The organism is Pseudomonas sp. GNP014 (assembly GCF_054344005.1).
Genome location: NZ_JBTGUS010000001.1, coordinates 115344 through 170704, shown reverse-complemented (window position 1 = coordinate 170704; position 55361 = coordinate 115344). Strand labels below are relative to the sequence as shown.

Annotated in this window: 55 protein-coding genes, 2 tRNA genes and 1 pseudogene (1 of these 58 only partly in view); 23 read left to right on the top strand and 35 right to left on the bottom strand. The window is 60.3% G+C overall.

The genetic code is table 11. The features are described from left to right. A protein-coding gene (mksB, locus tag ACXX9E_RS00815; protein ID WP_185015768.1) for an Mks condensin complex protein MksB crosses the window boundary here: on the bottom strand, window positions 1–946 show its 5' portion. It extends 335 nt beyond the left edge of the window; only the first 946 of its 1281 coding nucleotides appear in the window; its start codon is at window positions 944–946; its stop codon lies beyond the left edge, outside the window. 232 nt (window positions 947–1178) lie between these two features. On the opposite strand from mksB, the gene ACXX9E_RS00810 reads away from it, so the two are divergent. Together ACXX9E_RS00810 and rimI are read left to right on the top strand one after the other, a co-directional pair. Further along, window positions 1179–1925, top strand: a complete 747-nt coding sequence (locus tag ACXX9E_RS00810) for an energy transducer TonB (RefSeq protein WP_222834454.1) — start codon at window positions 1179–1181, stop codon at window positions 1923–1925. Further along, window positions 1918–2370, top strand: coding sequence for a ribosomal protein S18-alanine N-acetyltransferase (gene rimI, locus ACXX9E_RS00805; protein ID WP_128614071.1), 453 nt, complete (start codon window positions 1918–1920; stop codon window positions 2368–2370). The genes ACXX9E_RS00810 and rimI overlap by 8 nt, the downstream gene beginning before the upstream one ends. Window positions 2371–2498: 128 nt before the next feature. On the opposite strand, the gene ACXX9E_RS00800 is transcribed toward rimI, so the two are convergent. Then, window positions 2499–2903, bottom strand: a complete 405-nt coding sequence (locus tag ACXX9E_RS00800; protein ID WP_458554926.1) for a serine kinase/phosphatase — start codon at window positions 2901–2903, stop codon at window positions 2499–2501. 140 nt (window positions 2904–3043) lie between these two features. On the opposite strand from ACXX9E_RS00800, the gene can reads away from it, so the two are divergent. Next, complete coding sequence (can, locus tag ACXX9E_RS00795; protein WP_123376595.1) at window positions 3044–3688, top strand: carbonate dehydratase; 645 nt, start codon at window positions 3044–3046, stop codon at window positions 3686–3688. A 7-nt stretch (window positions 3689–3695) separates the two neighbouring features. On the opposite strand, the gene ACXX9E_RS00790 is transcribed toward can, so the two are convergent. From ACXX9E_RS00790 to ACXX9E_RS00775, 4 genes are all read right to left on the bottom strand, one after another. Beyond that, a complete protein-coding gene (locus tag ACXX9E_RS00790; RefSeq protein WP_322375569.1) occupies window positions 3696–4220 on the bottom strand; it encodes an SET domain-containing protein-lysine N-methyltransferase in 525 nt (174 codons plus the stop codon). Between the two features lie 183 nt (window positions 4221–4403). Continuing rightward, window positions 4404–5591, bottom strand: a complete 1188-nt coding sequence (locus tag ACXX9E_RS00785) for a hypothetical protein (protein ID WP_123462998.1) — start codon at window positions 5589–5591, stop codon at window positions 4404–4406. Between the two features lie 120 nt (window positions 5592–5711). Beyond that, window positions 5712–7406: an acid phosphatase gene (locus tag ACXX9E_RS00780; protein ID WP_186748008.1), complete on the bottom strand. Its 1695-nt coding sequence runs from the start codon at window positions 7404–7406 to the stop codon at window positions 5712–5714. Window positions 7407–7555: 149 nt separating this feature from the next. Then, window positions 7556–8974, bottom strand: a complete 1419-nt coding sequence (locus tag ACXX9E_RS00775) for a short-chain fatty acid transporter (RefSeq protein ID WP_267805484.1) — start codon at window positions 8972–8974, stop codon at window positions 7556–7558. 259 nt (window positions 8975–9233) lie between these two features. Here ACXX9E_RS00775 and ACXX9E_RS00770 point away from each other — a divergent pair, with 259 nt between their 5' ends. The 5 genes and pseudogenes from ACXX9E_RS00770 (at window position 9234) to ACXX9E_RS00750 (ending at window position 13450) form a co-directional block, all read left to right on the top strand. Next, the gene (locus tag ACXX9E_RS00770) at window positions 9234–10547 is read left to right on the top strand and encodes an MFS transporter (protein ID WP_267805483.1); all 1314 of its coding nucleotides are present in this window, start codon (window positions 9234–9236) and stop codon (window positions 10545–10547) included. Window positions 10548–10662: 115 nt separating this feature from the next. After that, a pseudogene (locus tag ACXX9E_RS00765) lies at window positions 10663–11391 on the top strand (PAS domain-containing protein); the annotation flags it as partial. Next, window positions 11371–11979 carry a methyl-accepting chemotaxis protein gene (locus tag ACXX9E_RS00760; protein ID WP_371921212.1) on the top strand — a complete coding sequence of 203 codons (609 nt, stop codon included), beginning with the start codon at window positions 11371–11373 and terminating at the stop codon, window positions 11977–11979. The pseudogene ACXX9E_RS00765 and the gene ACXX9E_RS00760, both read left to right, overlap by 21 nt. Before the next feature lie 174 nt (window positions 11980–12153). Beyond that, entirely contained in the window at window positions 12154–12753 is a 600-nt protein-coding gene (locus ACXX9E_RS00755) for a flavin reductase family protein (RefSeq protein ID WP_458554925.1), read from the top strand. Window positions 12754–12817: 64 nt separating this feature from the next. Then, entirely contained in the window at window positions 12818–13450 is a 633-nt protein-coding gene (locus ACXX9E_RS00750; RefSeq protein ID WP_128613633.1) for a LysE family translocator, read from the top strand. Window positions 13451–13526: 76 nt separating this feature from the next. Here ACXX9E_RS00750 and ggt read toward each other — a convergent pair whose 3' ends face one another. Further along, complete coding sequence (ggt, locus tag ACXX9E_RS00745) at window positions 13527–15359, bottom strand: gamma-glutamyltransferase (RefSeq protein WP_458556567.1); 1833 nt, start codon at window positions 15357–15359, stop codon at window positions 13527–13529. 263 nt (window positions 15360–15622) lie between these two features. On the opposite strand from ggt, the gene ACXX9E_RS00740 reads away from it, so the two are divergent. Next, a complete protein-coding gene (locus ACXX9E_RS00740) occupies window positions 15623–16735 on the top strand; it encodes a DUF2817 domain-containing protein (protein WP_123463011.1) in 1113 nt (370 codons plus the stop codon). Window positions 16736–16813: 78 nt separating this feature from the next. On the opposite strand, the gene ACXX9E_RS00735 is transcribed toward ACXX9E_RS00740, so the two are convergent. Together ACXX9E_RS00735 and ACXX9E_RS00730 are read right to left on the bottom strand one after the other, a co-directional pair. Beyond that, window positions 16814–17065 (bottom strand): bacteriocin immunity protein, encoded by a 252-nt coding sequence (locus tag ACXX9E_RS00735; RefSeq protein ID WP_123463013.1) that lies wholly within the window; start codon window positions 17063–17065, stop codon window positions 16814–16816. A 6-nt stretch (window positions 17066–17071) separates the two neighbouring features. After that, window positions 17072–18322 carry an S-type pyocin domain-containing protein gene (locus ACXX9E_RS00730; RefSeq protein WP_458554924.1) on the bottom strand — a complete coding sequence of 417 codons (1251 nt, stop codon included), beginning with the start codon at window positions 18320–18322 and terminating at the stop codon, window positions 17072–17074. 235 nt (window positions 18323–18557) lie between these two features. On the opposite strand from ACXX9E_RS00730, the gene ACXX9E_RS00725 reads away from it, so the two are divergent. Further along, entirely contained in the window at window positions 18558–19094 is a 537-nt protein-coding gene (locus ACXX9E_RS00725; protein ID WP_458554923.1) for a helix-turn-helix domain-containing protein, read from the top strand. A 68-nt stretch (window positions 19095–19162) separates the two neighbouring features. On the opposite strand, the gene ACXX9E_RS00720 is transcribed toward ACXX9E_RS00725, so the two are convergent. After that, window positions 19163–19239: transfer RNA gene (locus ACXX9E_RS00720), tRNA-Met, on the bottom strand. A 115-nt stretch (window positions 19240–19354) separates the two neighbouring features. Further along, window positions 19355–21412, bottom strand: coding sequence for a methyl-accepting chemotaxis protein (locus tag ACXX9E_RS00715; protein WP_458554922.1), 2058 nt, complete (start codon window positions 21410–21412; stop codon window positions 19355–19357). A gap of 332 nt (window positions 21413–21744) precedes the next feature. Here ACXX9E_RS00715 and ACXX9E_RS00710 point away from each other — a divergent pair, with 332 nt between their 5' ends. After that, on the top strand, window positions 21745–22962 hold the full coding sequence (locus tag ACXX9E_RS00710) for an MFS transporter (protein WP_322375580.1): 1218 nt from the start codon (window positions 21745–21747) through the stop codon (window positions 22960–22962). A gap of 187 nt (window positions 22963–23149) precedes the next feature. Here ACXX9E_RS00710 and ychF read toward each other — a convergent pair whose 3' ends face one another. From ychF to ACXX9E_RS00670, 8 genes are all read right to left on the bottom strand, one after another. Continuing rightward, on the bottom strand, window positions 23150–24250 hold the full coding sequence (ychF, locus tag ACXX9E_RS00705) for a redox-regulated ATPase YchF (protein ID WP_103306068.1): 1101 nt from the start codon (window positions 24248–24250) through the stop codon (window positions 23150–23152). A 22-nt stretch (window positions 24251–24272) separates the two neighbouring features. Then, window positions 24273–24857 carry an aminoacyl-tRNA hydrolase gene (gene pth, locus ACXX9E_RS00700; protein ID WP_003228164.1) on the bottom strand — a complete coding sequence of 195 codons (585 nt, stop codon included), beginning with the start codon at window positions 24855–24857 and terminating at the stop codon, window positions 24273–24275. Window positions 24858–25028: 171 nt separating this feature from the next. Continuing rightward, window positions 25029–25631: a 50S ribosomal protein L25/general stress protein Ctc gene (locus ACXX9E_RS00695; protein ID WP_123463023.1), complete on the bottom strand. Its 603-nt coding sequence runs from the start codon at window positions 25629–25631 to the stop codon at window positions 25029–25031. 141 nt (window positions 25632–25772) lie between these two features. Then, window positions 25773–26714, bottom strand: coding sequence for a ribose-phosphate pyrophosphokinase (locus ACXX9E_RS00690; RefSeq protein WP_003171603.1), 942 nt, complete (start codon window positions 26712–26714; stop codon window positions 25773–25775). 45 nt (window positions 26715–26759) lie between these two features. After that, window positions 26760–26834 (bottom strand) — tRNA-Gln (locus tag ACXX9E_RS00685). A 36-nt stretch (window positions 26835–26870) separates the two neighbouring features. Beyond that, entirely contained in the window at window positions 26871–27722 is an 852-nt protein-coding gene (ispE, locus tag ACXX9E_RS00680; protein ID WP_123463025.1) for a 4-(cytidine 5'-diphospho)-2-C-methyl-D-erythritol kinase, read from the bottom strand. Between the two features lie 2 nt (window positions 27723–27724). Then, window positions 27725–28342, bottom strand: a complete 618-nt coding sequence (lolB, locus tag ACXX9E_RS00675; RefSeq protein ID WP_128614697.1) for a lipoprotein insertase outer membrane protein LolB — start codon at window positions 28340–28342, stop codon at window positions 27725–27727. Window positions 28343–28345: 3 nt separating this feature from the next. After that, window positions 28346–30070 carry a tetratricopeptide repeat protein gene (locus tag ACXX9E_RS00670; RefSeq protein WP_123463029.1) on the bottom strand — a complete coding sequence of 575 codons (1725 nt, stop codon included), beginning with the start codon at window positions 30068–30070 and terminating at the stop codon, window positions 28346–28348. A 261-nt stretch (window positions 30071–30331) separates the two neighbouring features. Between ACXX9E_RS00670 and hemA the strand changes: the two genes are divergently transcribed. From hemA to ACXX9E_RS00640, 6 genes are all read left to right on the top strand, one after another. After that, the gene (hemA, locus tag ACXX9E_RS00665; RefSeq protein ID WP_102356846.1) at window positions 30332–31618 is read left to right on the top strand and encodes a glutamyl-tRNA reductase; all 1287 of its coding nucleotides are present in this window, start codon (window positions 30332–30334) and stop codon (window positions 31616–31618) included. Next, window positions 31615–32697: a peptide chain release factor 1 gene (gene prfA, locus ACXX9E_RS00660; RefSeq protein WP_123463031.1), complete on the top strand. Its 1083-nt coding sequence runs from the start codon at window positions 31615–31617 to the stop codon at window positions 32695–32697. Before hemA ends, prfA begins: the two co-directional genes overlap by 4 nt. Then, window positions 32698–33528: a peptide chain release factor N(5)-glutamine methyltransferase gene (gene prmC, locus ACXX9E_RS00655; RefSeq protein ID WP_458554921.1), complete on the top strand. Its 831-nt coding sequence runs from the start codon at window positions 32698–32700 to the stop codon at window positions 33526–33528. After that, window positions 33522–34277: a molybdopterin-synthase adenylyltransferase MoeB gene (locus tag ACXX9E_RS00650; RefSeq protein ID WP_458554920.1), complete on the top strand. Its 756-nt coding sequence runs from the start codon at window positions 33522–33524 to the stop codon at window positions 34275–34277. Before prmC ends, ACXX9E_RS00650 begins: the two co-directional genes overlap by 7 nt. Then, window positions 34270–35061 (top strand): glutamate racemase, encoded by a 792-nt coding sequence (gene murI / locus ACXX9E_RS00645; protein WP_222834306.1) that lies wholly within the window; start codon window positions 34270–34272, stop codon window positions 35059–35061. Before ACXX9E_RS00650 ends, murI begins: the two co-directional genes overlap by 8 nt. 112 nt (window positions 35062–35173) lie before the next feature. Continuing rightward, entirely contained in the window at window positions 35174–35692 is a 519-nt protein-coding gene (locus ACXX9E_RS00640) for an acyloxyacyl hydrolase (protein ID WP_222834307.1), read from the top strand. A gap of 107 nt (window positions 35693–35799) precedes the next feature. Here ACXX9E_RS00640 and ACXX9E_RS00635 read toward each other — a convergent pair whose 3' ends face one another. The 12 genes from ACXX9E_RS00635 to ACXX9E_RS00580 form a co-directional block, all read right to left on the bottom strand. Continuing rightward, the gene (locus ACXX9E_RS00635) at window positions 35800–36105 is read right to left on the bottom strand and encodes a YkgJ family cysteine cluster protein (protein ID WP_123463041.1); all 306 of its coding nucleotides are present in this window, start codon (window positions 36103–36105) and stop codon (window positions 35800–35802) included. A gap of 52 nt (window positions 36106–36157) precedes the next feature. Next, window positions 36158–36649, bottom strand: coding sequence for a DUF2878 domain-containing protein (locus ACXX9E_RS00630; RefSeq protein ID WP_123463043.1), 492 nt, complete (start codon window positions 36647–36649; stop codon window positions 36158–36160). After that, entirely contained in the window at window positions 36642–37907 is a 1266-nt protein-coding gene (locus tag ACXX9E_RS00625; protein ID WP_123463045.1) for an SAM-dependent methyltransferase, read from the bottom strand. Before ACXX9E_RS00625 ends, ACXX9E_RS00630 begins: the two co-directional genes overlap by 8 nt. Beyond that, window positions 37894–38709 carry a DUF1365 domain-containing protein gene (locus ACXX9E_RS00620; protein WP_458554919.1) on the bottom strand — a complete coding sequence of 272 codons (816 nt, stop codon included), beginning with the start codon at window positions 38707–38709 and terminating at the stop codon, window positions 37894–37896. The genes ACXX9E_RS00625 and ACXX9E_RS00620 overlap by 14 nt, the downstream gene beginning before the upstream one ends. Then, a complete protein-coding gene (locus tag ACXX9E_RS00615; RefSeq protein ID WP_458554918.1) occupies window positions 38706–39953 on the bottom strand; it encodes an NAD(P)/FAD-dependent oxidoreductase in 1248 nt (415 codons plus the stop codon). The genes ACXX9E_RS00620 and ACXX9E_RS00615 overlap by 4 nt, the downstream gene beginning before the upstream one ends. Continuing rightward, window positions 39950–40732 (bottom strand): SDR family NAD(P)-dependent oxidoreductase, encoded by a 783-nt coding sequence (locus ACXX9E_RS00610; protein WP_123463051.1) that lies wholly within the window; start codon window positions 40730–40732, stop codon window positions 39950–39952. The genes ACXX9E_RS00615 and ACXX9E_RS00610 overlap by 4 nt, the downstream gene beginning before the upstream one ends. Further along, on the bottom strand, window positions 40729–41151 hold the full coding sequence (locus tag ACXX9E_RS00605; RefSeq protein WP_123463053.1) for a nuclear transport factor 2 family protein: 423 nt from the start codon (window positions 41149–41151) through the stop codon (window positions 40729–40731). The genes ACXX9E_RS00610 and ACXX9E_RS00605 overlap by 4 nt, the downstream gene beginning before the upstream one ends. Then, on the bottom strand, window positions 41144–42586 hold the full coding sequence (gene phrB / locus ACXX9E_RS00600; protein WP_458554917.1) for a deoxyribodipyrimidine photo-lyase: 1443 nt from the start codon (window positions 42584–42586) through the stop codon (window positions 41144–41146). Before phrB ends, ACXX9E_RS00605 begins: the two co-directional genes overlap by 8 nt. Before the next feature lie 19 nt (window positions 42587–42605). Then, a complete protein-coding gene (locus tag ACXX9E_RS00595) occupies window positions 42606–43547 on the bottom strand; it encodes a MerR family transcriptional regulator (RefSeq protein WP_458554916.1) in 942 nt (313 codons plus the stop codon). After that, complete coding sequence (locus ACXX9E_RS00590) at window positions 43547–44509, bottom strand: YbgA family protein (protein ID WP_458554915.1); 963 nt, start codon at window positions 44507–44509, stop codon at window positions 43547–43549. Before ACXX9E_RS00590 ends, ACXX9E_RS00595 begins: the two co-directional genes overlap by 1 nt. A 179-nt stretch (window positions 44510–44688) precedes the next feature. Continuing rightward, the gene (locus tag ACXX9E_RS00585) at window positions 44689–44907 is read right to left on the bottom strand and encodes a TIGR02450 family Trp-rich protein (protein WP_123463061.1); all 219 of its coding nucleotides are present in this window, start codon (window positions 44905–44907) and stop codon (window positions 44689–44691) included. Beyond that, a complete protein-coding gene (locus ACXX9E_RS00580) occupies window positions 44904–45890 on the bottom strand; it encodes an NAD(P)/FAD-dependent oxidoreductase (RefSeq protein WP_458554914.1) in 987 nt (328 codons plus the stop codon). The genes ACXX9E_RS00585 and ACXX9E_RS00580 overlap by 4 nt, the downstream gene beginning before the upstream one ends. A 197-nt stretch (window positions 45891–46087) precedes the next feature. Here ACXX9E_RS00580 and ACXX9E_RS00575 point away from each other — a divergent pair, with 197 nt between their 5' ends. Next, complete coding sequence (locus ACXX9E_RS00575) at window positions 46088–46990, top strand: TIGR01777 family oxidoreductase (protein WP_123463065.1); 903 nt, start codon at window positions 46088–46090, stop codon at window positions 46988–46990. A 13-nt stretch (window positions 46991–47003) separates the two neighbouring features. Beyond that, the gene (gene hemH, locus ACXX9E_RS00570) at window positions 47004–48029 is read left to right on the top strand and encodes a ferrochelatase (protein WP_123463067.1); all 1026 of its coding nucleotides are present in this window, start codon (window positions 47004–47006) and stop codon (window positions 48027–48029) included. Window positions 48030–48130: 101 nt separating this feature from the next. Here the strand turns inward: hemH and ACXX9E_RS00565 are convergent, their stop codons facing one another. Together ACXX9E_RS00565 and upp are read right to left on the bottom strand one after the other, a co-directional pair. Next, window positions 48131–49405 (bottom strand): uracil-xanthine permease family protein, encoded by a 1275-nt coding sequence (locus ACXX9E_RS00565; RefSeq protein WP_186747995.1) that lies wholly within the window; start codon window positions 49403–49405, stop codon window positions 48131–48133. Window positions 49406–49407: 2 nt separating this feature from the next. Then, a complete protein-coding gene (gene upp / locus ACXX9E_RS00560; RefSeq protein WP_123463070.1) occupies window positions 49408–50046 on the bottom strand; it encodes a uracil phosphoribosyltransferase in 639 nt (212 codons plus the stop codon). Between the two features lie 175 nt (window positions 50047–50221). Between upp and ACXX9E_RS00555 the strand changes: the two genes are divergently transcribed. The 3 genes from ACXX9E_RS00555 to ACXX9E_RS00545 all read left to right on the top strand — a co-directional run bounded on the left by ACXX9E_RS00555 (window position 50222) and on the right by ACXX9E_RS00545 (window position 51789). After that, a complete protein-coding gene (locus ACXX9E_RS00555) occupies window positions 50222–50779 on the top strand; it encodes a hypoxanthine-guanine phosphoribosyltransferase (protein ID WP_458554913.1) in 558 nt (185 codons plus the stop codon). Window positions 50780–50958: 179 nt separating this feature from the next. Next, entirely contained in the window at window positions 50959–51438 is a 480-nt protein-coding gene (locus tag ACXX9E_RS00550) for a hypothetical protein (protein WP_123463074.1), read from the top strand. Window positions 51439–51501: 63 nt separating this feature from the next. After that, complete coding sequence (locus tag ACXX9E_RS00545; RefSeq protein ID WP_123463076.1) at window positions 51502–51789, top strand: PA4642 family protein; 288 nt, start codon at window positions 51502–51504, stop codon at window positions 51787–51789. A 125-nt stretch (window positions 51790–51914) separates the two neighbouring features. Here ACXX9E_RS00545 and mqo read toward each other — a convergent pair whose 3' ends face one another. Both mqo and ACXX9E_RS00535 read right to left on the bottom strand, forming a co-directional pair. After that, window positions 51915–53423, bottom strand: a complete 1509-nt coding sequence (gene mqo, locus ACXX9E_RS00540; protein ID WP_123463077.1) for a malate dehydrogenase (quinone) — start codon at window positions 53421–53423, stop codon at window positions 51915–51917. Between the two features lie 706 nt (window positions 53424–54129). Then, window positions 54130–54363, bottom strand: a complete 234-nt coding sequence (locus tag ACXX9E_RS00535; RefSeq protein WP_123463079.1) for a hypothetical protein — start codon at window positions 54361–54363, stop codon at window positions 54130–54132. Window positions 54364–54568: 205 nt separating this feature from the next. Between ACXX9E_RS00535 and ACXX9E_RS00530 the strand changes: the two genes are divergently transcribed. Continuing rightward, complete coding sequence (locus ACXX9E_RS00530; protein ID WP_123463081.1) at window positions 54569–55153, top strand: YajG family lipoprotein; 585 nt, start codon at window positions 54569–54571, stop codon at window positions 55151–55153. The last annotated feature ends 208 nt before the right edge of the window (window positions 55154–55361 follow it).

Below are 55361 nucleotides of genomic sequence, written 5' to 3'. Positions count from 1 at the left end.
TCGGCTCGAAACGCGCCAGGGCGTAGACGTAGGCTTCGACCTGACTGGCACTGCCGAGGAAGGTGCTTTGCGGGCGGGTGAACAGCGGCATCGCCGCTTGCGGCACGGCGTCGATGCCTTTACGGCGGATCGCCGCCAGCGCCAGGGCCGCGCCACGGGTCACGGCGTTGTGCCGGCGCGCTTCTTCACGCAGCGGCAGCAGCAGTTCACGGGCGTGGCGCAGGGTCAGCTGGGCGCTGGTCTGCATTTCGAGGATGCGCGCGTGGGTGCGCAGCAGCATGTCGTCATCGACCAGATGGCCGAGGCGCTGCTGTTCGCTGAGCATCTTCAGCAGCACGGTTTCGACTTTGCGCACACCTTGCTCGAAAGCGCCGTCGGCGTTCACCAGATCAATCATCGGCTCGACGTATTCGTCCCAGGTCGCCAGGACTTCGGCGTAACGCTGACGCAGCGGGATCTGCCGGTCGCTGGTCTTGGCGCGTTCGGCCACGGCCACCAGCGCCTGCTCGTCGTTATCGAGCTTTTTCAGCACGTCACGCACGCGCATGTCGAGCAGGCGCAGCTGGCGGGCGAGGTCGTTGCCGTCGCGGACGTCGAACGCATCCTGAATGTAGCCGGCCAGACGTTCGAGGTGACGCAGGTAGGCTTCGATCTCCAGGCACAGGCCCAGCCGGTGTTCACGGCGCAGGTAGGCGAGGAAGTCGTGGATCTGCGCGTTGAGCTCGAAACGGTTCGGGCTTTTCGCCACGGGCACCAGAATGTCAAGGCGAATCCACACGTCGAGCAGGCTGGTGATGTCCTGCGGCGTGCTGTCCAGTTGTTGGGCGGCCAGTTGCGTGCGCAGTTCGTTGAGGCTCAGGGTGCCCTGGTCGAAGTGCTCGCACAGTGGCTCCAGAAGTGCCCAGTGTTCAGCGAGGGCGCGCAAGACGCGCTTGGGTTCGATCATCGGAATGGCCGGCTGGTTGGCGATTAAAAGCCGCGATTGTACTGCATCAGCGACGATGCGATTCACTCTCGGGACGGGCTGTCGAATTTTCAGGGTGGAGAGCTTTGCTCAAGGCTATCGATCAACAGCAAGCGATCTTGAGCGAAGGGCGGTAGAATCAGCGCACTTTCAGTTATCCACAAGTGGCCGACCTTTGCTTATCGAGTCCCGCCGCCGCGCCTATTTGAACGCCATGCAGGTGGTCAACTGGCTGCCGCGCACCGAATTGCCTTTCGCCGCCCCGTCGCGGCCCGAGCTGCTGGACATGCCCGAGCCTGAGCCGGAGGTCGTGGTGATGCCGGTTGTGCAGGCCGAAGCAGCGGTGCAACCGGCTGCCCGTCCGGTCGAACGGCCGAAAATCGAAGTGCCGCGCCCCTCGCTCGCCAGTACGCGCAATGGCGCCAAACCGGTGGAAGAGGTCGACGACACGCCGGTGGTCGCCAAACCGGCACCCGTGCCCCCACCGCGCTTCGCCCTGCAATTACTGCGCGCCGGGCGCTGCCTGCTGCTGGTGGAGTTACCCACAGGCGAAGCCTTCCAAAGCCGCGATCCGGCCTATCTGCTGCTTAAAGACATGCTGCGCGCCGCCGGTCTGCCGGACGCGCCGCAGATCGTTGGCGAGCCGGTGCGTTGGCCGTGGTTGAACCGGGGCACGCTGGATCAGGGCCCGGAAGCAGCGCGCGACTTCGTTCAAGGCTTTCTGTCGGTGCAAATGGAAGCGGCGCCGTGCGCCTGCCTGTGGCTGATCGGCTTGCCGGCGGTAAGGTTTGCCGGTGAAGCGGATGCTGAAGCGTTCAATCGTGAATTGCAGATCGAAGGCCTGGGCTCGGCCTGGGCGATTCCCGGTCTGGAATTGTTAATGGAAGAGCCACAGCGCAAGGCCGCTGTGTGGCAAGCGATGCGTCGGCTGATGGCGCGCTGGAAAGAATCGAATGAGTGACGCTGTAACGTTCCGCCCGATGACCGAAGCGGATCTGGACGCCGTACTGAAGATTGAGTTCGCTGCCTACAGCCACCCGTGGACGCGGGGGATTTTTCTCGACGGGCTGGGCAAGTACCAGATCTGGCTGATGTTCGAAGGCCAGCAGCAGGTCGGTCATGGTGTAGTGCAGATCATTCTGGATGAGGCGCATCTGCTTAACATCACGGTCAAACCGGAGAATCAGGGGCGTGGGCTGGGGCTGACGCTGCTCGAGCATCTGATGTCGCGGGCATATGCCGCAGAGGCACGCGAGTGCTTCCTGGAAGTGCGCGACAGCAACACCGCAGCTTTCAAACTGTATGAGCGGTATGGCTTCAACGAGATTGGCCGGCGGCGCGACTATTATCCGGCGGTGGGTGGGCGTGAAGACGCGGTGGTCATGGCCTGCACCCTGGTTGACTGATTCAGCTTAAAAGCATCACCAGCAGGCTGGCTCCCACACTGGAACGGGTTCGTGCACACACAGTGTGACCAACCCAAAAACCTGTGGGAACCGGCCTGCGGGCTTAGCGGTGTGACGGGCAAGCAAAATCAGCGATTGCCATCCAATGGATCGCGCCGCGCCAGTTCCGCCTCATCCAGCCCATTACCACCGCCGATGTCATCTTCATCGACCAGGCTCAAATCCCAATCCGCCGGGCTGCCGTCGCCAGCCTCTTCGGCATCTCGCGCGCCGTCTTCACGAATCAGCTTTTCCGGGCTCATATCATCGTCGGTTGGTTCATGGTCAGCGGTCGATGCGCCGGTGAGCCCGGCTTCACGCACCCGCTCGTCGGGCATCAGGTGCTCGCGTTCACGCTCAGGAATCTCGTCACCGATCTTCGCACTGGGTTCGTCCTCATCGAAATCCAGCTCGTGCACCGAGCCCATGCGGTCTTCGTTATCATCGATGGGCTCCGGTTGCACCGCATCGTAAGGGCGTCGTGAATCAGTCATGGCAAATCCTCATACTGTGGGCCTTACTAGGTGGACTCACCGCATCCACGAGAATTCCAACGAAAACACTTGCGATCTTCTCGTGACCCCGACGGGTGGGCGTCTGTCATACCTGCGCATCTTTCTTGAGGCCTTACAGCATGCACGACTTACAAGACCTGATTGATAACAACGAGCGTTGGGCTGACGCGATCACCAAGGAAGACCCGGATTTCTTCGCCAAGCTGGCGCGTCAGCAAACGCCGGAATACCTGTGGATCGGCTGTTCCGATGCGCGAGTGCCGGCCAACGAAATCGTCGGCATGCTGCCGGGCGATCTGTTCGTGCACCGTAACGTCGCCAACGTCGTGCTGCACACCGACCTCAACTGCCTGTCGGTGATCCAGTACGCGGTCGACGTACTTAAAGTCAAACACATCCTCGTCACCGGCCACTACGGTTGCGGCGGCGTGCGCGCCTCGATGCAGGACCGGCAGTTCGGCCTGATCGACGGCTGGCTGCGTTCGATCCGCGATCTGTACTACGAAAAACGCGAAGAGCTGGCCAAACTGCCGACCGAAGAAGAGCAGGTTGATCGCCTGTGCGAGCTTAACGTCATCCAGCAAGTCGCCAACGTTGCCCACACCAGCATCATCCAGAACGCCTGGCATCGCGGGCAAAGCCTGTCGATCCACGGTTGCATCTACGGCATCAAGGACGGTCGCTGGAAGAGCCTGAACACCACCATCAGCGGTTTCGAGCAATTGCCGCCGCAGTATCGCCTGCGTCCGGTCGGCGCGTTGTAAGCGCTGGTCAGCGCGAGCACTGGCGCCGCCAGCACTGCAAAAAGTGCTGGCCCTCCAGGCTCGGTGGCTCGTTGTGTCCGGTGATCCAGCCACGGCAACGTGGCGAACCGCAACCGCAGGCAAACTGGCGCAGCAGTTTGTCTTCGGTGGCGGCGTAGTCCATGGTCAGCCGCTCGCCGCTGTGGATATCTTTCAGCGCCCATAGCCATAACTCGCTCATGTCGAGAAACACGTTGGGATCGCAGGCGTGTTCGAGCAATCCGCAGAAGCGTGGATCGTAGAGGTGGATACCGTTCAGCAACTGTCGGGTCTGCCGGCAGCGATAGGGCAACAGCTGTCCCGAAACCCTACACATCCGCCGGGTGTGCAGAAATTCGCGGCGCACCGCCACCGCCAAGGGTGCGCCGTACTCGTCGTGAATGATTTCGAAGTCGGCGCGAGAGGGAAATCCGAGGCGCACGGGCAGGCCGGCAAACGGATAAATGCCTTCGGTATCGCGTGGCGCGATATGCGCCAGGGTGCGGGTGTTCATAACGATCCTTGTCGCAAGGTGCTTGCGACTTCCTTGGGTTGACGTCCTGTCAGTGCTGCAGCGTTTCAATTTGGATCCAATCTTCGCGTAACAGGTATAACCGGTCTACTGTCAGATCTGACAGGCGATATAGACGCTTTCCCGCGTCAGCCAAGGCTGACACGGGAATCAAGCCTCTACCGATTACAGGTGCGGTGCAGGTACCACGGCGTCGGGCAACGGCGCCTTCAGTTGCTGCAATTGAGCTTTGATTGGCGTGGAGGCGCACTTGGCGGCAGCGTCTTGCTGACTCAAGTTGCGAATCGAGGTGTAAAACAGTTCGCAGGTTTTGACTTTCTGCGTGACTTGCCAGGTTTGCGTGCAGCTGTTGAGCAGCGTCGAAGGATCCGTGCCCGGTTTGCTGCCCATGCCAGCCTGCCAGCAGGCCGCGCTCAAATCCTGGCCCATGACTTTCAGGCCTGCGGCGTCAGCCTTGGCTTGTGCATCGTCGCCGGTGTAGCTTTTCGGGTCGGCGGCGTACCAGATGTAACTCGGGTGGTTCGACCCCAGCACCGGGACTTTCACGCCAGCGCTCGGGCTGATGGTCGCCAGGCCCAGCACATTCACCGTCGGCCCATATTGCTGCTTGATCCAGTTACGCACCGGCGCGCCGAACGCGACCATCGGCAGCGTCGTGCCGTTGCCGGTCTGGCTGAACTGCTTGACCAGGGTGGTCTGGTAATCCTTGAAGTAGTCGTACACACCTTCCAGATCACTGCCCGCGTTCGATGGCGCGGCGATCGGGGCGATGTCGATGATGGTCTGATAGGCCGGCGTCTGCTCAGCCGGGATGCCGTTGACGGTCAGCAGCGTGGCCCAGCGATCGGTGGTGTTCGAGCGCAGATAATCCTGGGCCTGGGTCAGCGAGTAATCCGGCGGGAAGTGCAGCAGTTCGACGCTTTTGCGGTTTTCCAGGGCCATGCCCAGCGGCAGGAACAGATACCAGCTATACGCCCATTTGCCATCGGCATTGAGCTTGCTGGCGCCGGTATACGCCAGGTCGCCGGCATCGAGCAGCGCTGACAGCGGCTTGTCGTAGCCTTTGGGCACGCCACTGATCTCGGCGTAAATCTGCCCGTTATCGTTCTTCACCAGCACCTTGGCATTGGTGTAGCCATCGCGTTGCACGCTTTGGCTCAGGTAATGCGCGACGGTCTGTTCCAGCGTCCAGTTGCGGAAGCAGATCACGTTGCAGTTGTTGGGAAAGGCAAAGAGGCGGGTGACGCGTTCGGTGCTGCCCAGCTTCAGATCGACATCGGCGTGGGCGGCCGCGCTCAGTGTGAGCGCAGCCAGAGCCAGTGCGGCGGGGGTAAGTCCTGCGAGTTTGAACATGCTCAGATCCTTTTCAGCGTGGGTTCCCCCGCGAGTCGGGGGCGCTTCATATTGGATCAGCCGTGTTGCACAGAGAAGCCGTCATTCACGGATTTTTGCGTCAGCCCGCAGGACCGGGTTTCAGGCCGGAAAGTGCAGGGCGTTGGTCAAGTCGCCCATGGGTTGCTGGCCACGGGCGATCATTGCCTCGTCACGCTGCTTGAGACCGTCGAGGGTTTCGAGCTGGAACACCCGGGTAATCAGGCGCAGGATCGACGCCGTGTCGTAGACCGTATGATCCACCGTGCCCTTGCGGGCGAACGGCGACACCACCAGCGCCGGCACCCGCGACCCCGGCCCCCAACGATCGCCCTTGGGCGGCGCGACGTGATCCCACCAGCCGCCGTTTTCATCGACGGTGACGATCACCACCATGTTTTTCCACTGCGGGCTTTCGCGCAGCACCTTCAGGGCGCGGACGATGTGCCGATCCCCGGACGCCACGTCGGCGTAACCGGCGTGCATGTTCAGGTTGCCTTGAGGCTTATAGAACGTGACCGCCGGCAGCTTGCCGGCCTCGGCATCGGCGAAGAACTTGTTGGTACTCGACTCCTCCCCCAGACCGGCATCGCGCAGGCGCTTGTTGCGCTCCTGCGGGTTTTCCGGACCTTGTTGCTTGAAGTAGTTGAACGGCTGGTGGTGATACTGGAAGTTCGGGATTTTCGGAATGCCGCCGGAATCCTTGTACTGCTCCAGCGTCGCCTGCCAAGCCCCGGCATACCACGCCCAGTCGACGTTTTTCTTCGACAGCTTGTCGCCAATGTGCTCGTGGGTCTGTGGCACCAGCACGTTGGGCAGATCCGGTTTGGAATACGCCGGGCGCTCCGGGTCGCGAATCCACGTCGGCCAGTAGGGCGGAGCAAGGGTGTTGACGCCGAAGCCATCCGGGGTCAGCGCGCTCGGGCCGAATTGTGGCGGCCCGCTCATGGCGCTCGCCGGCGATTGCTCCAGCGGCTTGAGGCGCGGGTCGGCGGGATCGGCGCTTTGCAGCGTGGCAATCTGCGACTTGGCCACCGAATTGGCCGCGTCCGGATAGAACGGCGCGGTGGCGCTGATCAGGTACTGGTGATTGAGGAACGAGCCACCGAAGGCACCCTGGAAGAAGTTGTCGCACAGCACGAACTCCTGCGCGACATCCCACAAGCGCAGCGAGTAACGGCTCTGTGCATAGTGGCCCATGGTCAGGCCACCGGAATCGGCCCAGGCGACGAAACCGTCGTTCTTGCCACCGTTGATCTGCATCTGGTTCTGATAGAACACGTGCCACAGGTCGCGGGTGACCAGACCGAATGGCAGGTCTTCGCCATTCGGGCCTTTGAGGGCAAACGGGGCGTTGGGCAGGTTTTCCTGGAACTGGGTAGCGCTGGGGTAGGTCACGCCATCGAGGGTTTGCGGGCCGATCTGCAGCACGCCGCCCCAGACGGGCGGCAAGGTTTGCAGCAGCGAGCCATCGCGATCACGTTGTTGATAGTCGGCAGGTTTGAGCGCCGACAGCGGCTTTTCAACACCGGGGAAGTCGCCGAACAGGTTATTGAAGCTACGGTTCTCGGCGTAGATCACCACCACGGTTTTCACCTGGTCGCGCAGGGCCTTGTCCAGCTCGGCCGGGGTCAGCGGGTGCTCCGCCGGTTTGCCGGGCTGATCGCTGGCGTTGCCGCATCCGGCGAGCGTCGCGCCCACCCCGAGCACCGCGACCCCGCCGAGGAAGCGGCGGCGGCTGGTGTCGGAGGGTTGGTCGGATTCAGGTGCGTCAGTGGCGTCTGTTTCGTCTTTCATCTGTCAGCCCGTTTTTACTTAATTGTTTCAGTATGTTTCGGGCGGACGCTAACAATTGAATGTGACGGTTGGGTGACGACTTGATGCCGCCACGGAACAAATGTGGGAGCCAACTGCCTGGCTCCCATCGGGTATGTGTTGCTTCTGACTTACGGCATCACCGGCGGCGTATACGCCAATGTCGTTCCCAGCGCCCACAGCAACAGCAATACCAGCGGCGTGTGCACCAGCAATTGCACAAACGAGAAGCCGATCAGATCCCGGGCCTTCAGCCCGAGTACGCCCAGTAACGGCAGCATGTAGAAGGGGTTGATCAGGTTCGGCAGCGCTTCGGCAGCGTTGTAGATCTGCACCGCCCAGCCGAGGTGGTATTGCAGATCATTGGCGACCTGCATCACGTACGGCGCTTCGATGATCCATTTGCCGCCGCCGGACGGAATGAAGAACCCGAGAATCGCCGAGTACACCCCCATCAACAGCGCATAGGTGTCGTGGGAGGCGATGCTGACGAAGAATGTCGAAATGTGATGCGCCAGGGTTTGCGCGTCGGTGCCTTTGACCGTGGTCATCAATGCGGCAATCGAGCCGTACAGCGGGAACTGGATCAGCACGCCGGTGGTGGTCGGCACGGCGCGGGCCACGGCGTCGAGGAAACTGCGCGGACGCCAGTGCAGCAACGCACCGAGCATGATGAACAGGAAGTTGTAGGTGTTGAGGCCGGAAATTGCGGTAATCGCCGGTTTGGTCGAGAATTCGTGGAACAGCCACCCCGCCGCCAGCAGCACCAGCACGATGATCAGCAGCGGACTGTGCTCCAGCCATTCGCCAGGGCGCGTGCGCGGTTGCAGCGGTGGCAGGTTGAAGGCCGGGTCGATGCCGCAGGCCTTGGCGTCTCGTGCCGAATGGGGGCCGGGTGCGGTGGCGTAGGCGATGATGATCGAGACCACGATCAGGGCCAGCAGCATCACGCCGGACTGCCAGAGGAAAATGGTTTCGGTGAACGGGATTACCCCGGTGATCGACAGGATCGACGGCGGCAGGCTGGCCGGGTTGGCCTGTAACTGTGCGGCCGACGATGACAGACCCAAGGCCCACACTGCGCCAAGGCCCAGATAGGCAGCGGCGCCAGCGGCACGGTAATCCATTTTCAGATCGGTACGGCGGGCGAGGGCGCGTACCAGCAAGCCGCCGAACACCAGCGACAGACCCCAGTTGAGCAGGGACGCGACCATCGAGATCAACGCGACCCAGGCCACCGCGGAGCGCCCGTTTTTCGGGATCCGCGCCAGACGATCAATCAGTTTCACCGCGGGCGGGGAACTGGCGACCACATAGCCGCCGATCACCACGAAGGCCATTTGCATGGTGAACGGAATCAGGCTCCAGAACCCGTCACCGAACGCCATCGCGGCATCGGTGGGTTTGGCGCCCATGGCCAGGGTGGCGAGCGCAACGATGATCACCGCCAGTGCGGCGAATACCCAGGAGTCGGGAAACCAGCGTTCGGCAAAGCTTGAACAGCGCAAGGCAAAGCGCGCAGAGCGGCTATCTTCGATATCAACGGCCACAGGAAGTACCTCGGATTTTTATGGTTATTGTGGTCTTGCGGACGAAACACATATCCCCTGTAGGCGTGAGCCTGCAAGGATCTCGGCATGACTTGCCGATGGTGGTTCACCTGGCAGGACAGGCAGTAACAGTAATTCAACTGCCAAGGCTTTGTGAGCAGGTTTTGCAAAACCGGGACTATGGTCTAACGGGTTGTCCATCCGTGCTTTTGCGTAGACCATGAGCGCCTTGGTTTTTTGCCTGCCAGAGTGCTTTGCCATGACTGCCCAATCCACAGCCCGACCGGCACCGTTCAGCCGTTCCGACTACAAGACCCTCGGCCTTGCGGCCCTTGGCGGGGCGCTGGAGATCTACGATTTCATCATTTTCGTGTTCTTCGCCCTGACCCTCAGCCAGTTGTTCTTCCCGCCCGAAATGCCCGAGTGGCTGCGGTTGCTGCAAAGCTTCGGGATTTTCGTCACCGGTTATCTGGCGCGGCCGCTGGGCGGGATTCTGATGGCGCATTTCGCCGACAAACTCGGGCGCAAGAAAGTCTTCAGCCTGAGCATCCTGATGATGGCGCTGCCGTGTCTGCTGATTGGCATCATGCCGACCTATGCGCAGATCGGTTATTTCGCGCCGTTGCTGTTGCTGGCGCTGCGCATTCTGCAAGGCGCGGCGGTGGGCGGAGAGGTGCCGAGTGCCTGGGTGTTCGTCGCCGAACACGCGCCTGCCGGCCATCGCGGTTATGCCTTGGGCTTTTTGCAGGCCGGGCTGACGTTCGGTTACTTGATTGGCGCGTTGACCGCGACCTTCCTTGCCCAAGTGTTCACCCCGGCGGAAATCCTCGATTACGCCTGGCGTTATCCGTTCCTGCTCGGTGGCGTGTTCGGCGTGATTGGCGTGTACCTGCGCCGCTGGTTGAGCGAAACCCCGGTGTTCATGGCCATGGAAGCGCAGCGCGAAGCGCGGGTCGAACTGCCGTTGCGCACCGTGCTGCGCGAGCATCGTCTGGCGATGTTGCCGGCCATGTTGCTGACCTGCGTGTTGACCTCGGCAGTGGTGGTGTTCGTGGTCATTACGCCGACCATGATGCAGAAAACCTTCGGCATGACCGCCAGCCATACGTTTGCCCTCAGCGCGTTGGGCATCGTGTTCCTCAATATCGGCTGTGTAATCGCCGGGCTGCTGGTCGACCGTCTGGGCGCCTGGCGCACGGTGATGCTCTATAGCCTGCTGCTGCCGCTGGGCATTGGCGTGCTTTACGGCTGCCTGATCATGGGCGGCAATTGGGTCGGTCTGGCTTACGCCGTGGCCGGTCTTGCCTGCGGCGTAGTCGGTGCGGTGCCTTCGGTGATGGTGGGGCTGTTCCCGGCGCGTATTCGCGTGTCGGGCATTTCCTTCACCTACAACATTGCCTACGCCGCGTGGGCGAGCATCACCCCGCTATTGCTGATCGGGCTGATGCCGTGGAGTCCGTGGATCTGTGTGATGTTCTGTGCGGTGATGGGCGTGGTTGGCGTTGTCAGCGCGGCTTATTTCGGTTCGCGGATGCCGCGCACGGGCCCGTGTCAGGTGGCGGGAACTGCCTGACTGTAAACGCCATGACTTTTTTCGACTGACGGGTCGCAATCGCTCTTCAGAAAACTTTTCCAAGGCCGATGGTTAGGCTGCATCCCGCTTTCTACCCAGCCATCGGTACTTTCCCATGTTCAACAAACGCCTGAAGCAAGAGCTGGCCGCTCTTCGTGAAGAACTGTCCAGCCTCCTTCAAGTCAAGGACAGCCTGGAAAGCGAGATGCTGGTGCTGACTCTGGAGCCCGACGGACGCGTGCAGTCGGTCAACCAGAACTTCCTCAACGAGATGCTCTACAAAAGCCACGACCTGATTGGCCGTGCGATTGAGGACATTGTCCCGGCGCATGTGAAGGCCGATGAGTTCCATCATCGTTTCAAGGCTGCGCTGACCCGTGGTGAACATTTCGCCGGGGCCGTGCGCCTGATGCGCGGTAATGGCGAGGAGGCGTGGCTGCGTTCGATTGTGCAGCCGGTGCGTTCCTCGGACGGGCGGATCAGGCATTTCTCGATCTTCTCCAGCGACCTGACCCGCACCATCGAAGCTTCCCGCGAACATGAAAACCTGATCGGTGCGCTGGTGCGCTCCACGGCGGTGATCGAGTTCGACCTCAACGGCAACGTGCTCAACGCCAACGAACGCTTCCTCAGCGGCATGGGTTACAGCCTGGCGCAGATCAAGGGCAAGCATCACCGGATGTTCTGTCTGCCTGAGGAGTACAACAGCGCCGAGTACCAGAACTTCTGGCGTCGTCTGAACAACGGTGAGTTCGTCGCCGAGCGCTTCAAGCGGGTCGACAGCCATGGTCGTACGGTGTGGCTGGAGGCGTCCTACAACCCGGTGCTCGATGCCAACAACAAACTGTACAAAGTGGTGAAGTTCGCCACGGTGATCACCGATCAGGTCAATCGCGAACAAGCGGTTGCCGACGCGGCGAGCATTGCCTACAGCACCTCGCAGCAAACCGACAGCACCGCGCAACGTGGCACCACCGTGGTCACAGAAGCGGTGAACGTGATGCGTGATCTGTCGCGACACATGCAAGCTGCCGGTGAGGGCATCGAAGCGTTGAACGAGCAGTCGCAGGTGATCGGCACCATCGTCAAGACCATCAGCGGTATTGCCGAGCAAACCAACCTGCTGGCGCTCAACGCCGCCATCGAAGCGGCCCGCGCCGGTGAACAGGGTCGCGGCTTTGCGGTGGTGGCCGACGAAGTGCGGCAACTGGCGTCGCGCACCAGTCAGGCGACTGAAGAGATCGTCGGTGTGGTGCGGCAGAACCAGGAAATGGCGCGCAACGCCGTGGCCCTGATGACCGATGGCAAGCTGCAGGCCGAACAAGGCCTGGCGCTGGCGGCAGAGGCGGGGACGGTGATTGTCGAGATTCAGGACGGCGCGCAGAAAGTGGTGGATGCCGTCGGCCAGTTCGCCAATCAACTGACTCACTGACCTGCACTGATCCCTTGTGGGAGCGAGCTTGCTCGCGAAAGCGGTGTGTCATTCAACATTGATGTGACTGACCTTTCGCCTTCGCGAGCAAGCTCGCTCCCACAGGTTTTTCGCCCGCCTTCTTTCTGTGGTCTGGCGCTACAATCGGCTCCTTTTCCCCCGGAGCTGATCCCCATGAGCGATTCCCACCGCCGCCCGGTGCCCCTGAACAAAGCCTACCGTTTGCTCAACCACGGGCCGACCGTGCTGGTCAGCGCCGCCCATGATGGCAAGCGCAACATCATGGCCGCCGCCTGGGCGATGCCGCTGGATTTCGAACCGCCGAAAGTCGCGGTCGTTCTCGATAAGTCCACCTGGACCCGCCAGTTGCTCGAAGCGTCCGGCACCTTTGTGCTCAACGTCCCGTGCGCCAATCAGGCCGACATCGTGCAAACCGTCGGCAATACGTCGGGCCTGGAAATCAGCCAAGCCCAAGGGCAAGACAAGTTTCAGGCTTACGGCTTGCAGACCTTTGCCGGTGAACAAGTCGAAGCGCCGCTGCTTGAGGGCTGCGTCGCCTGGCTCGAATGCCGTTTGCTCCCGGAGCCGCGCAACCACGAGCAATACGACCTGTTCCTCGCCGAAGTCATCGCCGCCCACGCCGACGAGCGAGTGTTCAGTGAGGGGCGCTGGCATTTTGAAGGGCACGATGGTTTGCGCACCTTGCACCACGTGGCGGGCGGGCATTTCCTGAAGATTGGTGATGCGGTGGTGGGTAAGACGTTAGCGGGCTGATGGCAAAATATTGCCGGATGTTGCAAGGTGGAGGGCATCGTCAAGCCAATCAGGCGCATGCCCCATGGATCTTTCCCTTTCGAGTTATCTGGCGCCATTGCTGTCGTTGGCCCTGTTGTGGACGGTGGCCGTGGTCACGCCCGGCCCGAATTTCTTCAACATCGCACAACTGGCGGTCAGCCGTTCCCGCCGTCATGGCGTTGTCGCTGCGCTCGGCGTGGCCAGCGGAACCGTGTTGTGGGGGCTGGCGGGTGGCTTGGGCATTCAGTCGCTGTTCAGTGCCGCGCCGACGCTGTACCTGAGCTTCAAGATCGCCGGTGGCTGCTACCTGATCTACCTCGGGCTCAAGCAGTTCAAGCGCAAGGCGCCGATCGTCCCGGGCACGCTCGATGCCTCGGAGCAGACATTGCTTGGCGCGTACGGGCGGGGCTTTCTGGGCAACATGACCAATCCCAAGTCCGCACTGTTCGTCGCAACCATTTTCGCCACCGCCATGCCGGCTCACATCCCGCCACTGTTGCTGGCGCTGGCGGTGCTGACCATGGCGACGTTGTCGTTCAGCTGGTATTGCTGCGTGGCGCTGTTCTTCGCCAGCCGGCGGATTGCCGGTGTGTATGAACGTTCGCGGCAATGGCTGGATCGCTTGGCCGGTGGTTGTTATTTGCTGTTTGGGGCGCATCTGGTGGCTAATCGCTGAGCCGAGTGATCTCCCGAGTTAATCAGTTGCAAAAAAAGGCCTACCTCGCGGTAAGCCTTTTTTTTGCGTCCTAGCCTCAATCCCCTAGCGCTTCGCCTTCCCGCCGCGGATCCGCGCCACCTTCCAGCGACGCTTTCCCCTGCGCATCCTTGACCCGCACGATGGCCTGGGTGCCGCTGGTCATGTCGATTTCATTCACCGCATGCCCTTTGTCTTTCAGCGCCTGGATCAGTACCGGGCTGAACTGGCCTTGTTCCAGTTCGGTCGGGCCGTTGCGGCTGCCGAAGTTGGGCAGGCTGATGGCGCTTTGCGGGTCGAGGTTCCAGTCGAGCAGGCCGACGGTGGTTTTCGCCACGTATTCGATGATTTGCGAACCGCCCGGCGAGCCGACCGTGGCGACGAATTCACCGCTGTTGCGATCGAAGATCAGCGTTGGCGCCATCGACGAGCGCGGGCGTTTTAAGGGCTCGACGCGGTTGGCGACTTTCTGCCCGTTCTCTTCGGGGATGAACGAGAAGTCGGTCATCTGGTTGTTCAGCAGAAAACCCTGAACCATCAGGTGCGAGCCGAACGCGGCTTCGATGGTGGTGGTCATCGACACCGCGCCACCGAGGTCATCTACCGCGACGACTTGTGAGGTGGAGATGCGCAGCGGCGAGCGGTCCGGGGCGTAGGCCACTTGCACGCCCGGCGGGGTGCCCGGTTTGGCGCTGCCCATGCTGCGTTCACCGATCAGGCTGGCGCGGCTGGCGAGATAGCCCGGGTCGACCAGGCCTTTGACCGGCACCGGCACGAAGTCGGTATCGGCAACGTATTGCGCACGGTCGGCGTAGGCCAGACGCTCGGCTTCGGCGATCAGGTGCACGGCTTGCGGATCCGGTTCAATGCCGGCCGGTTTGTCGGTTTTCAGCGGTTTGAGCGGTGTCAGGGAAAGACGTGGATCGCGGGTTTCCAGCGCCTGCAACGTACCGAGAATCTGCGCCACCGCGATCCCGCCCGACGACGGTGGCGGCATGCCGCACACCTGCCAGCGTTTGTAGTCGGTGCACAGTGGTGCGCGCTCTTTGGCCTGGTAGCCTTGCAAATCATTCAGCGACAGGCTGCCGGGGTTGGCGTGGCCTTGCACCTTGGCGACGATCTCTTCGGCGATCGGGCCTTTATAGAGCGCGTCCGGGCCTTCGTTGGCGATGCGTTTGAGCACGGCGGCCAGCGCCGGGTTTTGCAGGCGCGTGCCGACGGCTTTGACGCTGCCGTCGCGGTTGAGGAAATACGCGGCCATGTCCGGCGAATGGCGGATCATCGGGTCGGACGCCAGCAGCGAATGCAGGCGCGGTGAAATCGCAAAACCTTGCTCGGCGAGTTTGATCGCCGGCTCGAACAGCGTGGCCCAAGGCAGGCGACCATGTTGTTTGTGCGCCAGTTGCAGCGCACGCAGCACACCCGGTGTCCCGACCGAGCGCCCGCCGATCTGCGCCTGCGGGAACGCCATCGGTTTGCCGTCGGCCTGCAGGAACAGCTTCTCGGTGGCGCCGGCCGGTGCGGTTTCGCGACCGTCGTAGGTGCGTACCTGCTTGCCGTCCCACAGCACGATCATCGCGCCGCCGCCGATCCCGGAAGACTGCGGTTCGACCAGCGTCAGCACCGCTTGCATGGCAATCGCCGCGTCGATGGCCGAACCGCCCTTGCGCAGTATCTCGCGCCCGGCCTCGGCGGCCAGCGGATTGGCGGCAGCGGCCATGTGTTTGCTGGCGTGACGGGTTTGCAGATCGGTGCGGTAACCGGAAGCGGCTTCCGGGGCCAGCGGCAGGGTCGAAGAGGGCGGGGCGTTGCACGCCGTGAGGGTCAGGGCGCTGACGAGCAGCGTCAGGGCCGGCAGGCGAAAGCGGCGCAGGGGCAGGGCTGGAAACACGTGGTGCTCTCCGTCCGTGGGGTGAAAGGTGTGACGGACTTTATCGACCGGTCGGTCGCGACGCAAACCGATGGGCATTTTTGTCTTTCTTTTCGGGGTGGATGTTCGCTAGGGTCAACCGCCAATCCGTTGAGCTGCACTGAGCACCTGTGGGAGCGAGCTTGCTCGCGAATGCGCAGTGTCAGTCGACAGAAATGTTGAATGTACAACCGCTTTCGCGAGCAAGCTCGCTCCCACAATTACAAGATCAACAAGAGACCGATATGCACAGCGAGTTCCCCTCCGAGTCCAGCTACCGCGATCAACGCGAGCAGTTCATCGCCGCCGCCAATGCCGCCGGCGCCACGCTCACTTCCTACGCACATCCACGTTGCGGGCCATTCGGCGAACCCCTGAGCACCGACGTCGCCGTGCTCGGCGATCCGCAGGCCAAACGTCGGCTGGTAGCGCTCAGCGGCACGCACGGGGTCGAGGGCTATTACGGCTCGGATTGTCAGATCGAATGGTTGAAGGCCTTCGTGTCGGGGTCGCTGCCCAAGGATGTCGCGGTGGTCATGGTGCACTTGATCAACCCGTGGGGCACCGCGTGGCTGCGGCGAGTCAACGAAGACAACATCGACCTCAACCGCAATCACCTGGATTTCACCGGGCCGTTGCCGGATAACCGCGCTTACGCCGCTCTGCATGAAATCTACGCCTGCACCGATTTGAATGGCCCCGAGCGCCAACGCGCCGATGCCATGCTCGATGCGCAGATCAAAGAACACGGCTGGCCAGCGGTGATGTCGATTGTCGAGGGCGGTCAGCACAGCCATCCCGATGGCCTGTTCTACGGCGGCCGCGCGCCGAGCTGGTCGAATCGCACGTTGCACCAAATCATCGAAACGCATCTGGCTGGCGCTGAAACCGTGATGTGTTTCGACCTGCACACCGGCGCCGGTGAGTACGGTCATCCGATGTTGCTGACCATCACCCAGGCGCCGTACCCGGCGCTGGCGCAAGCCCAGTCGATCTACGGTCCATGGCTTTACACCCTGCACACCGGCGCCGACACCTTGAGCGAAACCGGCGTCGCGGCGACCGCTACCGGCTACACCTCGCAGGCGTTGCTCAATGCGCTGCCGGGCGTGCAGTTGATGCCATTCGTGATCGAGTGCGGGACGTATCCGGGGCCGGATGTGCATCGGCATCTGCGCGATGACCATTGGCTGCATTTGCATGGTGATCCGCTGGATGCTGTAGGACGTGAAATCAAACTGAATCTGCTCGAGCAGTTCTATCCAGCTGATCCGGATTGGCGCGCAATGGTCGGTTTGCGCACGCGGCAGATCTGGGTGAAGGGTTTGGCAGCCCTATCGGCAGAGCGCCCTGACTAGGTTTGGCATCTCGCTGTGGTGAGGGGATAGATCTCCTCGCTACAAAGTCGGTAATCATCTTGACGTATAAAAAAGCACTTATTGCTTAAAACCAGGCAGTCCTTTAACGGCGCGCCATTCCTTAACCGCCTTCGTAATCCCCTCGGCGGAATTGTCTTCTCCTTGTTCGGGATAAAAAATCAGGTCGGTTCCATCCGGGTGGCCTGTGAGCAGCCTGAATTGTGCCAGCAGTTCACCAAGCTCCGAATCCGTTCCTCTTTTGTTTGTTGCCCGTATTTTTTCGATGAAGCGGATAAATTCGGTTTCAGTGTATTCAGATATTTTTTTCATGTGCGTTCACTGTCTTTTGTGTTGACTGATGTGATTCTTAGGTGTGTTGACTCGCAGGTTGTCTACGTCATAAACAGCGCCACCCTCTGCTATCCGCTCGACGTGATGTATCTCAAATACCCCGCGCGTGCCCACAGCCTCTCTATCTCGAACCGCGGGTGCGTTACCTGACATCAAACGATCCTGAGCATCTTGATTGAACTGGCTAAACAGTTCCGGATCATCACGAACCTCAGTCCAAAATGCTCTTCTGAAGGCATCGAAGCTTGAAAACTCCCGCCCCCTAAGCCTATCCGCAATCCGTGTCGGAATCGGCGCACCGATCCCCGTTCCGGCCCCAGCAAGCCATATCCCCGAAACATCCTCGCCAACCCCCGTCACTGTACCCGGCGTCAGTCTGGCCGGCCTCGAAAACACCACATACAGTGACTTCAAACCAGTGTCCGCCGGGAACACCAGAATACAATCCTCGGCAGTAATGTCCTCGCCGGGCAGGCCTTCTATCTGGGTATCAGTGTTCTCGGGAATCGGATGAACAAGGATCGTGTTCAGTTGCTCACTGTGTTCGGGATAGACCAGCGGCGGCATTGAACCGAGTGGCCCGCGTTGCGGCGTCCACAAAATCGTGATGCCGTTGAGCTTGGCCTCCATCGCAGTCTTGTCGCTGTTCCACTCGACTTTTACGGTACGCACCGAGTCATCGCCCGAAGCGCCGGAGTGGATGCCGTAAACCTGCATGACCCCTTCGGCATCACGCCGAAACTGGAAGCGCACACGAGTGGCGGCGCGGCTCATGCGGCGCAGTTGTTCATCGGTATGCAGCGTGCCGTCACCCATGCGGGTCGGCAGCATCCCGAGGACGAACACGCTGGCCGGCCCACCGGCGCCGCGAATTGCCCAGTTGAGGCGCTGTTGCAGAATCCCGCCGCCCGCCAAACGCCCCAAGGCCAGATCGGCGCCTATCGCTGTCGCGACAGCGGTGCTGGCAGAGGGCAAGAGCATGGCGCCGGCGACCATGACCTTGCCGAAGTTGCTGGCGGGTTCGGGTGCCGTACCGGCGTCCGTTCGGCACCAGTTATCCACAGTGCAGGACTTGGCGAATACCTGATCTTCGCGGGGCTTGGGCGTTGGCCATTCATCCTTTTCGACGTACACCGGCTCCGGAGGGGGAGGCGGATTCCAAGCGGCCCACGAGCCGTTCCATCTCGGACGTTCCCAAGGCCAATCTTCATCGAAGAGAGATTTGAATAGAGCCATGCCAACTCCCTGTATGGCTTTGAATCGAGCCAGGGAAGCTTGTCGGTCAATGGGGAATTCGGGCAAACCGATGGGGTAAGTTTCAGGCGCTTGGTTTTACGAAAAATCCAATTCGTACCTGAATCGGACCTGTTTCCTACAGCGCTCTCTCGGCTTGTTGATTGGTGATTGATTCAGATGAACCAGCGGTGTTTCGCGCTTGTAGTCTTTCGCTTTGGATGGAGGGCGCGTCTGAATGTGTCCTACAGATTTTTCAGGTCGACAACTTACGCGCCTTTACTTGAGGATATTTTCTGTTGTTTTTCCAGGATGGATTTCAGATGAAAAGGATGAGTCCGTTGCCAATCAACTCTATTTTCAGTTGGCCGTTGTCATGAGTATTTCCAATGAGGATCGCGATTTTCTGGTGGCGATGGGCAGTCGCATTGCTCACTTATGCACAGTGCACGAGATAACACAGACGCGGTTTGCAAGGGCTTTAGGTCTTTCCCGGCAAACCTTTCAGGGCTACGAGGAGGGCACGCGCAGCATGCCGGTCACGACACTGGTGAAGGTGGCGTTTGCGCTTCGCGTGCCTGTTGAAGACCTGCTCGGGGTTCCCTCGTACACGGAGACGCCCAGACGCAGCTTGACCTCGACGTGGTATCGACGGCTGCAGTCCATCAATGAGCTTTCGAAGGTCCAACAGAAGGTCATTGCGCAGATGCTCGACGCCTTGATCGCACAGGCAGCGACCAAAACGAGCAACGAACAGAAGGATATTTTGAAGTAACCGATTACCGAGACTTTTCTCGAGGCATAAAAAAACGGCCTACCTTTCGGTAAGCCGTTTTTAGTACTTGGTGGCTACACAGGGACTTGAACCCCGGACCCCAGCATTATGAATGCTATGCTCTAACCAACTGAGCTATGTAGCCAAGTGGCGCGCATTATTCCCCTGAAATGGAAAAGCGTCAAGCGTAAATTTAAAATATTTCTTCTTATTTTCAACCGCTTATCCTCCGGCCCGCGAAATCCGGGCCGGGCGGGGCATCAACGCAGCTGAAATCTTGCGGTATTCGCGCTCAAGGCATCGCTGCCCTGACTCAAGGTGTCTGCTGCCAGATTCACCGCCCGCGCACCTTCGAGCAATCGCACAGCGGCTTGATCGACCTGCTGGATATTGGCGCTGACCTCGTCGGCGGTGCTCGCCTGTTCCTCAACCGCCGTGGCGATCTGCGCCAGGGTATCGGTGACGCTCTGCACCGCGCTGGCAATTTCGCCCAAACGTTCACCCAGACCGGTGACCGACTCGGCATCGGTTTGCGCTTGCCCGCACGCGGCTTCCATCAGACTCACCGCTTCATTGACCGTGGCACGCAAGCTGTCAACGGTACCGGCGATCTGCGCGGTGGACGACTGCGTGCGTTGCGACAAACTGCGCACTTCGTCGGCGACCACGGCAAACCCGCGACCCTGTTCACCGGCACGCGCGGCTTCGATGGCGGCGTTGAGCGCGAGCAGATTGGTCTGTTCGGCAACACCGCGAATGGTGTCGACCACCAGTTGAATCTGCTGACCTTGCTCGCTAACCCGGCCCAGCGCTGCGGCAGTGTCGTTCAAGCGTTGATTGAGTTGCTGAATGCTTGCCGTGGTGCGCTGGCTGTCACGGCTGCTGTCGGTGGCAATGCGCCGGGTGTGCTGAGCGCTGCCGGAGGCCTGTTCGCAACTTTGCGCCACGCCTTGCGAGGTGGCGGCCAATTGCGTCGCAGCGGCGGCGATCTGGCTGATCTGCAATTGCTGCGCTTCGACTTCGCTGAGGGCGCCGCTGGAGTGTTCGTTGAGGCTGCGCACCGCGTTGCTCAGTTGCGAGGTCTCGTGATCGACACCGAGCATGCTGCTGCGCAACTGCACCACGGCCACGTTGAGCGCAGTGCTGATCGCCGCCAGCTCATCACGACCGACCACGGGCACTTGCAGGCTCAGGTTGCCGTCGCGCAGGGCTTCAGCGAGCAGGGTGATGCCGCTGGCGCTGCGGCGGATCGAGGCTTGCAGGCAGATAAACAGGTACAACGCTGCGAGCAGCAGGCAGCCAAAGATCACCGCGACCATGATGAATTGGCGAATCGCCGAGCTGTGGTAGGCGTCAAGCCGTTGATCCAGCGCCACCAGTGATTGCTGGCGCAGGGCGGCGAGGTCGCTCAGCAAGGCGTCGAGGCTGCGTTCGAAGTCGTCCGGCTTGAGGTTGATGCTGCCGCCGAACACGCCGTCATCAAGGACCTTCAAGCCGCTGTCGAGGTGTTTCAGGCTGTCGTGGTATTGGCTGGCCCAGCGTTGCTGATCTTTCGGCAGGCGCGCTTCGAGCAGCGTGGCGGTTTTGACCAGTTGCTCGCGGGCATCGCCGATACGGCTGCGCAAGTCGCGCAATTGCAAACGGCTTTGCAGGGTGAACTGGCCGGAGACTACCGAGGCCTGGCCGACCGCTGCCAGACGTCCGACGCGCTCGATCAGATCCGGCGCGTGCTGCGTGGAGATCTGCGTCAGCAGATAGGTTTCCAGCCACGGCGCGAGGGTCAGGCGGTTATCCATGACAATCTGTTCGCGTAATGCTTGCAGCGCGCTGAGGGCGTTGGTGAATCGGTCGTAGCCGTCCGGCCACCAACCGACACCGCTGAGGCTTTTCGAATCCAACCCGTTCAGTGCGGTTTGCAGCGCCTGATAGCGGGTGAGTGTTTCGCCCTCGGCACCTTCATTTTTCAGTGCAGTGCCCAAATCGGTGGTGGCTTGCAGGACGGCCGGTTGTACCGCATCGAACGAGCCCATGGCGGCGAGGGTGGCCGGCGTCGGTTGGCGATTGGTTTCCGTGGCGCGCCAGCGGGCGGCGCGGTCACGTTGGGCGGCGAGCAGGTTGTCCAGCGCATCGAGCGCGAGCAACTGGCGCACACCGGCGCGTTCGCCGGAAATCAGATTGAGCTTGTCGCGATAGTCCTGGCCGATCATCAACAGGCTGCCGGCCAACGGCAGAATGAACAGCAGAAACAACAACTGGAATTTACCTGCGAAGCCAAACCGCCCCAGCAATTTGATCCCCGGTGAAAGGAAAGCCTGCATGCCTCATGACTCCTCTGGACACCACGCACCATCGGCGTGCATCGCGGTCTTGCGACGTTGATGGGGTGCCCTGCTAAAAGGCCTCGAAAGTTCACTCTCGCCCGCTCTGTGGGCCGGCTCTGTAGCGAAACTTCCCATTGTCGGTGCCCTTTGTAAGGGCGCCGCGTTCAAGGGGAGAAGCAAGGCAAGATTCAGACCATGGCGTTGCGCTATCACCTTGCAGTCGACGATCAGTCAGTTAGTTAGCTGGCTAAGGGGATGGCGTTCACGCACCGAAAAATGGCACATTGACGCACTTGCCTGCGCGCACCCATCTGCTGTCCGGAATTCCCATGGCTATCAGCAACGTTCAGACCGCCGCTGCCTCAGCGTCCGCTCCTCCCCAAAGCAGCCCGTTAGTGATGCGCATCATCGGCGCGGTCGCGCTGGCGCATTTGATCAATGACCTGATTCAGTCGGTGTTGCCGTCGATCTATCCGATGCTCAAGGCCAATTACGGTTTGAGCTTCACTCAGGTCGGCCTGATTACCTTGACCTTTCAACTGACCGCGTCGCTGTTGCAGCCGTGGGTCGGTTATCACACCGATCGGCATCCCAAGCCGTGGCTGTTGCCGGCAGGTTCGATCTGCACGCTGATCGGCATCGTGATGATGTCGGTGGTCGGCAGTTTCCCGTTGATTCTGCTGGCGGCGGCGCTGATCGGAATCGGTTCCTCGACGTTCCACCCCGAGGCCTCGCGGATTGCGCGACTGGCTTCGGGTGGGCGCTTTGGTCTGGCGCAATCGACTTTCCAGGTGGGCGGTAATGCCGGTTCCGCTTTCGGCCCGTTGCTGGCGGCGGCGATCATCATTCCGTTCGGTCAGGGCAACGTCGCGTGGTTCGGTCTGTTCGCGGTATTTGCGCTGTTCGTGCTGTACCGCATCAGTCGCTGGTATGCCCATCACCTGAACCTGTTCAAACTCAAGGCCGGCCAGGCGGCGACTCATGGGCTGTCGAAGGGCAGGGTGACCAGTGCGTTGGTAGTGCTGGGGCTGTTGGTGTTCTCCAAGTATTTCTACATGGCCAGCCTGACCAGTTACTTCACGTTTTACCTGATCGAAAAGTTCGACCTGTCGGTGGCCAGTTCGCAGTTGCACCTGTTCCTGTTTCTTGGTGCGGTGGCGGCGGGTACGTTCTTCGGCGGGCCGATCGGCGACAGGATCGGGCGGAAGGCGGTGATCTGGTTCTCGATCCTCGGTGTGGCACCGTTCACGCTGCTCATGCCCCACGTCGATCTGTTCTGGACCACCATTCTCAGCGTGATCATCGGCTTCATCCTCGCCTCGGCGTTCTCGGCGATCGTTGTGTACGCGCAGGAACTGGTGCCGGGCAATGTCGGGATGATCGCCGGGATCTTTTTTGGTTTGATGTTCGGGTTTGGCGGGATTGGTGCGGCGTTGCTGGGGCACCTGGCGGATGTGCACGGGATTGAGTACGTGTATTTCCTGTGTTCGTTCCTGCCACTATTTGGCGTACTGGCGATTTTCCTGCCACGCACCAAAAAGGCCTGATCCCACAAACATCCCCTGTGGGAGCGAGCTTGCTCGCGAAGGCGTCGTGTCAGTCGACGAATGCTTTGCTGACACTCCGCTTTCGCGAGCAAGCTCGCTCCCACAAATTGTCAGGTGGTGTGGCGGAGATTATTTCAGGCACAAAAAAGCCGCGTATCAAACGCGGCTTTTTCTTGAACGGTGTTGCTTAGACGTTGAAGCGGAAGTGCATCACGTCGCCGTCTTTAACGATGTAATCCTTGCCTTCCAGACGCCATTTACCGGCTTCCTTGGTACCGGCTTCGCCCTTGTACTGGATGAAGTCGTTGTAGGCGATCACTTCGGCGCGGATGAAGCCTTTCTCGAAGTCGGTGTGGATCACGCCAGCAGCCTGAGGTGCGGTGGCACCGACTTTGACGGTCCAGGCGCGGACTTCTTCGACACCGGCGGTGAAGTAGGTCTGCAGGTGCAGCATTTCGTAGCCGGCGCGGATCACGCGGTTCAGGCCAGGCTCTTCCAGGCCCAGGGCCTCGAGGAACATGTCCTTCTCTTCGCCGTCATCGAGCTCGGCGATTTCCGCTTCGATCTTGTTGCAGACCGGAACCACCATCGCGCCTTCTTCCTCGGCAATGGCCTTGACCACGTCCAGGTGCGGGTTGTTCTCGAAACCGTCTTCAGCGACGTTGGCGATGTACATGACCGGCTTGGTGGTCAGCAGGTGGAAGCCTTTGATCACGGCCTTTTCGTCAGCGCTCATGTTCTTCATCAGGCTGCGCGCCGGCTTGGCTTCGGTGAAGTGTGCGATCAGTTGCTCCAGCAGAGCCTTCTGAACCACGGCGTCCTTGTCACCGCCCTTGGCGTTGCGCGCGACTTTCTGCAGTTGCTTCTCGCAGCTGTCGAGGTCGGCGAAGATCAGTTCCAGGTCGATGATTTCGATGTCGCGCTTCGGGTCGACGCTGTTCGACACGTGGATCACGTTGTCATCTTCGAAGCAGCGCACCACGTGAGCGATGGCGTCGGTTTCGCGGATGTTGGCCAGGAACTTGTTGCCCAGGCCTTCACCTTTCGACGCGCCGGCCACCAGGCCTGCGATGTCGACGAATTCCATGGTGGTCGGCAGGATGCGCTTCGGATTGACGATGGCCGCCAGGGCTTCCAGACGAGGATCGGGCATCGGCACGATGCCGCTGTTCGGCTCGATGGTGCAGAAGGGGAAGTTCTCGGCCGCGATACCGGATTTGGTCAGGGCGTTGAACAGGGTGGACTTGCCGACGTTAGGCAGGCCGACGATGCCGCAATTGAATCCCATGGTGTTTCCCCTCGGATTAGAGTCAGGCCTTCTGGCTGTGCAGGTTTTTCATCGCGCGGTTCCATTCCCCGGCGAGGATATCCGGCAGCACGCCGAGGGCAAAGTCGATGCTGGCATCGAGTTTTTCCTGTTCGGCGCGTGGCGCACGACCCAGGACGAAATTTGAAACCATACTGGCAACGCCCGGGTGGCCAATGCCAAGCCGCAGGCGGTAGAACGTATTCTGATTACCCAGTTGCGCGATGATGTCGCGCAACCCGTTGTGACCGCCATGGCCGCCGCCCTGTTTGAGCTTGGCGACGCCCGGAGGCAAGTCGAGTTCGTCATGCGCCACCAAGATTTCTTCAGGCTTGATGCGGAAGAAACCGGCGAGTGCCGCCACGGCCTGGCCGCTGCGGTTCATGTAGGTGGTGGGAATCAGCAGACGAACATCCTGACCCTGATGCGAATAGCGCCCGGTCAGGCCGAAATACTTGCGATCGGCCACAAGGTTCACACCTTGCGCGGCAGCGATGCGCTCAACAAAAAGGGCCCCTGCGTTATGCCGGGTCTGTTCGTATTCGGCGCCTGGATTTCCCAGGCCAACGATCAGTTTGATGGCAGTCACGATAGGGGCCCTTCCTAGGAGTGGTGGATAACATCGCCGCAATCGGAGGCTGCGGCGAAAGTGGACGAAAATTGCTCATTTACCATGAATGTAAACTCCGCGTTCTCGCCCGCTTTCTCGCTACGTTCCAGTCCGCGATGTTACTTGCTCACTCCGGCGTAACAGAGTGAATTACTCTGCTGCGCCTTCTTCGGTAGCTTCTGGAGCAACACGTGGAGCGTGGACGTTGGCAACAGCCTTGTCATCGCCGTGTGCCAGAGCAACGAACTCAACGCCTTTAGGAGCTTTGAGGTCCGACAGGTGAATGATCGAACCGATTTCAGCGTCAGCCAGGTCGACTTCGATGAACTCAGGCAGATCTTTCGGCAGGCAGGTCACTTCGATTTCAGCAACAACGTGCGAAATCTCGCCGCCTTTCTTCACTGGAGCAGCTTCGTTGATGAAGTGCACAGGAACGATAGCGGTCAGTTTCTGGCCAGCGACAACGCGTACGAAGTCAGCGTGCATCACGTGGCCTTTGGCCGGGTGACGCTGCAGAGCTTTGATGATTACGTTTTGCTTGGTGCCACCAACGTTCAGCTCGATGATGTGGCTGTAAGCCGCTTCGTTTTCGAGCAGTTTGGCAACTTCTTTGGCCAGCATGCTGATGGATTCAGGGGCTTTTTCGCCACCGTAAACAACAGCTGGAACCAGAGCGGCGAGACGACGCAGGCGGCGGCTCGCACCTTTCCCCAGGTCGGAACGCACTTCAGCATTCAGAGTAAATTCGTTCATTTTGTATCTCCAAAATAGCCATGACCGAGTGGCGTTTGCGACCAGCGCCAAACACGGTATGGGCAAAAAAGCCCCGCCCCGGCAGGAATGCCGGGGCGGGGCGCTTTTCGTCAACGAGACATTTCGAGAAGGGCAGGGCCCTTAACGGAACATCGCGCTGATCGATTCTTCATTGCTGATGCGGCGAACCGCTTCGGCAACAACCGGTGCGATATCCAGTTGACGGATACGTGCACAGGCTTGTGCTGCAGCGGACAGCGGGATGGTGTTAGTCACCACCAGCTCGTCCAGCACGGAATTTTCGATATTCTCGATGGCCCGACCCGACAGCACAGGGTGTGTGCAGTAGGCAAAGACCTTGGCTGCGCCATGCTCTTTCAGGGCCTTGGCCGCGTGGCACAGGGTGCCGGCGGTATCGACCATGTCATCGACCAGAATGCAGGTACGCCCTTCGACATCACCGATGATATGCATCACTTCAGAGTGATTGGCTTTCTCACGGCGTTTGTCGATGATCCCGAGATCCACGCCCAAGGATTTGGCAACGGCACGTGCACGCACGACGCCACCAATATCCGGGGACACGATCATCAGGTTTTCGAAGCGCTGATCTTCAATGTCATCCACCAGAACCGGGGAGCCGTAGATGTTATCTACCGGAATATCGAAGAAGCCCTGAATCTGGTCAGCATGCAGATCAACCGTGAGAACACGGTCGATGCCGACTACGGTAAGCATGTCAGCGACGACTTTCGCGCTGATAGCCACACGTGCGGAACGCGGACGGCGATCCTGACGGGCATAACCAAAATAAGGAATAACAGCAGTGATACGAGTAGCTGAGGAGCGGCGGAAGGCATCAGCCATCACTACCAGTTCCATCAGGTTATCGTTGGTCGGGGCGCAAGTCGGCTGAATAATGAAAACGTCTTTACCGCGAACGTTTTCATTGATCTCGGCAGTAATTTCGCCGTCGGAAAACTTACCGACAGAGATGTCACCGAGAGGGATATGCAGCTGACGTACAACACGCCGAGCCAGATCGGGGTTAGCATTCCCCGTAAAGACCATCATCTTGGACACGCGCAGTACCTAGAGGCTGAGGGTAACCTGGATGAGTATAGAAAATGGCAGGGGCGGCTGGATTCGAACCAACGCATGGCAGGATCAAAACCTGCTGCCTTACCGCTTGGCGACGCCCCTGTATCTGTTGCATCAAGTGCCGAGCACTTGGTTCCTTTAGAGCAGACTTTGCAGCTTGCGGTGCAACATTGAAATGTTGCTGCCTTTTGCTACAAACCCTGTAAGGGTCTCTGTCAGAAGGGCCGAGACTTTATCAGCTTCAGCTTTGCTTGGGAAGCCCCCAAACACACAACTTCCAGTTCCGGTGAGCTTTGCTTCGGTAAATTTACCTAACAAATCCAACGCGTTACGCACTTCTGGATAACGCCTTGCAACCACCGGCAAGCAGTCATTTCGACTGTTTCCCTCGGGAACGGGGCGCACTTTAATGGGCGGCGTGTTACGTGTCAACAAAGGATCGGAAAAAATTTCTGCCGTACTTACAGAGACTTGCGGCACGAGCACCAGATACCACGGTTCTTCGGGATCGACCGCGGTCAGTTTCTCGCCCACACCTTCGGCAAACGCTGCATGGCCACGGACGAAAACCGGCACGTCGGCACCCAGCGACAGGCCCAGTGCGGCCAGGCGATCTTCATCCCAGCCCAACTGCCAGAGATGGTTGAGCCCCAGCAGAGTGGTCGCCGCATTTGAACTGCCGCCACCAATGCCGCCGCCCATAGGCAGAACCTTGTCGATCCAGATATCAATGCCCAGCGTGCAACCGGATTGCTGCTGCAACATTTTGGCCGCGCGCACGATCAGGTTGCTGTCGTGGGGCACGCCGGCGAATTCGGTGTGCAGCTGAATTACACCGTCATCGCGCACGGCGAAGGTGATTTCATCGCCGTAATCGACAAATTGAAACAGCGTCTGCAATTCGTGGTAGCCATCTGCGCGACGACCAAGAATGTGCAGCATCAGATTGAGCTTGGCCGGCGACGGCAGGGTCAGGCGTGCTGCGGTCATGCTTATTGCCCCAGCTTGCGTGGCTGCCAGGTCTTGATCACCAGCGTCACGTCCAGGTCGGTGCCGTGCAGTTTAATGCGCTCGGGCAACCAGTAACCGTTTTGTTCGGTGTAGGCGGTGTATTCGACTGTCCAGCCATCCTGTTCAAGATTGGCCAGGCGGCTGTTAGCGTCCAGATTGAGACGGCTTTTGCTGTTGGGCGCCGGCAGGCCGCGCACCCACCAGGCCAGATTCGAGACCGGCAGTTTCCAGCCCAGCTGTTCTTCGAGCAGCGCGTCCGGCGACTCGGAGTCATAACGACCCTGATTGGCGACTTCCAGCGACACCTTGCCCGGACGCCCGGTCAGGCGGGCCGCGCCACGACCCAGCGGGCCGGACAGGCGAATGTCGTAGTAGTCCTGACGTTGCAGCCAGAACAGCGTGCCGCTGCCCGAGTCTTTCGGGGCGCGAATGCCGATCTTGCCGTCGATCTGCCAGCCGTCGAGGCCAGCCAACTGTTGTTTGTTTGCGGCCCATTGAGCCGGGCTGCCGTGGCCCTCGACCGATTCGCGAGCACCGAAACCCGCGCAACCGGCGAGCAGGGCGATGAAGCTGAAAACAATAACGTGGCGCAAAAACATGAGTTAGAGAGTCTCGGATCCGGTCAGGCGCTTGATGGTACTGCGCAGAATGGTGCTGTCGGGCTGGTCCTTGAGGAACTTGCCCCAGATCTGTTTGGCTTCCCGTTGGTTGCCCTTGATCCACAGCACTTCGCCCAGGTGAGCGGCCACTTCGTGATCAGGGAAGCGCTCCAGCGCCTGACGCAGATATTTCTCGGCGTCGTCCAGGTTGCCCAGGCGGAAATTCACCCAGCCGAGGCTGTCGAGTACCGCCGGATCTTCCGGGTTGATCTGGTGCGCCTGCTCGATCAGCGCCTTGGCTTCGGCGTAGCGGGTCGTACGGTCAGACAAGGTGTAGCCCAAAGCGTTCAGCGCCATGGCGTTGTCCGGATCGCGCTTGATGATCAGGCGCAGGTCCTTTTCCATCTGTGCCAGGTCGTTGCGTTTTTCCGCGAGCATCGCCCGGGTGTACAGCAGATTCAGATCGTCCGGGTACTGCTGCAGGGCTTGCTGCAAGACTTTCCAGGCCTTGTCGTCCTGTTTGTTGGCCGACAGGGTTTCCGATTCGATCAGGTACAACTGAATCGCATAGTCAGGCTGGGCATCGCGTTCGGCGGCCAGTTTGCTCTGGGCTTCAGCGGTCTTGCCGTTGTTCATCAGGATGTCGGCCTGACGCAACTGCGCTGGCAGGTAATCGTTGCCCGGGCCGACCTGGGCGTACTCGATGAGCGCGCCTTGCGGGTCGTTGCGTTCTTCGGCGATGCGGCCGAGGTTCAGGTGCGCCGAATCGACGTGGCTCTCACGGGCGATCAGGTCTTCCAGATAACCCTTGGCTTCTTCCCAGGCCTTGGCTTCCAGGCAGACCAGTGCCAGCGAATAGCGCAGTTCGTCGTCTTCCGGGTATTGCTGAACCAGGCTGGAGAACTCGGCCTTGGCGTCGTCCATTCGATCCTGTTCGACCAGCATGCGCGCGTAAGTCAGGCGCAGGCGCTTGTCGTCCGGGTATTTCTTGATGCTTTTTTGCAGCAGCGGCAGGGCTTCGTCGCCACGGCTCAACAGCTGAAGCAGGCGCGCGCGCAGCAGAATCGGCGCGATTTCGCCGTCTTCCGGCGGGTGGTCTTCGAGCAGGGCCAGCGCCGCTTTGTTGTCGCCGTCCTGCTGCAGGAGCAGGGCCTTGCCGAAAATCAGCTGACTGTTGTTCGGGTGACGCTGCAACAAACGGTCGAAACTTTTCATCAGACCGTTGCGGGTTTCCTGATCGGTGTCGGCGGCCGACAGTGCGAGGAAGTCGAAATGGGTGTCGCCCTTGCCCTGCAGGACTTTCTCCATATAGACCATGGAGTCGTCATATCGCCCGGCGCGTGCCAGTTGCACGGCCGCGGCGCGTTGCGCTTCGAGGTCTTCCGGGGCGTTTTTTGCCCAGATCAGTGCGGTGTCCAGCGCCGGTTGATCCGCGCCGAGGTATTCGGCAATGCGGAAAGCGCGCTCGGAAACGCCCGGATCCTGGGTATTGATCGCCTGGGTCACGTAGTTGTCCAGGGCAATGTCGAAACGATTGCGCTGGCCGGCGAGTTCGGCGCTCAACAGGCTGAAAACGGTTTCCTCGCTGAACGAGCTGTAAACCTTGGGCTTTTCAGGCGCGGGCGTGGTGCCTTCGACCGGCGGCGTGCCGTCCGGCGAAACGGGGGCCAAGGCCTGGCAGCCGCTGAGGAAGACAAAAGCGAGGAGCAACGCGGAAGATCTATTCATATAGGAAGAGGACGACTAACCTGCGGTCGGATCATCATGACACAAGCTTTCGGCCAAACATAACCGCTGAGGCAATTAAGACATCTGCGCATCTCTGTGTAAGTGCAGCCTTCGGCAGCGCTCGCCAGGGCGGTGTGTACATAAACGAGAATGGATCGCAGCAAGCGGTGGATACAATAAGGGTGATAGATATCCAATAGTTGTTCTGAATCTGACGAAGTAGGACAATTGCCGGCTTCACGTCACCATCAGCGACCTTGAATGGCCTTCCTTGCACTCGGTATTAACCACAAGACTGCGTCCGTAGACGTCCGCGAGCGCGTGGCCTTTACGCCTGAGCAGCTGGTTGAGGCCTTGCAGCAGCTCTGCCGACTCACCGACAGCCGCGAAGCTGCGATCCTCTCCACCTGCAATCGCAGTGAGCTTTATATAGAACAGGATCAGCTGTCGGCTGACATCGTGCTGCGCTGGCTGGCCGATTATCACCATTTGAGCCTCGACGAGCTGCGCGCGAGTGCTTATGTGCACGAAGATGATGCGGCAGTTCGTCACATGATGCGCGTCGCCTCCGGGCTCGATTCGCTGGTGTTGGGCGAACCGCAGATTCTCGGTCAGATGAAGTCGGCCTACGCCGTGGCCCGAGAGGCCGGCACCATCGGGCCGTTGCTCGGGCGCCTGTTTCAGGCGACGTTCAACGCCGCCAAGCAAGTGCGTACCGATACGGCGATCGGCGAGAACCCGGTGTCCGTGGCGTTTGCGGCGGTCAGCCTGGCCAAACAGATTTTCAGCGACTTGCAACGCAGCCAGGCGCTGCTGATCGGCGCCGGCGAGACCATCACCCTGGTCGCCCGCCACTTGCATGAGCTGGGGGTCAAGCGCATCGTCGTCGCCAACCGTACGCTGGAGCGTGCGAGCCTGCTGGCCGAGCAGTTCGGCGCGCATGCGGTGTTGCTCTCGGACATCCCGGCGGAACTGGTGCGCAGTGACATCGTCATCAGTTCGACCGCCAGTCAGTTGCCGATCCTCGGCAAGGGCGCCGTCGAAAGCGCGCTGAAGCAGCGCAAGCACAAGCCGATCTTCATGGTCGACATTGCCGTGCCTCGGGATATCGAACCGGAAGTCGGCGAGCTCGACGACGTTTACCTCTATAGCGTCGACGATCTTCACGAAGTCGTCGCCGAAAACCTCAAGAGTCGCCAGGGCGCAGCGCAAGCGGCCGAAGAAATGGTCTCGGTCGGCGCCGACGACTTCATGGTGCGCCTGCGCGAATTGGCGGCGGTCGACGTGCTCAAGGCCTATCGTCAACAGAGCGAACGCCTGCGCGACGAGGAGCTGCAAAAAGCCCTGCGTCTGTTGGCCAACGGCGGTAACGCTGAAGACGTGCTGGGGCAACTGGCCCGTGGCCTGACCAATAAATTGTTGCACGCGCCCAGCGTGCAACTGAAAAAGCTTTCTGCCGAAGGCCGCCTCGATGCGCTGGCCATGGCCCAGGAACTCTTTGCCCTCGAGGGCTCACCGGATAGCTTTTCGGATAAAAAACCGCAATGAAAGCGTCACTGCTCAATAAGCTGGACATCCTCCAGGACCGTTTCGAGGAACTGACCGCACTGCTCGGCGACGGCGAGGTCATTGCCGATCAGGCCAGGTTTCGCGCCTACTCCAAGGAATACGCCGAACTCGAACCGGTCGTACACGCCTATAAAAAGCTGCTCAGCGTGCAGGGCGATCTTGAAGGCGCGCAGGCGCTGCTCAAGGATAGCGACCCGGACATGCGTGAAATGGCCGTGGAAGAAGTCCGCGAAGCCAAAGAGTTGCTGATCACTCTGGAATCCGATCTGCAGCGAATGTTGCTGCCCAAGGATCCCAACGACGGTCGCAACGTCTTCCTCGAAATTCGCGCCGGCACCGGTGGCGACGAGGCGGCGATTTTCTCCGGCGACCTGTTCCGCATGTACTCGCGTTACGCCGAACGTCGTGGCTGGCGGGTGGAGATCCTTTCGGAAAACGAAGGCGAACACGGTGGCTATAAAGAAGTCATCGCCCGCATTGAAGGCGACAACGTTTACGGCAAGCTGAAATTCGAATCCGGCGCGCACCGCGTACAGCGTGTGCCGGCCACCGAATCCCAGGGCCGTATCCACACCTCGGCCTGCACCGTGGCGGTGTTGCCCGAGCCGGACGAGCGCGAAGCCATCGAGATCAACCCGGCGGACTTGCGCGTCGACACTTACCGTTCTTCCGGGGCTGGTGGGCAGCACGTCAACACGACCGATTCGGCGATCCGCATCACGCACATACCGACCGGCACCGTCGTTGAGTGTCAGGAAGAACGTTCCCAGCACAAGAACCGTGCCCGCGCCATGGCGTGGCTGTCGGCCAAGCTCAACGATCAACAAACCGCTGCGGCGGCCAATGCGATCGCCAGCGAGCGTAAATTGCTGGTGGGCTCGGGCGACCGTTCGGAGCGCATCCGCACCTACAACTTTGCCCAAGGCCGGGTCACCGACCATCGCGTCAACCTGACCCTGTATTCCCTGGATGAAATTCTCGCCGGTGGCGTGGAAGCGGTGATCGAGCCTTTGCTGGCCGAATACCAGGCTGACCAACTCGCAGCGATAGGTGAATAAATGACCATCATTGCCAGCCTGTTGCGCGCCGCCGAATTGCCGGACTCGCCCACCGCGCGTCTGGACGCCGAATTGCTCCTCGCTGCTGCGCTGGGCAAGTCGCGCAGCTTTCTGCACACCTGGCCCGAGCGCATCGTGCCGACAGAGGCCGCGCTGACGTTCGCCGAATACCTGCAACGGCGTCGTGGTGGCGAGCCGGTGGCCTATATTCTGGGGCAGCAAGGTTTCTGGAAACTCGATCTCGAAGTGGCGCCGCACACGCTGATCCCGCGTCCGGACACTGAGTTGCTGGTGGAAGCCGCGCTGCAATTGCTCCCCGCGACCCCGGCCAAAGTCCTCGACCTTGGCACTGGCAGCGGCGCGATTGCTTTGGCGCTGGCCAGTGAGCGTCCGGCGTGGCGTGTCACGGCGGTCGATCGGGTGCTGGAAGCCGTCGCCCTGGCCGAGCGCAATCGCCAGCGTCTGCACCTGGACAACGCCACGGTGTTGAGCAGTCACTGGTTCAGCGCACTGGCAGGCCAGCGGTTTCAATTGATCATCAGCAACCCGCCCTATATTGCGGCGGCAGACCCGCACCTGGTCGAGGGCGATGTACGCTTCGAGCCGGCCAGCGCTCTGGTTGCCGGCGTGGACGGGCTCGACGATCTGCGCCTGATCGTCGCCCAGGCGCCGGAGCATCTGGAGGCGGGTGGCTGGCTGATGCTCGAGCACGGCTATGATCAAGCCGAAGCCGTGCGCGATTTGCTGCAGACCCGCGGTTTCGAAGAAGTCCACAGCCGCACCGATCTGGGCGGCCATCAACGGATCAGCCTGGGGCGCCTGCCGTGCTGAATGATCAGGAATTGCTGCGTTACAGTCGGCAGATTCTCCTGCAACACATCGACATCGACGGCCAACTGAAGCTCAAAGACAGCCGCGTGTTGATCGTCGGCCTCGGCGGGCTCGGTGCACCGGTTGCGTTGTATCTGGCGGCGGCGGGGGTCGGTGAGTTGTATCTCGCGGACTTCGACACGGTCGACTTGACCAACCTGCAGCGCCAGATCATCCATGACACCGACAGCGTCGGCATGAGCAAGGTCGACTCGGCGCTCAAGCGACTGGGCGCGATCAACCCCGAGATTCGGCTGATCGCCCATCGTCAGGCGCTGGGCGAGGACTCCCTCGCCGCGGCAGTGGCGGCGGTGGATCTGGTGCTCGATTGTTCCGATAATTTTTCGACGCGCGAGGCGGTCAACGCTGCGTGTGTGGCTGCGGGCAAACCGCTGGTCAGCGGCGCGGCGATTCGTCTTGAGGGGCAGTTGTCGGTGTTCGACCCGCGACGTCCCGAGAGCCCTTGCTACCACTGTTTATACGGGCACGGCAGCGAAGCCGAACTGACCTGCAGCGAAGCCGGCGTGGTCGGGCCGCTCGTGGGACTGGTCGGCAGCCTGCAAGCGCTGGAAGCCTTGAAGGTACTGGTCGGTTTCGGTGAGCCGCTGGTGGGCAGGCTGTTGTTGATCGATGCGTTGGGTTCGCGTTTCCGTGAACTGCGGGTCAAGCGCGATCCGGGATGCAGTGTCTGTGGATCGGCTCATGCGTGACGCACCGATCGCGGTGTTCGACTCCGGTGTCGGCGGCCTGTCGGTGCTGGCGGAAATCCAGCACTTGCTGCCCAATGAATCGCTGTTGTACTTCGCCGATTGCGGACACATCCCCTACGGCGAGAAAACCCCGGAGTTCATTCGCCAGCGTTGCAGCGTGATGGCCGGGTTTTTCCGTGAGCAGGGCGCCAAGGCGCTGGTGATCGCCTGCAACACCGCCACGGTGGCGGCGGTTGCCGAATTGCGCCGCGACTTCCCCGACTGGCCGATGGTCGGCATGGAGCCTGCGGTCAAGCCGGCAGCGGCGGCCACCCGCAGCGGCGTGGTCGGCGTACTCGCCACCACCGGCACCTTGCAGAGCGCAAAATTCGCCGCTTTGCTTGATCGTTTCGCCACGGATGTGCGCGTCATTACCCAGCCATGCCCCGGTCTGGTCGAGCTGATCGAAAGCGGCGACCTGCACAGCGCCGAGTTGCGGCAGATGTTGCAAGGCTACGTCGAACCGCTGCTGGCCAATGGTTGTGACACGATCATTCTCGGCTGCACCCACTATCCTTTTCTCAAGCCGATGCTCAAGTCGATGATTCCGGCGGACATCAGCCTGATCGACACCGGCGCGGCAGTGGCGCGACAACTTCGGCGGTTATTGGCCGAGCGCGATCTGCTTGCCGAGGGCCCGAACCGGGCGGTCAGATTTTGGACCAGTGCCGATCCGCAGTACTTCAAAAGTATTTTGCCGTTGTTGGGGCAAACAGCCGGCGATGTGCAAAACTTCAGCTTGTAAAAATAGTGTGAAATAACTAAAAAAACAGCTGAACTTCTGCGTAGGCCCTGGCTTCTATAGCGGTGATGCAACTAGAAAACCAAACGATCGTTCCGGAAAAGGAAGTTTCAAAGTGAAGCGACTATTCTGCTTGGCCGCGATTGCGGCCGCACTGATGGGGCAAAGCATTACCGCACAGGCTGCTGGCGTCGAGTTCGCCGTCGGTGCAACAAGCGATTCGACCATGACTTATCGCCTGGGGATGAATTTCGACTGGGACAAGAGCTGGCTGCAGAGCGACGTCGGTCGCCTGACCGGTTACTGGAGCGGCGCCTACACCTACTGGGAAGGTGACAAGACCTCCAGCAACAACAGCCTGTCGTTCTCGCCGGTGTTCGTTTACGAGTTTGCCGGCCAGTCGGTCAAACCGTATGTCGAGGCGGGTATTGGCGTGGCGGCGTTTTCCAACACTAAATACGAATCCAACAATATCGGCGGCTCTTTCCAGTTCGAAGACCGTTTCGGTTTTGGTCTGCGTTTCAATGGCGGGCATGAAGTCGGGATTCGTGCAACGCACTATTCCAACGCCGGCCTCTCCAGCGACAACGATGGGGTAGAAAGTTACTCGCTGCATTACACGATGCCGCTGTAACGGCTACATCTAATCCCTGTAGGAGTGAGTAGCGCAGTGTCAGTCAGACCAATGTTGACTGACACTGCGCTACTCACTCCTACATTTGTTTTGGGATGGTTTCGACGTTAGCGATACACCGTGGCAATACCTTTGCGCTCTTCGATGCATTCAGGCGCGCCCATTTCGAACTCGCGACAGATCAGCGGGCGCTTCTCGTAGATCGTGCACATCATGGTGTTGCGATCCAGCGCTGCACACCAGCCGTCGTCCAGACGCAGCATCACTTCACCGCCCCAGTCATCGGTATCAATAAAGCGCTCGGGCACGCCGGTGTCAGTGATCAGCATCACTTCCAGCTGACAGCAGCAGGCCGCGCAGGTCGAGCACGTGACCGCAGGTTCGACGATTTGCCGGTGGGGAATGGTTTTCATGGCGGCAGTGTAAGGCAGTGACCGATGCGTGTGTGAACGCTCTGACAGACGCTCAGTGGCTCAACCGTCGGGCCATCGCATGCAGCAGCGGAAACAGCAGCGCCCAGAGCAGGCCGATGCCGATCAGGGTCGGTATCTCGCCATAGGGGAATTGCACGCCGGCCAGCCTTCCGCCGGCGTAATACGACAAGCCGCCGCCGACGGCGCCGAGCATGCTCGCCAGCCACCAGGGCCGTGCGCTCCATGCAAGGCAATGGCGCAGGGTGGTGGCCAGCAGGGCCCAGAGCAGCATCAGCCACAGTGGAATCAGCGGTGAAAGATCCTGAAACTCGAATACGTTCAAACCGCGCAACACGCTGTCCACCGCCGTGCCGACAATCACCACGCTCAGAATCAGCCGGCCTTCCTCCACCCAACTGCTGATCCAGCGCAGATGAATCACCAGCACGGCCAGCGCCAGCAGCAACCACAAACTGTTGCCGCCGAGCACGCAGGCCAGCCAGCCGATCTGGAACAGCAGCGCATTAGCCAGCCGCTCAAGCATCGAAGCGACCGAGCAGTGGCATCGGCATCGCCGCCGGTTTGGCCAGCAACAATTGCGCGGTGCCGATGGTGCGCTCGAGGAAGCCGCCCTCGCAGTAACACAGGTAGAACTCCCACAACCGCAGGAAGTAATCGTCGTAGCCCAACTCACTCAGGCGCCCGTGGGCGTGGCGAAAGTTTTCGTGCCACATACGCAGGGTGCGCGCGTAGTGCAGGCCGAAATCTTCCATGTGCAGCAGGTTCATGTCGGTGTCGCGGCTGACCACTTCGAGCATTTTCTGCACACAGGGCAGGGCGCCGCCCGGGAAGATGTAACGCTGGATGAAATCGACTCCGCGTTTGGCCTGTTCATAGCGCTGATCGCGGATGGTGATCGCCTGCAACAGCATCAGGCCGTTGCTTTTAAGCAGTTGTGCGCACTGCTTGAAGTAGGTCGGCAGAAAGCGATGGCCGACGGCTTCGATCATCTCGATCGACACCAGTTTGTCGTACTCGCCGGTGAGGTCGCGATAGTCCTTGAGCAACAGGGTGACGCGTTCCTGCAAGCCGAGCTGTTCGATGCGTCGTGCGGTAAACGCGTACTGCTCTTTGGACAGCGTGGTGGTGGTTACGCGGCAGCCATAATGCTGCGCCGCGTAGAGCGCCATGCTGCCCCAGCCGGTGCCGATCTCCAGCAGATGGTCAGTGGGTTTGAGCGCGAGTTTCTGGCAGATCCGCTCCAGTTTGTTCAGTTGTGCCTGTTCCAGGCTGTCTTCGGGCGAGAGGAATTGTGCGGCCGAGTACATCATGGTCGGATCAAGAAACTGCTCGAACAGCTCGTTGCCCAGGTCGTAGTGCGCGGCAATGTTTCGCTGCGAGCCCTTGCGCGTGTTGCGATTGAGCCAGTGCAAGCCCTGCACCAGCGGACGGCCGAGGCGCGCCAGGCCACCCTCCATCGCGTCGAGCACATCAAGGTTGCTGACGAACACCCGTACCACCGCCGTCAGGTCTGGCGAACTCCAGTAGCCGTGGATAAACGCCTCGCCGGCACCGATTGAACCATTGCCGGCCACCATGCCCCACACGGCCGGATCGTTGACGTGGATTTCCCCGAGCACCGGACTGCCCGGCGTCCCGAACGTCAGGTGCTCGCCTTCCTCGATGACCCGCAGTTGCCCGTGTTTGAGCTGGGCCAGTTGGCGCAACACGCCACGGCGCAATAGCGATCCGGTCAGGCTGTGGGGGCTGAACCGGCTGACCGACAGGCTAGAGGATTTCATGGTGATGTTTCCTGGGAGGGACAGTGGCGGTTTGAAAGCTGCCGTCGGCAGCCTGATGAGCGAAAAGGGGCGCGCGTTTGCACAGCAGGCGCAGTGCTTGCCAATAAATCGCCAGGGCCGTTTTCGCGGTCATCCACGGAAAACGCCGCAGGTAACGGTGCAAGCTGCGGCGGTCGAGAGGCTCGCGTTGCAGGTTGAGGGTGGCGTCGAACAGTTTGTGTTCGCCCTGCCAGTCAGCCATGTGCACACCAAGGTTTTGTGCGGCGGGGCTGAAACTCATGCGGTATTCGAGGTCGCGCGGCAGAAACGGCGACACATGAAACGCCTTGGCCACGGCGAAGTGTTGGTGAAAGTCCAGCAGGTCGACCGGTGCGCGGGCCGGCAATACATAGTGATAGCGTTCACGCCACGGGGTGTTGGTGACTTCACAGACAATCGCCGCCAGTTGTCCGTCAGCCTCATGGCAATAAAAGAAACTCACCGGATTGAACGACAGGCCCCAACTGCGGGGTTGCGTCAGCAGGCAGACCGACCCTTGCGGGGCATGGCCGATGGCAGCGGCGACCTGCTGACGCACCGCGTCGATCAACCGCACACCGCGCTGGGTGAAGGTTTTGAGGTAATCGGTTTCGCGGAAGGAAAAGGGCGCAAACCTGCTCCTCCCCGCCAGTGGCGACAGCGCAAACACTTCGTCCTGTTCGCTCAGGTCGAGGTAGAGCAAACCGATCTTGTAGCGGAACTCATGCCGGCGCGGCGCGAAGCGCCGATGGCCGATCCAGCCGCTGTAAAGGGCACTGTTCATAAGGTTTCCCCGAACGCCGCAGCCACGCGCAATGCGCTGACCACGCCGTCTTCATGGAAACCGTTGGCCCAATAGGCGCCGCAATAATGGGTGTGCGCGACCCCGTCCAGTTCGCTCCAGCGTTGCTGCGCCGCCACGGCGGCGAGGCTGTATTGCGGGTGGGCGTAGGTGAAGCGCGCCAGGATTTTGTCCGGGGAGATGCCGGCGCTCTGATTCAGGCTGACGCAGAACGTCGTGTCGCTCTGAATGCCTTGCAGGATGTTCATGTCGTAGGTCACGGCGGCCTGGGTGTGACCGGCACCGCCGAGGCGATAGTTCCAGCTCGCCCAGGCCAGTTTGCGCGTGGGCAGCAGGCCGGTGTCGGTGTGCAGCACCACTTCATTGTCGGCATAGGGCAGGGCGCCGAGGATCGACCGTTCGGCAGCGCTCGGGCTGGCGAGCAGTTGCAGGGCCTGATCGCTGTGACAGGCGAATACGACTTTGTCGAAGTGTTCGATGCCTGCCGGGCTGTGGATAAACACACCATGTTCGTCGCGCTCGACGCGGGTCACCCCACAGTTCAGGCGAATGTTGTCTTTGAACGATTTCGTCAACGGCGCAATGTACGCGCTGGAACCCCCTTCGACGACCCGCCATTGCGGACGATTGCTGACCGACAGCAGACCGTGGTTCTTGAAGAACCGTACGAAGAATTGCAGCGGAAACTTGAGCATCTCGGCCATCGGCATCGACCAGATCGCCGCGCCCATCGGCACGATGTAATGCAGGATGAAGCGCTCGCCATACCCGCCGGCCGTGAGGTAGTCGTCGAGCGTCATGTCGCTGGCGATGCGCCGTTCGGCGAGGTCGCGCTGGGCCTCTTTATTGAAGCGCAGTATGTCGCGCAACATGCCCCAGAACCCCGGTGACCAGAGATTGCTGCGCTGGGCGAACAGACTGTTGAGGTTGTTGCCGTTGTATTCCAGGCCAGTGTCCGGATCGCTCACCGAGAAACTCATCTCGGTCGCTTTGCTCGCCACGCCGAGCTGGTCGAGCAGGCGAATGAAATTCGGATACGTCCAGTCATTGAACACGATGAACCCGGTATCCACCGCGTACTGGCGTCCGTCGACCGTGACCGGCACCGTGTGCGTGTGACCACCGACCCAGTCGCTGGCCTCGAACACCGTGACGTCATGTCGACGATCGAGCAGGTACGCGCAGGTGAGCCCGGCGATCCCGCTGCCGACGATAGCGATCTTCATGTTGGATCCGTCAGCGGAGGCGACTTGCGCACCATGCGCTTGCCAATCGCCAACTGCACACGGGCCGGCAGTTTCGACAACGGCCACAAGGCCGCCATGAACAGCGCCGGAAAAGCGATTTCCAGCGGCCGGTCCTTGAGCCTGGCGAAGATGTGACGTGCGGCTTTATCCACAGGCCAGCTGAGGGGCATCGGGAAATCGTTTTTGGCGGTCAGCGGGGTCTCGACGAAACCGGGGCTGACCACGGTGACTTCAATGCCTTCATCCGCCAGATCAATGCGCAGCGATTCGAACAGGTAGCGCAGCCCGGCTTTCGATGCGCCGTAGGCTTCGGCTCTGGGCAACGGTAGATACGTCACCGAACTTGCGACCCCGACCAGATGCGGTGCGGTGCCTTTGCGCAACAGTGGCAGGGCGGCTTCGATGCAGTAACTGCTGGCGAGCAGATTGGTACGCACCACGTGCTCGACGATGGAGGCGTCGAACTGCTTTGCATCGACATATTCACAGGTGCCGGCGTTGAGAATCACGGTGTCCAGTGAGCCCCATTCGGCGCTGATCTGTTCGCCGATCTCGCGCACTACCTGACTGTTGGTCAAATCGCCCGCGACCACCAGCACTTGCCCTGGATAACGCTGCGCCAACACTTTCAGTGGCGCCACCTGACGCGCACTGACGGCCAGATGCGCACCGGTTTTCAGGATCTCTTCGGCGAGTGCTGCGCCGATGCCACTGCTGGCACCGGTCAGCCAATAACGCCGGGCGAGGGTACGACTCATCCCATTCTCCTTTTTAGCCACCTGATCAGCTGGCCCAATACGGGTAAATGTTCATACAACAGCGCGCCGGCATCGAAATAATCCCGGTGGCGATAAACCTTGTCGTGCCAGAGCAGATGCGAGCAGCCGCTGACACGAATCACCTGGCCCCCCGCCAGTCGCGGATGGCGATAACTCATGACCCAACGCAAGTAGCCTTCGCCGTCGCCGATCGGGTCGAAACCATGAAAGTCGAACCGCAGCTCGCTGACATTGCTGTACAGCTCGCGAAAGTAATCTCGCAATTGCACCAGTCCCTGTACTTCGTGCAACGGGTCGGTGAAGTGAATGTCATCGCTGTACAGCTCGCCCAGGCGGTGCAGGTTGTCTTTATTCAACTGCGCGAATTGCCGGGCAAAACCGTGCAGGAATTCACTCATCACCTGCTCCTGTCGAGCGCGAAGGCAGGCTCTTGAACGCGGCCAATGCGCGATCGCGGGAGGCGCTGAGGTTGACGATGGGCGAAGGGTAGTCCGCCACGCCGAACAGCCCGCCGAGATTGGCCGGATTATGTATTTCCTTTTTATTCAACCGGGCCAGTTCAGGCAGCCAGTGCTTGATGAACAGGCCTTCGCTGTCGAATTTTTCCGACTGGCTCAACGGGTTGAAAATGCGGAAATACGGCGCCGAATCGGTACCGGTCGAAGCACTCCATTGCCAGCCACCGTTGTTCGCTGCCAGATCGCCATCGATCAGATGACGCATGAAAAAACGTTCGCCTTCGCGCCAGTCGATCAGCAGGTTCTTGGTCAGGAACATCGCCACCACCATGCGCAGGCGATTGTGCATCCAGCCGGTTTCGAGCAGCTGGCGCATGGCGGCATCAATGATCGGCAGGCCGGTACGCGCTTGTTGCCAGGCGGCGAGTTCTTCCGGTGCATGGCGCCATGCGAGGGCTTCGGTTTCCGGGCGGAAGGCACGATGGCGCGACACCCGTGGATAGCCGACCAGGATGTGCTTGTAGAACTCGCGCCACAGCAGCTCGTTGATCCAGGTGACGGCACCGACCTTGCCGCTGTCGAACTCGCCCTGATTGCTTTGCAGGGCGGCGTGCAGGCATTGGCGCGGCGAAATCACTCCGGCAGCGAGGTACGCGGAAAGTTGACTGGTGCCGGGTTTTGCCGGGAAGTCGCGTTCGCTTTGGTAGTAATCGATTTGTGCGTCAGCGAAGGTGTCGAGGCGCCGCCGGGCTTCTTGTTCGCCGGCGGGCCACAGGGCGATCAAGGCCTCGCTCGGTGTTTCGAAACCTTTTATGGCGGCCGGCACCGGATCGCTGTGGATCGCCTGCGCGGCCTGTTTGCCGGGTGTCTTGACCAGCGCCGGCACCGAGCGGTGCAACCGTTCATAGCAGACCTTGCGGAACTGGCTGAACACCTGAAAGTAGGTGCCGGTGCGGGTCAGGACCGTGCCCGGCTGGAACAGCAACTGGTCGAGGTAACTGTGAAATTCGATTCCTTCGGCCTTCAGCACTTCGGCCACGGCGGCATCGCGACGGCTTTCGTGGATGCCGTATTCCTCGTTGACGTGCACCGCCTCGACCTTGAGTTCCCGGCAGAGCTTGAGCAACTGCGCCGGGGCCTGATGCCAATACCCGGCCGTACGGATCAGTAAGGGAATATTCAGTTTGCCGAGGCTGTCGCTCAGTTCGCTCAGGTTGCGCAGCCAGAAGTCGACCTTGCACGGCGCGTCGTCATGTTCCTGCCACTGCTGTGGGCTCAACAGATAAACGGCCACCGTCGGGCCGCGGGCTGCGGCGGCCGCGAGGGCGGTATTGTCATGTTGGCGCAAGTCGCTGCGCAGCCAGATCAGTTGCATGATGTTTCTCGCAAACGCATTAAATCAACCCACGCTGAAGCAGTGCCTGGTGTGCCGATAACGGATCTTCGGCCAGGTACAAATCAGCGATCTCGGTGGTTCTTACGGACAACTCGGCGTGGTGGATGCATACCGTTGGTCCGGCGATCATTGTTGTGCAATAAATGCCATTCAACAGCTTTGGCAACTGCGCCAGGTTCATCGCTTTGCTGGAGTACAGCAGCACGCCACGGGCCTGCAGGTGCTCGACAGTCAAGGCCAGTTCACCGGGCGGCAGCGGCCAGTCAAATACTTGCACCGGGCAATCGGTACTGCTGATCAGCCACGCGCATAGCCACAGATGAGGTTCCATGTGCAGGTCTGATTGGTTGATCAAGAGCAACGGTGCGGAATGCAACTGACGGTTGTTATGGTAGATGCGTGCGCCGAATTTGCTGCGTAACCAGGAATAAAAGAATGTGCGCTCCATCTGCGCACCGAACTGTCCCTGCCAGCGTTGTTCGAGTTCGGCCAGCAGTGGCATCAGCAATTGCTCGCACAGGGTGCGCGGTGGATACAGCGCCATCGCCTGATTGACGCTGTCATCGAGGGTACGTTCGTTAAGGCGGGTGACGGCGTTCAGCAGGGTCTGGCGCAGCAGGTGCCAATCGTTTTCCACGACTTCGCCGGACGCAGGCGCGGTGTCGAGCAGCGGCTTGACCTGGCTGACGGCGACGCCACGGTTAAGCCAGGTGAGGATGGTCAGAATCCGTTGCACATGCTCGGCGCTGTACAGTCGATGGCCTTTGGGCGTGCGCTGCGGCACGACCAGCCCGTAACGGCGCTCCCATGCCCGCAGGGTGATCGCGTTGACGCCGGTCTGCCGCGCCACCTCGCGAATCGGCAACCAGCCCTCATCAAGGGCTTTCTTGAAGTCGGCGCCGAGGTCTTCCTGGGCGCTGGTGTCGGGTTTATCGTTCATTAAATGGCGTTTCGCAGGCTGAGGTTTTCCGGATGCGGTTGCAGGTAAACCTGCTGCGCAATGTACGGATCCGGATGGAGGCGGAAGTGATGCTTGAGCAGCGTCAGCGGGACCACCAGCGGCACGATGCCGAGGCGGTACTGGCCGATGATGTGTTGCACTTCCTGTTTTTCATCGGCACTGATTGCCTGTTTCAGATAACCGCTGATGTGCAGCAGAACGTTGCTGTGGGTGCCGCGTGTGGCGCATTTTTTCAACGCCTGCATCAGCTCGCTGAAGTAGCGCGGACCGAGTTCGGCAGGGTCGTTGTTCGCCATGTTGCCCAACAGTTTGCCCAGCGCTTTGTATTGCACCGGGTTGTGGGCCATCAGCAGGTATTTGTAGCGCGAATGAAACTCGGTGAGCGCGCGCCGGCTCAGACCCCGTTCGAGCAGGTGCTGCCACGCGCTGTAGGCGAAGACGCGGGTAATGAAGTTCTCGCGCAGCACCGGGTCGTTCAGGCGTCCGGCTTCTTCCACCGGCAGGTCCGGGTGTTCGGCGCAGAATGCCTGGGCATAGATGCCACGGCCGCCGCCGTTCACCGGTGCGCCATTGGCTTGATAGACCTTGACCCGCTCCAGGCCACACGACGGTGACTGCTGCATGAAGATATAGCCGCAGATGTCATTGAGTTCGCCGGCCATTTTCTGACCGTACGCGGCGAGGGGTTCGGTGACGTTGATCGACGGGTTGACCGTGCCGATCGCCTCGGGCTGATCGGGATTGCCCACCAGCCGAATCGGCTCGCGAGGAATGCCCAGGCCGATGGCCACTTCCGGGCAGACCGGGATGAAGTCGAAATATTCCGTGAGGGTCCGGCTGCACAAGCGCGATTCCTTGTGTCCGCCGTTGTAACGCACTTCAGCACCCATCAGGCAGGCACTGATCGCGATTTTTGGCCGGGATGAGGAAAGATCGGACATGAACACCTCGAAGCTAAACCTGTACAGTCGACTTTATCTGTACAACATGTGCTTAGCATAGATTCAAAGGTGTACAAGTCAAACTATTTGTATAAGTTTTTTGCAGGAGGCGCTGTAGATTCCGATCTTATGGTCAATCTCCAGGATTACGATCAGAGGATTGCAGCCTCTGGCAGCGCCTAGAGTTGCCAGCCGAATTTCCAGTGGGCGGGGTTTTGCAGGGCCTGCCAGTCGAGTCGTTCGGTGCGCTTGGTCAGCACCGCCTGCAGTTCGACGGCCAGTACTGTGCCTTCCTCGTCGCGGAACAACTCGGTGACCAGAAAATGTTTTTCACGATTTTGCGGGTGAGCTGCTGTCCATTTCGACAGCAGCAGCTTCTGCGGATTGATTCGATTCATTGCAGATGTTCGTGCAAGCGTCTTGCAGCCTCCTGACCACTGAGCCAGGCACCTTCTACGCGGCCGGACAGGCACCAGTCACCACAGGCGTACAAGCCCAGATCGGCATCGGCCAGCGTGCCCCATTCATGGCTGGTGGCCGGACGGGCATAGAGCCAGCGGTGGGCGAGGCTGAACGTGGGCGCGGGCATCGCGCTGTGCAACAGTTCGGCAAAGGCACCGTGCAATTGCTCGATCACCGCTTCCTTGGACAGGTCGATGTGTTGGCGGCTCCAGGCGCTGGTGGCGTGCAGCACCCAGGTGTCGAGGGTGTTGTCGCGTCCGGGTTTACTTCGGTTGCGCGCCAGCCAGTCGAGTGGGCTGTCCTGAACGAAGCAGCCCTCGATGGACGTATCCAGCGGGGTTTCGAAGGCAAGGGCGACAGCCCAGGTCGGGTCCATTTTCACCCCGGCGGCGGCACCGGCGAGTTTCGGCGCAGCGGCCAGCAAGGCCGTGGCTTGCGGTGCCGGCGTGGCGATCACGACATGGCTGAAGGGGCCGTGAGTGAATCCCTCGGCATCCTGCAGGTGCCAGTGTTGTTCGCCGCGATAGACCTCGGTGATCCGACAGGCGAAATGCACTTCCAGCCCTTCGAGCAGGCCGCGGGTGATGGCGCTCATGCGTGGCGAACCGACCCAGCGCGTCTGCTCGTCCGGCGACAGATTCAGTTGCCCGCCATGGAAGGTATAGAGCTGCGGTGTCCACTCGGCGACCCAGCCCTGGCTTTGCCAGCGCTGCACCTCGGTGACGAAGCGCCGGTCGCGGGCGGTGAAATATTGCGCGCCCATGTCCAGCGAACCGGCGTCGCTGCGTTTGCTCGACATGCGTCCGCCGCTGCCGCGACTTTTATCGAACAACTGGACGGTGTGCCCGGTCTCTGTCAGAGCCTGGGCCGCCGAAAGTCCGGCGATGCCGGTGCCGATGATTGCGATAGGTACAGTCATAGGGGCCTCGTTTACCTTTCTGTACAGACTACGCTGTGATTGAAACCTGTACAATTTTGTTTTTTGGTATAACTTCTAGCGTTCTCGTTCTGGCAGCTTGGCCTATGGTTAAACAATAGAGCCTGCCCGTACGAAAAGATCCCTGCTTATAAAAATAGACTAGTGATCCGGGTAAAACGCCACGCGAGGAAGATGTCATGCACATATTGCTGACCGGCGGTACTGGTTTGATAGGACGTCAGCTCTGCCGGCATTGGTCGCAGCAGGGGCATCGCCTGACCGTGTGGAGCCGTCGCCCGGAAAAAGTCGCGCAACGTTGCGGCGCGCAGGTGCGTGGCATCGCGCGTCTGGAGGACCTGGGCGAGGAGCCTGTGGATGTCATCGTCAATCTCGCCGGTGCGCCGATTGCCGATCGACTCTGGACCCATCGGCGCAAGGCGCTGTTGTGGAGCAGTCGGATCACGCTCACGGAAACCTTGCTGACCTGGCTTGAAGCGCGAGCGCAGAAACCTGCGCTGCTGATTTCGGGCTCGGCGATAGGCTGGTACGGCGATGGCGGCGAGCGCGAGTTGACTGAAGAGTCGCCACCGGTGATCGACGATTTCGCCAGCCAGCTGTGCATCGCCTGGGAGGAAACCGCGCAACGTGCCGAAGCGTTTGGCGTGCGCGTGGTGCTGGTACGAACCGGTCTGGTGCTGTCAGCCGAGGGCGGCTTTTTGTCGCGGCTGCTGCTGCCGTTCAAGCTTGGACTGGGCGGGCCTTTGGGCAATGGCCGGCAGTGGATGCCGTGGATTCATATCGAGGATCAAATCGCCTTGATTGATTTTCTTCTGCACCGCGATCAGGCCCGTGGTCCTTATAATGCGTGCGCGCCGAAACCGGTGCGCAATCGCGAATTTGCCAAGACGCTGGGCAGCGTGTTGCACCGCCCGGCGTTCATGCCGATGCCGACCCTGGCCTTGAAGGTCGGTCTGGGCGAAATGTCTTTGCTGTTGCTGGGCGGCCAACGGGCGATGCCGGCACGCTTGCTGGAAGCTGGCTTCACTTTCCGGTTCACGGATTTACGCGCGGCTCTGGATGATCTCTCCAGCCGCCTCTGAAATAGGACGTTGCATGACCGATCACGCTTTGCTTCTGGTCAACCTGGGCTCTCCGGCCTCCACCTCGGTGGCCGATGTGCGCAGCTACCTCAATCAATTCCTGATGGACCCGTACGTGATCGACCTGCCGTGGCCGGTGCGGCGTCTGTTGGTGTCGCTGATCCTGATCAAGCGCCCCGAGCAGTCGGCCCATGCCTATGCCTCGATCTGGTGGGAGGAAGGCTCGCCACTGGTGGTGCTCAGTCGCCGTCTGCAACAGCAGATGACAACGCAATGGAGCCACGGGCCTGTGGAGCTGGCGATGCGTTACGGCGAGCCGTCGATTGAAACACGGTTGCTGCAACTGGTTGCGGCAGGGCATAAGCGCATCACCCTGGCGCCGCTTTATCCACAGTTCGCCGACAGCACGACGACCACCGTGATCGAAGAAGCCCGGCGCGTGATTCGCCAGAAGAACCTCGACGTGCAGCTGTCGGTGCTGCAACCGTTTTACGATCAGCCGGAATACATCGAGGCCTTGGCCGCCAGCGCCAGACCGCACTTGCAGCAGGATTACGATCATCTGTTGCTGAGCTTCCATGGCTTGCCGGAGCGGCATCTGACCAAGCTCGATCCGACCGGCAATCATTGCTTCAAGAATCAAGACTGCTGCAAGAACGCATCACCGGCAGTGCTCGCGACCTGTTATCGCGCGCAATGCCTGCGTACAGCGGCATTGTTCGCCGAGCGCATGGGCTTGCCGGATGGCAAGTGGTCGGTGTCGTTTCAGTCGCGCCTGGGTCGAGCGAAATGGATCGAACCCTACACTGAAGCGCGTCTGGACGAACTGGCGAAAAGTGGCGTGAAGAAAATTCTGGTGATGTGCCCGGCGTTTGTCGCCGACTGCATCGAGACGCTGGAAGAGATTGGCGATCGCGGCCAGGAACAGTTCCGCGAAGCGGGGGGCGAGGAGTTGGTGCTGGTGCCGTGCCTGAACGACGACCCGCAATGGGCGAAGGCGTTGGCCACCCTGTGTGAACGAGCGCCGCTGGCCCTCTGAAAGTATCGTCAGCAGGCTCACTCCTACAGGTAGTGCGTTGACCTTGTAGGAGTGAGCCTGCTCGCGATAGCTATCTGTCAGGCAATAAAAATCTTCAGGCCTTAAATCAGCGGCTCATCCGCCTTCTTGTGCTTCCAGCTGTCATTGCCCGGCAGGATCAGGTTCAGCGCAATCGCCACCACCGCGCACAGCGCGATGCCTTTGAGGCCGAAGTCGTCCGGGCCAGTCCCGGTGCCGACCAGCACACCGCCAATCCCGAATACCAGGGTCACCGAGACGATCACCAGATTACGTGCTTCGCCCAGGTCGATCTTGTGACGGATCAGGGTGTTCATCCCCACCGCCGCGATCGAGCCGAACAACAGGCACAGAATCCCGCCCATCACCGGCACCGGAATGCTCTGCAGCAGCGCGCCGAACTTGCCGATGAACGCCAGGCTGATGGCGAAGATCGCCGCCCAGGTCATGATTTTCGGGTTGTAGTTCTTGGTCAGCATCACGGCGCCAGTCACTTCGGCGTAAGTGGTGTTTGGCGGGCCGCCAAACAGACCGGCGGCGGTGGTGGCAATGCCGTCACCGAGCAAGGTGCGATGCAGGCCCGGCTTCTTCAGGTAATCGCGACCGGTCACGCTGCCGACTGCAATCACGCCGCCGATGTGCTCAATGGCCGGAGCCAGTGCCACCGGAACGATGAACAGAATCGCCTGCCAGTTGAACTCCGGCGCGGTGAAGTGCGGGATCGCAAACCATGGCGCGGCAGCAATCTTCGCGGTGTCGACTACGCCGAAATAGAACGCCATGGCAAAACCGACCAGTACACCGGAAATGATCGGCACCAGGCGGAAGATGCCTTTACCGAACACCGCCACGATCAACGTGGTCAGCAGCGCTGGCATCGAGATCATCATCGCGGTCTGGTAGTGGATCAGTTCAGCACCATCGCCAGCCTTGCCCATTGCCATGTTCGCGGCAATCGGCGCCATGGCCAGGCCGATGGAAATGATCACCGGACCAATCACCACTGGCGGCAGCAGACGGTCGATGAAACCGGTGCCTTTGATCTTCACGGCCAGGCCGAGGAAGGTGTAGACGAAACCGGCCGCCATCACGCCGCCCATGGTCGCGGCAAGGCCGAACTGGCCCTTGGCGAGAATGATCGGGGTGATGAACGCGAAGCTCGACGCCAGAAACACTGGCACCTGACGCCCGGTGACGATCTGGAACAGAATCGTTCCCAGACCCGCGGTGAACAGTGCCACGTTCGGGTCAAGGCCGGTGATCAGCGGCATCAGCACCAGGGCGCCGAAAGCCACGAACAGCATCTGGGCGCCGGAGAGCACCGTGCGCCAGAGCGGATCGTTGAACTCTTGCTGCATGGTTACGCGTCCTTCTGCTTGGTGCCGAAGATCTTGTCACCGGCGTCGCCAAGTCCAGGAATGATGTAACCGTGCTCGTTCAAGCGCTCATCAATGGACGCGGTGTAGATGGTCACGTCCGGGTGAGCCTGTTCGACGGCAGCAATGCCTTCCGGCGCGGCGACCAGCACCATTGCGCGGATGTCCTTGCAACCGGCTTTCTTCAGCAGGTCGATGGTCGCGACCATCGAGCTGCCGGTGGCGAGCATCGGGTCGATGATCATTGCCAGGCGTTCGTCGATTTCCGGAACCAGTTTTTCCAGATAGGTGTGCGCTTGCAGGGTTTCTTCGTTGCGGGCCACGCCCACAGCGGAAACCTTGGCGCCCGGGATCAGGCTCAGCACGCCTTCGAGCATGCCGATGCCGGCGCGCAGGATCGGCACGACGGTGATCTTCTTGCCGGCGATTTTCTCGACCGACACGGTGCCGCACCAACCCGGGATATCGTAGGATTCGAGCGGCAAATCTTTTGTAGCTTCATAGGTCAACAGTGCGCCGACTTCCTGAGCGAGCTCGCGGAAATTCTTGGTGCTGATATCGGCACGGCGCATCAGGCCGAGTTTATGACGGATCAGCGGATGGCGGATCTCGAGGATGGGCATGGAAAAACTCCGGCGGCGGGCAAAAAAACCGGCCTAGATTAATCTATCCGAGGGTGATGTCCTATAGGACATACAGTACGTTAGTCCATAAAGGCTTGATTCGGCCGTGCGAGATGCGTACCTTTGCCCGCTTTTCGCGGCTATACCCCCCGCCAACCACCCCCCGGAGAGCGCCATGTCCGCTGATCTCGAGCATATCCGTCAAGTCATGCGAGAGGCTGACTGCCTGTACACCGAAGCTGAAGTCGAGGCTGCCATTGCCCGCGTCGGTGCACACATCAACGAACAACTGGCCGAGAGCAACCCTGTGGTGTTCTGCGTGATGAACGGTGGCCTGATCTTCTCCGGCAAACTGCTGACTCATCTGCAGTTCCCGCTGGAAGCGTCCTACCTGCACGCGACCCGCTATCGCAATGAAACCAGCGGTGGCAACCTGTTCTGGAAAGCCAAGCCGGAAGTCTCGTTCATCGACCGCGACGTGCTGATCATCGACGACATCCTCGATGAAGGTCACACCTTGGGCGCGATCATCGACTTCTGCAAACACGCCGGCGCGCGCAAAGTGCACACCGCCGTGCTGATCGACAAGGATCACGACCGCAAGGCGCGTCCTGACCTGAAAGCCGATTTCGTCGGCCTGCCATGCGTTGACCGTTACATCTTCGGTTACGGCATGGACTACAAAGGCTACTGGCGCAACGCCAACGGGATCTTCGCCGTTAAAGGCATGTAATCCGCGCCTCGATCTAAATGTGGGAGCGAGCTTGCTCGCGAAAGCGGTGTATCAGTCGACATCTGTTTTGAATGTCAGTCCGCCTTCGCGAGCAAGCTCGCTCCCACAGTGTTTTTGTGTGTGCTGATCCATCCGCGACACCCATGCTAGAGTGCTCGGCCCCGCCCCCGGAGCCTGTCATGCGCCTCTTGATCCGCAGCCTTGCCGCCCTGTTTTTGACCCTCAGCCTGCCGCTGTCCGCCGCGCCGATGCACAGTCAGTTCCTGCCGCCGGACGACTTGACCCTGCGCGATGCTGAGCCCGAGCAGCAACAACTGTTGCAAGTCACCGATTATTCCGTGGTCGTGGGCGCGCAACGTCAGTCCAATCAGCAACCCATACCGGTGACCTCGTCGCTGATGATCCGCCTTAAAGGCAAATCGCTGAACAAAGGCGCGACTGTCAATCAAGTGCTCGTCAGTTTCGACGGTGAAAGCAAAAGCCTGAAAAAACCGGTGTATGACGATAAAAGCAAAACCCTGACGCTGTTTTACCCACTGGCGCAGTACCGCGTGGTGATTGATCTGTTGCGCAACGATACCGTGTATGTGCAATTCCTCAGCTACGCCAACGGCCATATCTGGGCCGATTTGCACACTGGCAGCGTGCGCGCGCGTTGAGCCCGGTGGCAGGGCAGGGGTAAACTGCCCGCCCCGTGTAATGTCTGCGAGCTGGAGTCGGCAATGCGTAAAGATAAGAAACAGGTGATTGGTGACGAGATCGGCGATGAGCAGATCAAGCTGTTCCTCGATTTTGAACCGGTCGACGCCACTTCGCCGTCGCTGCACAAACTGGTCAAGGCTTACCGTGGTTTGCGCATCGACGATTTCGAGCGCTTTCTGACGTTCTTCGTTGAAGCTGGCTATGACGTGGATGGCAAGGACGAGCAGGGCAAGACCTTCGTTGATCTGATTGCCGATCAGCGTAACGCTCAGGACTATATCGAACTGATCAACAAGTCACGCACCTGAGATTTCCCGATACCTGTGGCGACGGTTCGCTAAATCCCCTCGCCACAAAGGTCCGGGTTTCAAATTTCAGGCATAAAAAAACGCCCCGCACTCACTGAGTTCGGGGCGTTTTTTATGCGGCGCGATCAAGCGAAGCTTGGGGTCTCGCTGCTTTCTTCAACCAGTTCCAGGGCAATGTTGTTCTGCGTGTTGATCTTGCGATACAGCGCAGCATCGGTTTCCAGAACCTTCTCGCGGGCCGGGAAGATCTCTGCCAGTTTGGCAGCCCATTCACCCTTGGCCTTGGCCGGGAAGCATTTCTCGATCAGTTCCAGCATGATCGAAACGGTCACCGAGGCTCCTGGCGAAGCACCGAGCAGCGCGGCGAGGGAACCGTCCTTGGCCGCGACCAGTTCGGTACCGAATTGCAGGATGCCGCCCTTTTTCGGGTCTTTCTTGATGATCTGCACCCGTTGGCCGGCCACTTCCAGGCGCCAGTCTTCGGCTTTCGCCTGCGGGTAGAAACGGCGCAGGGAATCCAGACGCTGCTCCATCGACTGCATCACTTCGCTGACCAGGTACTTGGTCAGGTCCATGTTGTTTTTTGCCACCGCCAGCATCGGCCCGATGTTGCCGGCGCGAACCGACAGCGGCAGGTCCATGAAGGAACCGTGCTTGAGGAACTTGGTGGTGAAGCCGGCGTATGGCCCGAACAGCAGGGACTTCTTGCCGTCGACCACACGGGTGTCCAGGTGCGGCACGGACATTGGTGGCGAACCCACGGCCGCCTGGCTGTAAACCTTGGCCTGGTGCTGCTTGACCACTTCCGGGTTGTCGCAACGCAGCCACTGGCCGCTGATCGGGAAGCCGCCGAAGCCTTTGCTCTCTTCGATGCCCGAGGCCTGCAGCAACGGCAGCGCCGCGCCACCGGCGCCGAGGAAGACGAACCTGGCGTCGACTTCACGGCTGCTGCCGCTGTTGACGTCCTTGATGCTGACGGTCCAGCCGTTGCCGTTACGCTTGAGACCGGTGACGCGCTTGCAGTATTTGACTTGCGTGTCGGGTGCGCTGGTCAGGTGCTTGAGCAACTGATTGGTCAGGGCGCCGAAGTTGACGTCGGTGCCGTTCATCACGCGGGTCGCGGCGAGGACTTCGTCCGGCGAGCGGCCCGGCATCATCAGCGGCATCCACTCGGCCATTTTGGCCTTGTCTTCGGTGTACTCCATGTCGGCGAAGGCGTGGTGCTTGTGCAGAACCTCGAAACGCTCCTTGAGGAAGGAAACGCCTTTGTCGCCCTGGACGAAACTCAGGTGTGGCACCGGGCTGATGAACGACTTGCACGAGCCGAAGGTGCCTTTTTTGGTCAGGTACGACCAGAACTGCTTGGACACTTCGAACTGGGTGTTGATGTGCACGGCTTTCTTGATGTCGACGGTGCCGTCGGCAGCCTGCGGGGTGTAGTTCAGCTCGCACAGGCCGGCGTGGCCGGTACCGGCGTTGTTCCATGGGTTGGAACTCTCCGCGGCACCGGAATCCATCAGCTCGACGACTTCCAGCTTGATCGCGGGGTCGAGCTCTTTGAGCAGCACTGCCAGGGTGGCGCTCATGATGCCGGCCCCCACCAGAACTACGTCGACTGCTTCGTTATGCGCCATTTAACGCGTCTCCAAAATCTGCAGCACCAAATTGTCGGCATGGCTGCCAGGCATTCAGGGACAGGTCAATTGTGTCCCGGCTATCCGTGGTCAGGTTCGCCATGTCCGAATCTTCGCAATTTTTCGCAACTTCGACGGATGCAGGCGGCCTGGCTTCAAGAGTCACATGAACTCATTTCAGCACGTGGCTGGCAATTCGACTTATGGTCGAGACATCCGTTTTTGTGCAACCAAATCCGTAGCGGACAGGCTTCAGGCTCCGGTATTCGAGGTATATCCGGTCCTGTGTCGTTGGGCTGTTTCAGACGCTAATGGTGCATGTTCAGACGCAAAACTATTCATTTGCTCGCCACACTCTTGTGAAGTTGTGAAAACCCGTTTTTTTCACGCTCTTTTGAAGACGTGAACCTCAAAAAGGGCTGTCCCAGCCTGGCACCCTGCCCGCAAAGGCAAAACAACGCGGTGGCCGAGCGTATGACAGCTCTGCAGATTCGCGAAAAGCAGGGGTTTTGCCGGAAGAACAGGCAAGCGCGCCAACTTCACTCGATCTGTGTGGGCGGCTCTCTGTGGGCGGTTTTGATGTCGATGCATGCGCATTGACGCTGTCGCGGGGCCCGATCAGGAGACGTCCTTATAATCGGGGGGAGATTGTATCGAAGAAATGCGCGGTGTTGCTCGTGTTTAATGACTTTTATTAGGCATCCGGTCAGATGCTCAACATCGCCTGAGCGCGTGCGCGGGGCTGCGACGGTATGACGCGGGCGCTGGCCGGCAGTGGCTGGTGCAACCAGTTGAGGCGGATTTCTTCGATTTCGACCCAGCCGTCGCCCATTGGCTGCAGGCTGCATTGCTTGAACGCCTGGCAATGGCCATTGCGATCGAGCAGGGCAAAGCTGCGGTGCAGTGGGCGTGGAGCGAACAACGAGATCAGATAACGCATGGCCGAGTACCTTGTTGGAGGACTGACTGCAAGGTTGCCGGTGGACCATGACGTCATGGTGTATAGGCAGTGAAGAATGTGTGACAGGAACCGCGTTCGACAGGGTTTGTCAGACATTTCAGTATTCATGGTGTGACGCTGGTGACCCGCAGTGGCCCACCGCTATACTGCCGGCCTGTTTGTGCCTGATTCTGGAGATAAGAGCATGTTGCAACGCCTGTTGTTCGGTTTGATCACTGTGGCCGGTTTGACACTGGCCGGCTGCGCCCACAGCCCGCAACAACTGAGTCCGGAGCCGAAGCTGACCACGCAACTGGCACCGGTCGGTCGTGGCCAGCCAGTCATCGTGCGCGTGGTTGACGGTCGTCCGTCGCCAACCCTGGGCACCCGTGGCGGCCTGTACCCGGAAACCAGCGCCATCACCGTGCAGCGCGAGCAGATCCTGCCGAAGCTGCAGGCTCAGGCGGAAGCGGCCGTACGTTTGCTCGGCTTCACCCCGACCAACAACGCGCCTAACGCTCCACAACTGACCGTGACCCTGGCCGAACTGAAGTATCAATCGCCCAAAGAAGGCATGTACGTGACCGAAGCGACCATCGGTGCAACGTTCCGCTCCGACGTACAGAATGCCAATCGCCGTTACAGCGGTCGTTATGGTGCGTCACTGGATCAGCGTTTCGGCATGGCGCCGAATCAGGAAACCAACACCAAACTGGTCAGCGACGTGTTGAGCGACGCCTTGACCCGTCTGTTCAAGGATCCGACCGTGGGCCAGATCCTCGCCGAATAAGTGTTCGGTAGATGTGAAAAAGCCCGGGGCCAGTGATGGTTTCGGGCTTTTTTGTGGGTGCAGAGTTTGAGAATTGTGGTGTCGGGAAGATCCTTTCCCCCTCACCCCACCCCTCTCCCCCAGAGGGGCGAGGGGGAAAGGGAGCCGATTTGCGTTGTTCTTGAGGTCTACATTCACCTCGAAGTTTCAGGTCGATGTACCTCGACCA

What these genes read in the sequence shown, in the direction of transcription:
- ACXX9E_RS00810 (WP_222834454.1), top strand. Translation starts at nt 1,179, where the DNA reads ATGCAGGTGGTCAACTGGCTGCCGCGCACCGAATTGCCTTTCGCCGCC.
- rimI (WP_128614071.1), top strand. Translation starts at nt 1,918, where the DNA reads ATGAGTGACGCTGTAACGTTCCGCCCGATGACCGAAGCGGATCTGGAC.
- ACXX9E_RS00800 (WP_458554926.1), bottom strand. Translation starts at nt 2,903, where the DNA reads ATGACTGATTCACGACGCCCTTACGATGCGGTGCAACCGGAGCCCATC.
- can (WP_123376595.1), top strand. Translation starts at nt 3,044, where the DNA reads ATGCACGACTTACAAGACCTGATTGATAACAACGAGCGTTGGGCTGAC.
- ACXX9E_RS00790 (WP_322375569.1), bottom strand. Translation starts at nt 4,220, where the DNA reads ATGAACACCCGCACCCTGGCGCATATCGCGCCACGCGATACCGAAGGC.
- ACXX9E_RS00785 (WP_123462998.1), bottom strand. Translation starts at nt 5,591, where the DNA reads ATGTTCAAACTCGCAGGACTTACCCCCGCCGCACTGGCTCTGGCTGCG.
- ACXX9E_RS00780 (WP_186748008.1), bottom strand. Translation starts at nt 7,406, where the DNA reads ATGAAAGACGAAACAGACGCCACTGACGCACCTGAATCCGACCAACCC.
- ACXX9E_RS00770 (WP_267805483.1), top strand. Translation starts at nt 9,234, where the DNA reads ATGACTGCCCAATCCACAGCCCGACCGGCACCGTTCAGCCGTTCCGAC.
- ACXX9E_RS00755 (WP_458554925.1), top strand. Translation starts at nt 12,154, where the DNA reads ATGAGCGATTCCCACCGCCGCCCGGTGCCCCTGAACAAAGCCTACCGT.
- ACXX9E_RS00750 (WP_128613633.1), top strand. Translation starts at nt 12,818, where the DNA reads ATGGATCTTTCCCTTTCGAGTTATCTGGCGCCATTGCTGTCGTTGGCC.
- ACXX9E_RS00740 (WP_123463011.1), top strand. Translation starts at nt 15,623, where the DNA reads ATGCACAGCGAGTTCCCCTCCGAGTCCAGCTACCGCGATCAACGCGAG.
- ACXX9E_RS00735 (WP_123463013.1), bottom strand. Translation starts at nt 17,065, where the DNA reads ATGAAAAAAATATCTGAATACACTGAAACCGAATTTATCCGCTTCATC.
- ACXX9E_RS00730 (WP_458554924.1), bottom strand. Translation starts at nt 18,322, where the DNA reads ATGGCTCTATTCAAATCTCTCTTCGATGAAGATTGGCCTTGGGAACGT.
- ACXX9E_RS00725 (WP_458554923.1), top strand. Translation starts at nt 18,558, where the DNA reads ATGTGTCCTACAGATTTTTCAGGTCGACAACTTACGCGCCTTTACTTG.
- ACXX9E_RS00715 (WP_458554922.1), bottom strand. Translation starts at nt 21,412, where the DNA reads ATGCAGGCTTTCCTTTCACCGGGGATCAAATTGCTGGGGCGGTTTGGC.
- ACXX9E_RS00710 (WP_322375580.1), top strand. Translation starts at nt 21,745, where the DNA reads ATGGCTATCAGCAACGTTCAGACCGCCGCTGCCTCAGCGTCCGCTCCT.
- ychF (WP_103306068.1), bottom strand. Translation starts at nt 24,250, where the DNA reads ATGGGATTCAATTGCGGCATCGTCGGCCTGCCTAACGTCGGCAAGTCC.
- ACXX9E_RS00695 (WP_123463023.1), bottom strand. Translation starts at nt 25,631, where the DNA reads ATGAACGAATTTACTCTGAATGCTGAAGTGCGTTCCGACCTGGGGAAA.
- ispE (WP_123463025.1), bottom strand. Translation starts at nt 27,722, where the DNA reads ATGACCGCAGCACGCCTGACCCTGCCGTCGCCGGCCAAGCTCAATCTG.
- lolB (WP_128614697.1), bottom strand. Translation starts at nt 28,342, where the DNA reads ATGTTTTTGCGCCACGTTATTGTTTTCAGCTTCATCGCCCTGCTCGCC.
- ACXX9E_RS00670 (WP_123463029.1), bottom strand. Translation starts at nt 30,070, where the DNA reads ATGAATAGATCTTCCGCGTTGCTCCTCGCTTTTGTCTTCCTCAGCGGC.
- hemA (WP_102356846.1), top strand. Translation starts at nt 30,332, where the DNA reads ATGGCCTTCCTTGCACTCGGTATTAACCACAAGACTGCGTCCGTAGAC.
- prfA (WP_123463031.1), top strand. Translation starts at nt 31,615, where the DNA reads ATGAAAGCGTCACTGCTCAATAAGCTGGACATCCTCCAGGACCGTTTC.
- prmC (WP_458554921.1), top strand. Translation starts at nt 32,698, where the DNA reads ATGACCATCATTGCCAGCCTGTTGCGCGCCGCCGAATTGCCGGACTCG.
- murI (WP_222834306.1), top strand. Translation starts at nt 34,270, where the DNA reads ATGCGTGACGCACCGATCGCGGTGTTCGACTCCGGTGTCGGCGGCCTG.
- ACXX9E_RS00635 (WP_123463041.1), bottom strand. Translation starts at nt 36,105, where the DNA reads ATGAAAACCATTCCCCACCGGCAAATCGTCGAACCTGCGGTCACGTGC.
- ACXX9E_RS00630 (WP_123463043.1), bottom strand. Translation starts at nt 36,649, where the DNA reads ATGCTTGAGCGGCTGGCTAATGCGCTGCTGTTCCAGATCGGCTGGCTG.
- ACXX9E_RS00625 (WP_123463045.1), bottom strand. Translation starts at nt 37,907, where the DNA reads ATGAAATCCTCTAGCCTGTCGGTCAGCCGGTTCAGCCCCCACAGCCTG.
- ACXX9E_RS00620 (WP_458554919.1), bottom strand. Translation starts at nt 38,709, where the DNA reads ATGAACAGTGCCCTTTACAGCGGCTGGATCGGCCATCGGCGCTTCGCG.
- ACXX9E_RS00615 (WP_458554918.1), bottom strand. Translation starts at nt 39,953, where the DNA reads ATGAAGATCGCTATCGTCGGCAGCGGGATCGCCGGGCTCACCTGCGCG.
- ACXX9E_RS00610 (WP_123463051.1), bottom strand. Translation starts at nt 40,732, where the DNA reads ATGAGTCGTACCCTCGCCCGGCGTTATTGGCTGACCGGTGCCAGCAGT.
- ACXX9E_RS00605 (WP_123463053.1), bottom strand. Translation starts at nt 41,151, where the DNA reads ATGAGTGAATTCCTGCACGGTTTTGCCCGGCAATTCGCGCAGTTGAAT.
- phrB (WP_458554917.1), bottom strand. Translation starts at nt 42,586, where the DNA reads ATGCAACTGATCTGGCTGCGCAGCGACTTGCGCCAACATGACAATACC.
- ACXX9E_RS00595 (WP_458554916.1), bottom strand. Translation starts at nt 43,547, where the DNA reads ATGAACGATAAACCCGACACCAGCGCCCAGGAAGACCTCGGCGCCGAC.
- ACXX9E_RS00590 (WP_458554915.1), bottom strand. Translation starts at nt 44,509, where the DNA reads ATGTCCGATCTTTCCTCATCCCGGCCAAAAATCGCGATCAGTGCCTGC.
- ACXX9E_RS00585 (WP_123463061.1), bottom strand. Translation starts at nt 44,907, where the DNA reads ATGAATCGAATCAATCCGCAGAAGCTGCTGCTGTCGAAATGGACAGCA.
- ACXX9E_RS00580 (WP_458554914.1), bottom strand. Translation starts at nt 45,890, where the DNA reads ATGACTGTACCTATCGCAATCATCGGCACCGGCATCGCCGGACTTTCG.
- ACXX9E_RS00575 (WP_123463065.1), top strand. Translation starts at nt 46,088, where the DNA reads ATGCACATATTGCTGACCGGCGGTACTGGTTTGATAGGACGTCAGCTC.
- hemH (WP_123463067.1), top strand. Translation starts at nt 47,004, where the DNA reads ATGACCGATCACGCTTTGCTTCTGGTCAACCTGGGCTCTCCGGCCTCC.
- ACXX9E_RS00565 (WP_186747995.1), bottom strand. Translation starts at nt 49,405, where the DNA reads ATGCAGCAAGAGTTCAACGATCCGCTCTGGCGCACGGTGCTCTCCGGC.
- upp (WP_123463070.1), bottom strand. Translation starts at nt 50,046, where the DNA reads ATGCCCATCCTCGAGATCCGCCATCCGCTGATCCGTCATAAACTCGGC.
- ACXX9E_RS00555 (WP_458554913.1), top strand. Translation starts at nt 50,222, where the DNA reads ATGTCCGCTGATCTCGAGCATATCCGTCAAGTCATGCGAGAGGCTGAC.
- ACXX9E_RS00550 (WP_123463074.1), top strand. Translation starts at nt 50,959, where the DNA reads ATGCGCCTCTTGATCCGCAGCCTTGCCGCCCTGTTTTTGACCCTCAGC.
- ACXX9E_RS00545 (WP_123463076.1), top strand. Translation starts at nt 51,502, where the DNA reads ATGCGTAAAGATAAGAAACAGGTGATTGGTGACGAGATCGGCGATGAG.
- mqo (WP_123463077.1), bottom strand. Translation starts at nt 53,423, where the DNA reads ATGGCGCATAACGAAGCAGTCGACGTAGTTCTGGTGGGGGCCGGCATC.
- ACXX9E_RS00535 (WP_123463079.1), bottom strand. Translation starts at nt 54,363, where the DNA reads ATGCGTTATCTGATCTCGTTGTTCGCTCCACGCCCACTGCACCGCAGC.
- ACXX9E_RS00530 (WP_123463081.1), top strand. Translation starts at nt 54,569, where the DNA reads ATGTTGCAACGCCTGTTGTTCGGTTTGATCACTGTGGCCGGTTTGACA.